Source organism: Streptohalobacillus salinus (genome assembly GCF_003201605.1).
Lineage (GTDB): Bacteria > Bacillota > Bacilli > Bacillales > Amphibacillaceae > Streptohalobacillus > Streptohalobacillus salinus.
The window spans coordinates 1-57,671 of record NZ_QJJR01000001.1; the positions used below are offsets into that span (position 1 = coordinate 1).

47 protein-coding genes and 2 riboswitches (1 of these 49 running past the window's edge) are annotated in these 57,671 nt (G+C 41.2%); of the genes, 29 read left to right on the top strand and 18 right to left on the bottom strand.

The window, feature by feature from the left end; genetic code table 11:
• Positions 1–387: 387 nt before the first annotated feature.
• The gene (locus DES38_RS00005) at positions 388–2,688 is read right to left on the bottom strand and encodes a glycoside hydrolase family 65 protein (protein ID WP_110250025.1); all 2,301 of its coding nucleotides are present in this window, start codon (positions 2,686–2,688) and stop codon (positions 388–390) included.
• A gap of 57 nt (positions 2,689–2,745) precedes the next feature.
• Positions 2,746–3,393, bottom strand: a complete 648-nt coding sequence (gene pgmB / locus DES38_RS00010; RefSeq protein ID WP_110250026.1) for a beta-phosphoglucomutase — start codon at positions 3,391–3,393, stop codon at positions 2,746–2,748.
• A 427-nt stretch (positions 3,394–3,820) separates the two neighbouring features.
• On the opposite strand from pgmB, the gene DES38_RS00015 reads away from it, so the two are divergent.
• Together DES38_RS00015 and DES38_RS00020 are read left to right on the top strand one after the other, a co-directional pair.
• The gene (locus tag DES38_RS00015; protein WP_110250027.1) at positions 3,821–4,345 is read left to right on the top strand and encodes a hypothetical protein; all 525 of its coding nucleotides are present in this window, start codon (positions 3,821–3,823) and stop codon (positions 4,343–4,345) included.
• Between the two features lie 34 nt (positions 4,346–4,379).
• On the top strand, positions 4,380–4,571 hold the full coding sequence (locus DES38_RS00020; protein WP_245881928.1) for a DUF6366 family protein: 192 nt from the start codon (positions 4,380–4,382) through the stop codon (positions 4,569–4,571).
• Positions 4,572–4,689: 118 nt separating this feature from the next.
• Here DES38_RS00020 and DES38_RS00025 read toward each other — a convergent pair whose 3' ends face one another.
• The 3 genes from DES38_RS00025 to DES38_RS00035 all read right to left on the bottom strand — a co-directional run bounded on the left by DES38_RS00025 (position 4,690) and on the right by DES38_RS00035 (position 9,233).
• Entirely contained in the window at positions 4,690–7,965 is a 3,276-nt protein-coding gene (locus tag DES38_RS00025) for a glycosyl hydrolase 53 family protein (RefSeq protein WP_110250029.1), read from the bottom strand.
• A 414-nt stretch (positions 7,966–8,379) separates the two neighbouring features.
• Entirely contained in the window at positions 8,380–8,679 is a 300-nt protein-coding gene (locus DES38_RS00030; protein ID WP_110250030.1) for an MGMT family protein, read from the bottom strand.
• Complete coding sequence (locus DES38_RS00035; protein ID WP_170114253.1) at positions 8,676–9,233, bottom strand: DNA-3-methyladenine glycosylase I; 558 nt, start codon at positions 9,231–9,233, stop codon at positions 8,676–8,678. The genes DES38_RS00030 and DES38_RS00035 overlap by 4 nt, the downstream gene beginning before the upstream one ends.
• Before the next feature lie 220 nt (positions 9,234–9,453).
• Between DES38_RS00035 and nagE the strand changes: the two genes are divergently transcribed.
• The 4 genes from nagE to DES38_RS00055 all read left to right on the top strand — a co-directional run bounded on the left by nagE (position 9,454) and on the right by DES38_RS00055 (position 13,281).
• Positions 9,454–10,893, top strand: a complete 1,440-nt coding sequence (gene nagE / locus DES38_RS00040) for an N-acetylglucosamine-specific PTS transporter subunit IIBC (RefSeq protein WP_110250032.1) — start codon at positions 9,454–9,456, stop codon at positions 10,891–10,893.
• Positions 10,894–10,993: 100 nt separating this feature from the next.
• On the top strand, positions 10,994–11,899 hold the full coding sequence (locus DES38_RS00045; RefSeq protein WP_110250033.1) for a DUF7916 family protein: 906 nt from the start codon (positions 10,994–10,996) through the stop codon (positions 11,897–11,899).
• The gene (locus DES38_RS00050) at positions 11,896–12,528 is read left to right on the top strand and encodes a copper homeostasis protein CutC (RefSeq protein ID WP_110250034.1); all 633 of its coding nucleotides are present in this window, start codon (positions 11,896–11,898) and stop codon (positions 12,526–12,528) included. Before DES38_RS00045 ends, DES38_RS00050 begins: the two co-directional genes overlap by 4 nt.
• A 21-nt stretch (positions 12,529–12,549) precedes the next feature.
• Positions 12,550–13,281, top strand: a complete 732-nt coding sequence (locus DES38_RS00055) for a sugar isomerase domain-containing protein (RefSeq protein ID WP_110250035.1) — start codon at positions 12,550–12,552, stop codon at positions 13,279–13,281.
• A 45-nt stretch (positions 13,282–13,326) separates the two neighbouring features.
• Here the strand turns inward: DES38_RS00055 and DES38_RS00060 are convergent, their stop codons facing one another.
• The 5 genes from DES38_RS00060 to DES38_RS00080 form a co-directional block, all read right to left on the bottom strand.
• Positions 13,327–14,067, bottom strand: a complete 741-nt coding sequence (locus DES38_RS00060) for a GntR family transcriptional regulator (RefSeq protein ID WP_110250036.1) — start codon at positions 14,065–14,067, stop codon at positions 13,327–13,329.
• 145 nt (positions 14,068–14,212) lie between these two features.
• Positions 14,213–15,733 carry a methyl-accepting chemotaxis protein gene (locus DES38_RS00065; RefSeq protein WP_170114255.1) on the bottom strand — a complete coding sequence of 507 codons (1,521 nt, stop codon included), beginning with the start codon at positions 15,731–15,733 and terminating at the stop codon, positions 14,213–14,215.
• 216 nt (positions 15,734–15,949) lie between these two features.
• Entirely contained in the window at positions 15,950–17,140 is a 1,191-nt protein-coding gene (locus tag DES38_RS00070) for an SH3 domain-containing protein (protein WP_110250038.1), read from the bottom strand.
• Positions 17,141–17,211: 71 nt separating this feature from the next.
• Entirely contained in the window at positions 17,212–18,006 is a 795-nt protein-coding gene (locus tag DES38_RS00075; RefSeq protein WP_110250039.1) for an SH3 domain-containing protein, read from the bottom strand.
• A gap of 13 nt (positions 18,007–18,019) precedes the next feature.
• Complete coding sequence (locus DES38_RS00080) at positions 18,020–18,484, bottom strand: GNAT family N-acetyltransferase (RefSeq protein WP_110250040.1); 465 nt, start codon at positions 18,482–18,484, stop codon at positions 18,020–18,022.
• 425 nt (positions 18,485–18,909) lie between these two features.
• Here DES38_RS00080 and DES38_RS00085 point away from each other — a divergent pair, with 425 nt between their 5' ends.
• The 5 genes from DES38_RS00085 to pfkA all read left to right on the top strand — a co-directional run bounded on the left by DES38_RS00085 (position 18,910) and on the right by pfkA (position 27,119).
• Positions 18,910–20,427, top strand: coding sequence for an L-lactate permease (locus tag DES38_RS00085; RefSeq protein ID WP_110250041.1), 1,518 nt, complete (start codon positions 18,910–18,912; stop codon positions 20,425–20,427).
• 289 nt (positions 20,428–20,716) lie between these two features.
• A complete protein-coding gene (locus tag DES38_RS00090; RefSeq protein WP_110250042.1) occupies positions 20,717–22,948 on the top strand; it encodes a putative bifunctional diguanylate cyclase/phosphodiesterase in 2,232 nt (743 codons plus the stop codon).
• A gap of 131 nt (positions 22,949–23,079) precedes the next feature.
• Positions 23,080–24,102, top strand: a complete 1,023-nt coding sequence (locus DES38_RS00095) for a TIGR00341 family protein (RefSeq protein ID WP_170114257.1) — start codon at positions 23,080–23,082, stop codon at positions 24,100–24,102.
• Between the two features lie 82 nt (positions 24,103–24,184).
• Positions 24,185–25,903, top strand: a complete 1,719-nt coding sequence (locus tag DES38_RS00100; protein ID WP_110250043.1) for a putative bifunctional diguanylate cyclase/phosphodiesterase — start codon at positions 24,185–24,187, stop codon at positions 25,901–25,903.
• A 259-nt stretch (positions 25,904–26,162) separates the two neighbouring features.
• Positions 26,163–27,119, top strand: coding sequence for a 6-phosphofructokinase (gene pfkA / locus DES38_RS00105; protein WP_110250044.1), 957 nt, complete (start codon positions 26,163–26,165; stop codon positions 27,117–27,119).
• Between the two features lie 69 nt (positions 27,120–27,188).
• Here pfkA and DES38_RS00110 read toward each other — a convergent pair whose 3' ends face one another.
• Together DES38_RS00110 and DES38_RS00115 are read right to left on the bottom strand one after the other, a co-directional pair.
• Positions 27,189–28,181 carry a Gfo/Idh/MocA family protein gene (locus tag DES38_RS00110; protein WP_110250045.1) on the bottom strand — a complete coding sequence of 331 codons (993 nt, stop codon included), beginning with the start codon at positions 28,179–28,181 and terminating at the stop codon, positions 27,189–27,191.
• A 121-nt stretch (positions 28,182–28,302) separates the two neighbouring features.
• Complete coding sequence (locus DES38_RS00115) at positions 28,303–30,081, bottom strand: methyl-accepting chemotaxis protein (protein WP_110250046.1); 1,779 nt, start codon at positions 30,079–30,081, stop codon at positions 28,303–28,305.
• 206 nt (positions 30,082–30,287) lie between these two features.
• Between DES38_RS00115 and DES38_RS00120 the strand changes: the two genes are divergently transcribed.
• The 7 genes from DES38_RS00120 (at position 30,288) to DES38_RS00150 (ending at position 38,209) form a co-directional block, all read left to right on the top strand.
• A complete protein-coding gene (locus DES38_RS00120; RefSeq protein ID WP_110250047.1) occupies positions 30,288–31,178 on the top strand; it encodes a RimK family alpha-L-glutamate ligase in 891 nt (296 codons plus the stop codon).
• Between the two features lie 121 nt (positions 31,179–31,299).
• Positions 31,300–31,378, top strand: a riboswitch (cyclic di-GMP riboswitch).
• Between the two features lie 109 nt (positions 31,379–31,487).
• Positions 31,488–33,308: a GGDEF domain-containing protein gene (locus DES38_RS00125; protein ID WP_110250048.1), complete on the top strand. Its 1,821-nt coding sequence runs from the start codon at positions 31,488–31,490 to the stop codon at positions 33,306–33,308.
• 39 nt (positions 33,309–33,347) lie between these two features.
• Positions 33,348–34,685, top strand: a complete 1,338-nt coding sequence (locus tag DES38_RS00130) for an ABC transporter substrate-binding protein (protein ID WP_110250049.1) — start codon at positions 33,348–33,350, stop codon at positions 34,683–34,685.
• Positions 34,686–34,853: 168 nt separating this feature from the next.
• A complete protein-coding gene (locus DES38_RS00135; protein WP_110250050.1) occupies positions 34,854–35,771 on the top strand; it encodes an LCP family glycopolymer transferase in 918 nt (305 codons plus the stop codon).
• 331 nt (positions 35,772–36,102) lie between these two features.
• Complete coding sequence (locus tag DES38_RS00140) at positions 36,103–36,789, top strand: DUF1538 domain-containing protein (RefSeq protein WP_342767330.1); 687 nt, start codon at positions 36,103–36,105, stop codon at positions 36,787–36,789.
• A complete protein-coding gene (locus DES38_RS00145) occupies positions 36,786–37,508 on the top strand; it encodes a DUF1538 domain-containing protein (RefSeq protein WP_110250052.1) in 723 nt (240 codons plus the stop codon). Before DES38_RS00140 ends, DES38_RS00145 begins: the two co-directional genes overlap by 4 nt.
• Positions 37,508–38,209: a P-II family nitrogen regulator gene (locus DES38_RS00150; protein ID WP_110250053.1), complete on the top strand. Its 702-nt coding sequence runs from the start codon at positions 37,508–37,510 to the stop codon at positions 38,207–38,209. Before DES38_RS00145 ends, DES38_RS00150 begins: the two co-directional genes overlap by 1 nt.
• A 67-nt stretch (positions 38,210–38,276) precedes the next feature.
• On the opposite strand, the gene DES38_RS00155 is transcribed toward DES38_RS00150, so the two are convergent.
• Positions 38,277–39,911, bottom strand: coding sequence for a glycoside hydrolase family 43 protein (locus tag DES38_RS00155; RefSeq protein ID WP_170114259.1), 1,635 nt, complete (start codon positions 39,909–39,911; stop codon positions 38,277–38,279).
• 215 nt (positions 39,912–40,126) lie between these two features.
• On the opposite strand from DES38_RS00155, the gene DES38_RS00160 reads away from it, so the two are divergent.
• Together DES38_RS00160 and DES38_RS00165 are read left to right on the top strand one after the other, a co-directional pair.
• Positions 40,127–41,248: a DEAD/DEAH box helicase gene (locus tag DES38_RS00160; protein ID WP_110250055.1), complete on the top strand. Its 1,122-nt coding sequence runs from the start codon at positions 40,127–40,129 to the stop codon at positions 41,246–41,248.
• Positions 41,249–41,347: 99 nt separating this feature from the next.
• Complete coding sequence (locus tag DES38_RS00165) at positions 41,348–42,211, top strand: SDR family oxidoreductase (protein WP_110250056.1); 864 nt, start codon at positions 41,348–41,350, stop codon at positions 42,209–42,211.
• Between the two features lie 190 nt (positions 42,212–42,401).
• Here the strand turns inward: DES38_RS00165 and trhA are convergent, their stop codons facing one another.
• On the bottom strand, positions 42,402–43,055 hold the full coding sequence (trhA, locus tag DES38_RS00170; RefSeq protein WP_110250057.1) for a PAQR family membrane homeostasis protein TrhA: 654 nt from the start codon (positions 43,053–43,055) through the stop codon (positions 42,402–42,404).
• Positions 43,056–43,234: 179 nt separating this feature from the next.
• Between trhA and DES38_RS00175 the strand changes: the two genes are divergently transcribed.
• Both DES38_RS00175 and arsB read left to right on the top strand, forming a co-directional pair.
• A complete protein-coding gene (locus tag DES38_RS00175) occupies positions 43,235–43,576 on the top strand; it encodes an ArsR/SmtB family transcription factor (RefSeq protein ID WP_110250058.1) in 342 nt (113 codons plus the stop codon).
• A gap of 13 nt (positions 43,577–43,589) precedes the next feature.
• On the top strand, positions 43,590–44,636 hold the full coding sequence (gene arsB, locus DES38_RS00180; RefSeq protein ID WP_110250059.1) for an ACR3 family arsenite efflux transporter: 1,047 nt from the start codon (positions 43,590–43,592) through the stop codon (positions 44,634–44,636).
• A 219-nt stretch (positions 44,637–44,855) separates the two neighbouring features.
• Here arsB and DES38_RS00185 read toward each other — a convergent pair whose 3' ends face one another.
• A complete protein-coding gene (locus DES38_RS00185; RefSeq protein ID WP_110250060.1) occupies positions 44,856–45,842 on the bottom strand; it encodes a diguanylate cyclase in 987 nt (328 codons plus the stop codon).
• On the bottom strand, positions 45,839–46,633 hold the full coding sequence (locus tag DES38_RS00190; RefSeq protein ID WP_170114261.1) for an alpha/beta fold hydrolase: 795 nt from the start codon (positions 46,631–46,633) through the stop codon (positions 45,839–45,841). The genes DES38_RS00185 and DES38_RS00190 overlap by 4 nt, the downstream gene beginning before the upstream one ends.
• A gap of 370 nt (positions 46,634–47,003) precedes the next feature.
• Between DES38_RS00190 and DES38_RS00195 the strand changes: the two genes are divergently transcribed.
• From DES38_RS00195 to DES38_RS00220, 6 genes are all read left to right on the top strand, one after another.
• Entirely contained in the window at positions 47,004–47,375 is a 372-nt protein-coding gene (locus DES38_RS00195) for an iron chaperone (protein WP_110250062.1), read from the top strand.
• 161 nt (positions 47,376–47,536) lie between these two features.
• Positions 47,537–47,644, top strand: a riboswitch (SAM riboswitch).
• A gap of 48 nt (positions 47,645–47,692) precedes the next feature.
• Positions 47,693–48,859 carry a PLP-dependent transferase gene (locus DES38_RS00200; RefSeq protein ID WP_281267677.1) on the top strand — a complete coding sequence of 389 codons (1,167 nt, stop codon included), beginning with the start codon at positions 47,693–47,695 and terminating at the stop codon, positions 48,857–48,859.
• A 47-nt stretch (positions 48,860–48,906) separates the two neighbouring features.
• A complete protein-coding gene (locus DES38_RS00205; RefSeq protein ID WP_110250063.1) occupies positions 48,907–50,019 on the top strand; it encodes a 5-methyltetrahydropteroyltriglutamate--homocysteine S-methyltransferase in 1,113 nt (370 codons plus the stop codon).
• A gap of 226 nt (positions 50,020–50,245) precedes the next feature.
• The gene (locus DES38_RS00210) at positions 50,246–51,103 is read left to right on the top strand and encodes an aldose epimerase family protein (protein ID WP_110250064.1); all 858 of its coding nucleotides are present in this window, start codon (positions 50,246–50,248) and stop codon (positions 51,101–51,103) included.
• A 160-nt stretch (positions 51,104–51,263) separates the two neighbouring features.
• Complete coding sequence (locus DES38_RS00215; RefSeq protein ID WP_110250065.1) at positions 51,264–52,676, top strand: DEAD/DEAH box helicase; 1,413 nt, start codon at positions 51,264–51,266, stop codon at positions 52,674–52,676.
• Positions 52,677–52,821: 145 nt separating this feature from the next.
• Positions 52,822–54,516 carry an FAD-dependent oxidoreductase gene (locus DES38_RS00220; protein WP_110250066.1) on the top strand — a complete coding sequence of 565 codons (1,695 nt, stop codon included), beginning with the start codon at positions 52,822–52,824 and terminating at the stop codon, positions 54,514–54,516.
• 124 nt (positions 54,517–54,640) lie between these two features.
• Here DES38_RS00220 and DES38_RS00225 read toward each other — a convergent pair whose 3' ends face one another.
• Both DES38_RS00225 and DES38_RS00230 read right to left on the bottom strand, forming a co-directional pair.
• Positions 54,641–56,689 (bottom strand): CocE/NonD family hydrolase, encoded by a 2,049-nt coding sequence (locus DES38_RS00225; protein WP_110250067.1) that lies wholly within the window; start codon positions 56,687–56,689, stop codon positions 54,641–54,643.
• Positions 56,690–56,707: 18 nt separating this feature from the next.
• Positions 56,708–57,403, bottom strand: coding sequence for a TetR/AcrR family transcriptional regulator (locus tag DES38_RS00230; RefSeq protein ID WP_110250068.1), 696 nt, complete (start codon positions 57,401–57,403; stop codon positions 56,708–56,710).
• Positions 57,404–57,649: 246 nt separating this feature from the next.
• Here DES38_RS00230 and DES38_RS00235 point away from each other — a divergent pair, with 246 nt between their 5' ends.
• Positions 57,650–57,671, top strand: the 5' end (the start) of a protein-coding gene (locus DES38_RS00235; RefSeq protein ID WP_110250069.1) for an AbrB/MazE/SpoVT family DNA-binding domain-containing protein. It continues 260 nt past the right edge of the window; the window shows 22 of its 282 coding nt (coding positions 1–22); the start codon lies at positions 57,650–57,652; its stop codon lies beyond the right edge, outside the window.

Below are 57,671 nucleotides of genomic sequence, written 5' to 3' on the forward strand. Positions count from 1 at the left end.
GTTTTCTATATTTAAACAGAAAAAATGGTGCCAGTGAATATATTTTAATGGGTCATAACTGACGCATCAAAATCCCTTCACCAACACCAAATATTGTACAACCGTTTTTATTTGGGCACATACCCATTGGATAAGAGGGGGAAGGTCTACCTTATCAGTTTAAGGGAAGGTCTCCAGCGTCACTCAAGTTCTAAAGCGAGCTGTGCAGCGCTATTTGTAACAGTACGTAAGCTAAGCATTCGCTCATGAAAGTTTATTCTGAGCAATGACCTCGTTGAAGCAGAAGGGCCAAATAGATAAATGACTAATCGAAAAGACGTCCACCCTGTCGCTTTTGCGGGGTGGACGTCTCTATGAAGGCTTCATCCGGTTAATCCAACTAAATTTTTATTGCGCGACGGATGTCGTACTATTTGCTGTAAGTGGATAAGCCTCATTATGAATGTTTACAGTGACGTCAACGTTTGTTTCGTTGGTCACCTCAACGTTGTCCTGGGTGACGCGAATCATTAAGCGTGCGCCTCTAAATACAATTTTGAAGGAGAAAGATGTCCACTGGCCTGGAATGAATGGGTTAAGGTACAATTGGTTGTCGATGACTTTCATTCCACCAAAACCTTCGACGACAGACATCCATGTCCCAGCCATACTTGTGATGTGACACCCATCTTCCGTGTCATTATTGTAGTTGTCTAAGTCAAGCCGAGCGGTACGTAAGTACATTTCATAGGCTTTTTCTTTGTACCCTAATTGACATGCTAAGATGGCGTGGACGCATGGTGATAATGATGATTCATGGACCGTCATTGGTTCGTAGAAGTCAAAGTTACGCTTGATCGTCGCTAAGTCATATTTGTGATTCAGGAAGTACATGCCTTGTAAAACATCGGCTTGTTTAATGAAACAAGAGCGTAATATCCGGTCCCACGACCAGTTCTGGTTTAACGGCAAGTGTTTATCGTCAAGTTGATCGACGGTCATGATTTCTTTATCTAAGAAGTTATCTGCTTGTTCAAACACTCCCAAGTCTTCGACGGTCGGGTAATAAATTTTCTCAATAATTTCTTTCCACTTCGTCGTTTCGTCTGTGGTTAAGTTCAATTGATTGATCCACGTTTGGTAGCGGTCAGGATCAGACGCTTTAAGGTGCGCTAAAGCTTCAAGCGTGTACTCGAGTGTCCACGACGCAATCCGGTTTGTGTACCAGTTGTTGTTGACATTATTCTCATACTCATTCGGTCCAGTGACCCCGTGCATCATATAGACACCTTTACGGGGAACAAAGTGCACCCGTTCTTCCCAGAAACGCGCAATTTCAACGAGTACTTCAATTCCTCGTTCACCAATATAAGCCTGGTCGCCGGTATAGTTGACATAGTTGTAAATCGCATAAGCAATCGCACCATTACGGTGAATCTCTTCAAAGGTAATTTCCCATTCGTTGTGTGACTCTTCCCCGTTCATTGTCACCATTGGGTAGAGCGCACCTTTAGTAAAGCCAAGTTTAGCAGCGTTTTCTTTCGCTTTTTCTAAATGATTATGACGATAGACAAGCAAGTTACGCGGAATTTCTTGATCCGCTGTTGCGAGATAGAAGGGTAAACAGTAAGCTTCTGTATCCCAGTAAGTGCTGCCACCATATTTCTCACCCGTAAAACCTTTTGGTCCAATGTTTAAGCGGGCATCTTCACCCGTATACGTTTGATTCATCTGGAAAATATTAAAGCGAATCCCTTGTTGAGCACTCACATCACCTTCAATAACAATGTCGCTATCTTGCCATTTTTTTGCCCAGGCTTGTTTCTGTGCGTCTTTTAGTTCGGCAAAGCCGAGCGCCACAGCAGCATTTAACCTATCGGTTGCGACCGTTGTTAGGGCATCGGTTTGATGGTCACGGTTAGTCACATTAGCGGCGTACTTATAAATCGCAGTTGTGACGCCTTCTTTAAGCGGTGCATCAAAGACAACTTCCGCATACTTCTCACGCGTATTTACCGAGCGCGGCGTGATTGCTTTACTATCAAGGTAGACGTGTGTTTCCTTCATAGCGGTATAGACAAAGTCTAACTTTTTCGTTTTGACTGTTACTTCAGCGCGATTACCTTCGGCTGTTTGAGTGATCCCTGTCCAGAACTTCTCATCATAGTTGGCATCGCTATTGATAATGTCACCATCTAAATAAGAGCTAATTTCTGCGGTCCCGTCAAAGTTAAGGGGTGTGATCAAGTATTCAATCGCACCTATTTCTTTCATCGCAAAGCTGACAAAACGGGTCGCTTCTACTTTTAGTTCGTTACCATTTGAAAGGGTAGCGATGAAGGTACGGTAGAGGTAACCTTCTTTCATATTTAGTTCACGTTTAAAGTTTTTCACCGTCGCGGTATGAAGGTCTAAAGGTTCACCATTTATGACGATGTTTAACCCAATCCAGTTGGTTGCGTTTAATACTTTGGCGAAATATTCAGGGTAACCATTTTTCCACCAACCGACACGTGTTTTATCAGGATAGTACACACCCGCCATATAACTCCCCTGGAGCGAGCTACCGCTATACGTTTCTTCGAAATTGGCACGTTGGCCCATGTGACCATTGCCGATGCTAAAGACACTTTCGGAAATTTCATGGTTTGTTTTGTTAAACCCTTCTTCAATAATGGACCAAGCATGTTCTTTTAAATACGGTTTCATAAATTGTTCCTCCTCACGATAACAAGCGCAATCGCTTGCATCCCTATATAAAAAATTTTATTTGACTAACCGACTGAAATGCATGTCGGATAAGTCTTGAATATAGTCATCTGCGCCGGTCAATATGTCAGCGTCACCCACACCAACCACATACATACCAGCATGTTTACCCGCCTCAATACCTGCTTGTGCATCTTCAAAGACAACGCAGTCTTTCGGGTCAATCTTTAATAATTCAGCCCCTTTTAAAAATACTTCTGGGTCTGGTTTTGCTTTTGAGATGACGTTGCCATCAACAATCGCATCGAAAGTATCATATAAGTCAATTTGTTTTAAAATAAGGGGTGCATTTTTACTTGCTGAGCCGAGAGCAAAGGGTACGCCTTTCTCTTTCAACTCAGTTAAAAAGCGTTCCACACCAGGTAAGATTTCTGAGCGGTCCATCTGTTGGATGGCTTTCACATACTGCTCGTTTTTCTTTGCGGCAAGTGCTTTCTTTTTCTCTTCTGATATGTTGATGCCGCCAATTTCTAATAAAATGTTCAATGAATCCATCCGGCTTACCCCTTTTAAGCGTTCGTTATCAGCTTCGGTGAATTCAAACCCAAGTTCAGCTGCTAATGCGCGCCAGGCGATAAAATGGTGTTTCGCAGTATCAACAATGACACCGTCAAGATCGAATAATATTGCTTTTGGTTCTCCCATGGCGATCCTCCTCGTGAAAAATATCTACTTTCATCATACATGATTGTGCAACGAAATGAAAGCGATTTCGCATAAAATCCAAGAAAAATAATATAACTTCTGTATTTAAGAGAATAAATGAATAGAAGTTATCGATACAGTTGTGATTGTTAGACAGGAAGATATTGATTTTTTATGCAATCGGTTTCGTTAAAGGCTCAAAATACTGGCATTAAATCAGTCGTCTTACACGTGCATGTGCGCTAAATCGCCAATAGGTGTCACGGCGTTACGCCTAATTAAGTGATTTGCCTTAGTGATTAGGAAGAAAATATTAAAAAAGAGCAACTTTATATGGGTATAGGGATGTGCTTATGTTAAACTGGAGTTGTCTATTAATTGGTAAATACAGTTTTCAAAGATGTTGAAAATTGTGGAGGAGGAGCTCATGAAAAAGATTGTAAGCCTATTGTTTATCGTTACCTTGCTGTTACCGCTCGTTGCTTGTGGGAATCAAACCGAAGAAATTGTTATCCCTTCTTCGTTTTTCTCTGAGGAAGAAGTCGAACAGATTATTGAAGAAGTAGATGGTGACGATGATGCTGAAGTGACCATTAACGATGATGGAGATTTTGTCTATCAAATGCCAAAAGCTGAGTATGACGAAATGATGACTGAATTAGCGGATGATATTGATGAGATGATTGAAGGTATAGTTTCGGATGAATCAATATCCTCGGTAACGTCAATTGAAGCGAATGGTGATTATTCGATCTTTACGATTACTGTCGACCGGGCAGATTTCGAAGAAGGTTTTGAAGGCATGTTTGTAATGGGATTAGGGATTAGTGGCGTATTTTATCAAATTTTTGATACAAGCAGTGACCAAGAATCGGTTACGATTGAATACGTCGATGCTGAAACAAACGACGTGTATGATTCAATTGTTTATCCAGATGCGCTAGAAGAATAGTAGAGGGTAACATATGTCGCATGGAGGTGTGGGAGTGAAAAATCAGACAAAGGAAAAGCTACGGCAAGAAGAATGGAAAAAGGACCCAACCGCTGCTATGCGTGATGGGTTTGAGCGTGGCAACGCCGGAAGCTTAACTGAACTGGTTAGTGGCTTAGGTTTTAAGGGTTTTCTTGCAGTTATTGTTGTGATAACGGTTGTCTTCTTACTCACCACTTTCTTATAGGGGAAAATCGCCCACTTTGATTGTGCATGCGTTTATGCAGCGCAATCAAAGTGGGCGATTTAGTCTTTGTTTCACGATAGTTAGAGGTGAATCTTCACCTACCGATCAATCACAGTGGTTACTGTTTTTTGTAACGACGGTGACCGAAGAAACTGATAAATGCAAGGGTGATTAATAATAAACCGATTAAGATGAAATTGTAGGTTGATGAAGCGGTATCAGGGAGGGACTCACCGGTGGTGGCGCTCTCCTCATCTGTTTCATCATTTTCTACTTGGGTCGAGTCATCATTCGTAGGCTTTGCATCATTCGTTGTTTCTTCTTCATTTGAGTCTGCACTTGGTTCATCTTGGTTCGCTTGTTCATCAGAATCATTTGAGCTGTCCGCATCAGTCGGTGCATCTGTTTGAGCAAGCTCGCTAACGGCATACAAACTAAAGTGCGAAAGTGCAACAGTAACTGTACCTGCTTCTTGATCAACCGCTTCTGGAAGAAGTGTTTCTAATAGTTCACCGTCTTCAGCTAAATAGTGAATCACAAGGTTATCCCAGTCGGTTACATCAGCATTTAAACGAAAGGTGACATCAATCGCTTCGTCGAAGGAAAGGCTACCTTCTGCGTTTGTTAAACTAAACTGATAGACATTACTCTTAAGGTTTTGTGCCGTAGTGACAGAAACTGGCGTAACGGTTAAATGAACCGTACCTTTTCCTTTGATGGCGCTTGTTGGAAGTGTCACCACTACCTGTTCTTTTATGATTGTTACGGTTTCATTTGTTAAGGCATTTGTGACTGCCTCAGTCAGGGTAACGCTGTCTTTGTTTGTTGTTACGCTGAGGCCAGTATCTGTTGTTTCAAACTGGTCGATTGAGCTGATGACCTCGCTCTCTTCGTCAGATTCAGGTTCATCATCAGGATTCGGTTCATTTTCGTCTGTCGGTGGTGTCTCGTCTTCAGTTGTATCTTCATCTGTCGGGTCCTCTGGCAAGTCACCGACACGATACAGATAGAAATCATCTAACGATCCCCAAGCGCCTGGGTTTGCTTCAATATGTGCGCCAATCGTGAGTTCTCCGTTTGTTACGTGAATGTTAGGAATTTCAGTGTATTGCCAATTTGCCCAGCCGTTAACAGAAGTTTCTGCACGGTAGCCAGTTGCTGACTCTGCAAATAAAGCAAGAGATGCATCAGAGTGATCGCCACCTTGATTGTACATCGATAAGTGGTAAACACCAGGTTCAAGATCAGTAAGTGTTTGGCTTACTTGAAGATCGATCGCTGTCTCAGACCAATAGTTAAAATGACGTGTGCCGGTTCTAGAATCACCTGCTGCTTCATTAAATCCTCCTTGGCCTTCTTCGTTATTGAAATCTATTGCCCAACCCTCACCCCATGCTTCGAAGCTAGGATCAGTCAGAAGGTTTGGTCTTAAAATGGTAAGTGTAACTGTAACCGTGTCGCCTTCAGAAGTAATACCTTCAATCGTATGTTCACCAACAGCTAAATCAGTGACATCGGCATTAGGAAAATCAACGGCAACAATTTCTGTTGAGCCATCATTAAAATGATAAGTCACCGTACTTGGTAAAACGGGTGCCTCACCGTAGAAAGCTTCCACTGCAGCAATCTGAATGTCTGTGACGTTAAGTGGTGCAACGGTACCTGTTTTAACGTATTCAAAAATATTTAATGTTGGAAGTGCACGACCGTTAAAGTCGAACAACGCTTGATTATCAACCGCGCTTCCGCCATACCAAACACCGGCATCATCTGGATCATAGCCCGCTGCATAGCTAGAAGCCCAACCGGAACCGTCTCGCTCCCATAGCATTTGATTGTTGTCAAAGGCATCAGGTGGACCAACGGGTAACCAAGCGGGTTCCCAGTAGAATACGCCAATGCCGCGCTCGCCAACATTCACAATTGATGAAATGGCGTCGTGTAACGCATCTGCTTGCCCCTGAATTGAATAGGGGTAAGGTGGATTATTTTCGGTACCCTTAATCGTATTCTCATGACCATCACCATCTTCATCGGTGTAAGCATAGCTCGTCTCAACCATTAAGACATCTTTGTCATAGTTGACGGCAATGTCTTGTAGAATCGCTGTTAAATCTTCTGGTGTACCGTGCCAGAAAGAATAATAGGAGGTCGCAAAAATATCGTAATCAACTTGCGCTTCCGCTAACGACTGAGCATAGTGAGGAAATAATCCTTTCTCAGGGTTAGTGAAATGAAGCGCAATAAGAATTGAGGGATCAAAGTCACGGACTGCTTTTGTTCCGGCGTTAAAGAGTCGATTCATATTATCCCAGCCGGTTTCTCCCGCAACGCCATTGTTTGTTTCATTACCAACTTGGACCATGCCAATAGCTATGCCTTCATTTCTAAGCTCGGTCAAGGTTGCAGTGGTGAAGTCATAAAGAGCTGTTTCTTTTTCTGCTAAACTAAACCCTTCCCATGCTTTTGGTGTCATTTGCTTAGCGGGATCGGCCCAGAAATCGGAGTAATGGAAATTAACAAGTAATTTCATCCCAGCCGCAGTTGCACGTTTCCCAATTTCAATGGCCTTTTCAACGTCATTGTTTCCACCGCCATAGCCATTGCCGTTCGCATCATATGGGTCATTCCAAATCTTCACACGTACATAATTAATGCCGCGTTCACTGAACAGTTCGAAAATATCTCTTGGATTGCCATCTTCATCAAAAAATGCGACACCACTTTCTTCTAAAGCGATGACAGAAGAAATATCAACCCCATTAATAAAGTCTTCAGGTAAATCCTCGATCCGATCGACGTGAATGTCAGCTTCGACGGGTTCAATGGTACCGGTATTTTCATCTTCCGTTGTAACCGGTGTGAGTGAAAATTGATCGAGATATCCCCATCCGCCTGGTTCAGTTGTGATGGTTGCACCAACGGCTACGTTAGTTAATTCTTCTTCAATCGTCACTTGGTAACTTAAGGTTTCCCACTCGCCCCAACCTTTGGTAGGGACAGCGTCATAAGCTTGTTCACCAATAAAGAGTGAGACATTGCCTGCGGTACCTGCTTCAATTGTTCCGCCACTCGAGGCCACACTTAATTCGTATGTACCGCTAGGGAGAGAAGCAAGGGATTGTGCAACGGTTATTTCACGCGTTCCAGCCGCTGCTGCCTCAATAAAGTAATTGAAATGATAACTGCCAAATTCAACATCATTCTCATGATGATTTATCGCAACATTGTCCCAATTGTTTGCCTCTACTTGCCAACTATCATCGTCCCAAAAGTTTGATTCGAAACCGGGATTAGTGATAAGGTTTGCCGCGGATACGGACGGCGCGAAACCGAAAACAACTAAGCCGGTTATAATTAAAATAAACATGTTTCTGATCGATCTGTTTTTCATTTCCCCACTCCTTTTAATATGTTATACCTTTATTATAAAACGCTTACACCAGAGAATATAGTTAATATAATTCGCTTAAATCTTCATATTTTTAAACGCTAATAACTGGAAATAGACGGACGATAGCATTTAAAAATGAAGGACTGCTTAATGAAAAATGAATGAGGATAGAAACGGTTGCTGCTTTCGGTTCTCGAAGTGATTGGAATGCATACATTAGGTGAGCAGTTAAACGGGAGGGGTGATTCGAGGATGCTAACATGCTGGTAGTCATGTGACCGTCACAATGGCGTTGTCCTGCTAATCCGAGGATACTATAAAGAGGAAAAAAAGCGGCTAAACGAAACAAAATCATAGACCGAATTCTTGTGCGTGATAGGACTAGCAGTCGAATTAAAAGAACCACTTAGCCTTCTAATGGCTAAGTGGTACGTGCACGATTTGACCGGAATCGGTTAGTGTTAACCCTTCATCTCTTAACCGTTTAATTTGTTCACGCCTAAGTTCTGGATCTTTTATGGATACCTGACCTTGTTTATTTACAACACGGTGCCAGGGGATCGGTTCGTTTGTTGATTTTAAGATGGCGCTAATTGCTCGGGCTGCACGTGGGTGTTGAGCTAGGAGAGCGACATCACCGTAACTGATCCATTCTCCTTTAGGAATGTTTTTAACGATTTGAAGCACATCTTTTTTGAAAGGAGAATCTGTCATTTGCTTAATGCCTCATGTTTAAAGCAATTTGTTTCGTGGTTATTGAGGAAGCCTGTGGCTTCAAGGAAACTATATAAGGTAACAGGACCTAAAAAACTAAACCCTTCTTTTTTTAATTGCTTACTTAGTTTGTTTGCTAAGTGTGCAGTAATCGGCGCATGAGCTTTTTGATCTAAAGCAAGGTTTGTTTCCTCAATTTTCGTGACTAAATAGTTATAGAATGATTGATTTTTTTCAATTTCTTGAACGATTTGCGCATGCTTTTTTAAGGTTTTTAATTTTTGCTCATGACGAATAAGACCGTCATTTTGTAACCACTGTTCAATTTGTTGGTCAGAATGCTGAGAAAGTTGGTTAAGATCGTAGTTAAAAAAAGCTTTTCGCATATGCTCGCGTTTTTTTAGAACAATTAAAAATGAAAGACCTGCTTGCATAACCTCTAATGTCATGGCTTCAAATAAAGCTTTTGTATCGCTTACAGGTTCTCCCCATTCTTTATCATGGTAGTCTATATAGATCGGGTCACTTGTGACCCAGTGACAACGGTGCACCATTTGCTTCATCTCCTTTTTAATAGTGTAGTTTAATTGCGACTGAATTTGCAACAGAAAAGAAACAAGAGGATACAAAGGAAGAAAAATTGATTTTAAAAAAGGATAAATAAACAACCAATCGAAAATTAAGGTGAAACTGTTACTAAATTGGTATAGACAACTATAATTATATATGCTAGGATGTAAGCGTATCATAATTAAAGAAATGGAGGGAATTACAATGATGAATTATTTACAAAGATTAGGGCGGTCGTTGATGCTTCCGGTTGCAGTATTGCCAGCAGCAGCTGTCTTAATGGGGATAGGTTACTGGATTGACCCATCTGGATGGGGTGGTGGAAACCCAGCAGCAGCATTCTTAATTAAAGCTGGGGAATCAATCATTGGTAACATTCCAATTTTATTCGCAGTCGGTGTCGCTTTAGGGATGGCTAAGGAGAAAGATGGATCAGCTGCACTTAGTGGTCTCGTCGGTTATCTTGTCACAACAACGTTACTATCTACAGGAACTGTGCAATTATTACAAGGAACAGAAGATGTTTCGATTGCCTTTGGCAATATTGAAAACGCATTTATAGGGATTATTTCTGGATTAGTAGCGGCAACAATGTTTGACAAGTTTAGTCATGTGAAATTACCTGATGCACTTGCTTTCTTTAGTGGGAAACGGTCCGTACCAATTATGACGGCAGTTTCAATGTTAGGGATTTCTGTTGTATTATTCTTTGTTTGGCCATTTGTATTTGAAGGGTTAGTAAGTTTTGGTGAACTTATTTCCGGCATGGGTGCGTTTGGAGCTGGCTTATACGGTTTCTTTAATCGTCTACTGATTCCAACGGGATTACACCACGCGTTAAATCAAGTATTCTGGTTTGACCTTGCTGGTATTAATGACATTCCGAATTTCTGGAGTGGTGAAGGTGTTAAAGGTGTGACGGGTATGTACCAAGCAGGTTACTTCCCAGTCATGATGTTTGGTTTACCGGCCGCTTGTTTAGCGATGTATCATACAGCTAAAACAGCGAAGAAAAAACAAGTAGCAGCCTTAATGTTTGCTGCTGGTTTCGCCGCCTTCTTTACTGGGGTAACGGAACCAATTGAATTCTCATTTATGTTTGTTGCACCAGGTCTATATTTAGTCCATGCACTTCTTACTGGGGTATCTTTAATGATTGCCGCACTGTTTGGTTGGACAGCAGGTTTTGGTTTTAGTGCTGGGTTCGTTGACTTTTTCTTAAGTTCACGCTTACCACTCGCCAACCAACCGTATATGCTAATCGTGCAGGGACTCGTGTTTGCAGTGCTTTACTACGTGATTTTCCGCGCACTCATTCAAGCACGTAACTTGAAAACACCTGGTCGTGAAGATGACGAAGAGAAAGAAATGGTTTCTTCATCAACAGGTGAAGATAAATACCGTCAAATGGCTGAAACAATTTATACAGCCCTTGGTGGTGATGCGAACGTACGAACTGTAGATAACTGTGTGACCCGCCTGCGTCTGGAAGTTGAAGACATGAAACAAGTCGATCAAGCTAAAATTAAATCAACAGGGATTCCAGGGATTAATGTGATCAATGATCATAACATTCAGGTCGTTGTGGGCACACAAGTAGAATCTGTTGCAGAAGAAATTCATAAAATTAGAAAAAACAACTAAACTAAATTAGTTAGAAGCTAGTCAAGCGGTAGGTGCACGCGCATTTACTGCTTGACTACTTTAATGACTAAATAAAAATGTTGAAGAGGGAGTGAGTAAAATGAAGAGGATCTTGGATTGCTATGCCTCAGATTTTAAAACGATGACTAAAGGTGAAAAACTTCGCGCGATCTCACTGAGTGAAGGACGGACACTCGTGTCAGAAACAGTAGTCACAGCCCCCGCCTTTTATTCTGGTGTGACCAATCAAGAAATTGTCGCTCGCTTTGGAGCTGACCTTATCTTGCTTAATATGTTTGATGTGTTTAATCCACAAATCGCAGGGATTGAAGCATCAACTGCAAGGCAACATATCGAGGAAGTGAGAGCGTTGACTGGTCGACTCGTGGGTCTGAATTTAGAGCCGGTTGATGAAGATGCCTTGGCGGATGACCACGTAATGAAAATACCAGAGGGGCGGATGGCAGTAGCAAAAACCCTGGAAAAATTAAAGGATTGTGAGCTGGATTTTATTTGTCTTACTGGAAATCCGAAAACGGGTGTGACCAATCAACAAATTAATAAAGCAATTCAATTGACTAAACAGATCCTAGGTGAAGATGTGTTTATCATTGCGGGTAAAATGCATAATGCAGGCGTTCTTGATGATTTACTCGCTGAGAAAACAATTGAACAATTTATTGAAAAGGGTGCGGATGTTATTCTAATTCCTTCACCAGGAACGGTACCCGGCATTTCTATCGAAGAAGCGACTAAATGGGTGAAAGCAATCCATGGACAAGGTAAACTGGTTATGAGCGCGATTGGAACAAGTCAAGAAGGAAGCCAAACGTCAATTATTGAACAACTTGCTATTCAAAATAAAATGATTGGTGCAGATCTTCATCATATAGGTGATGCAGGATACACTGGTCTTGCTATACCCGAAAATATTACTGCTTATTCAACAGCGATACGAGGGAAAAGACATACAATCGTGCGGATGTGTCAATCGGTGACGCGATGATTAAAGAGTTTTGTGCAGAAAACTATACGGCAATTAAAGAAGCAATTAATAAAGGAATTCACCGAATTGAGTTGTGTGATTATTTAGCGGCAGGAGGAACGACGCCAAGTATTGGCGTAATCAAGCAAACACTTCAAGCAGCTAAAGAAACAAAGATTGATGTTGCGGTAATGATTCGACCAAGAACAGGTGATTTTTGTTACAATGAAGAAGAACAACAGATTATGAAAACCGATATTAAAGTAGTTGAAGATCTGGGGGCAGAAGCGATTGTTCTTGGTTGTTTAACCGAGGCGAACCAGTTAGATGTTGCCGCAATGACATACTTACTCAGTGATGTGCGTTGTAATGTTGTGTTTCATATGGCCTTTGATCTCATTCCAGCTGACGACAAACAAACTGCCATAGATCAATTGGTTGCGTTAGGTGTTACACGTGTTCTACTACACGGGAAACATACAGATGTGATAACAAATATTGATGAGATTAATCAGTATATTGCCTATGCTGCTGGCAGGTTATCATTTGTTGTTGGTGGTGGGGTTACGTTTGATAATCTAGAATATTTAGCGAGTCATGTAAATACGGATGAGTTTCATGGGACGAAAATTGTAGAACTAGACAAATAAATAGATAAATGGAGTGAGCACATGTATGCATATATCGATGAAATAAGAAGGCTGTTAGATGAATTAGAACATGACCATGCCTCAATTGATGAAGTCGTTGAATCGATGATTGAAACAGGCTTACAACATAAAAGTATTTTCTGTTTTGGTGCAGGTCATGCCGGTTTAATCGCGCAAGAAATGTATTACCGGGCGGGAGGGTTAATGATTGTTAATCCGATTTTTTCTAGAGAACTGATGCTTGATACTGAACCAGTTACACATACCTCTCAGATTGAGCGCTTACATGGGTATGGTGAGTTGTTAGCGAAAGAAGTGCCCTTTCAAGCAGGAGACTTATTAATTGTTCATTCTGTATCTGGTCGGAATCCAGTCCCGATTGAACTTGCAATGAAAGCCAGCGAGCAAGGAGTGAAAATAATTGCCATTACTAATGTTAAGTATACGAAAAAAGTCACATCAAGGCATCACTCGGGCCTAAAATTGAATGAAGTGGCTGATATCGTAATTGATAATCATGGCGATGTTGGAGATGGTGCAATTACGATAGAAGGAACGGCACAAAAAGTAGCACCAACGTCCACGGTGATTGGCGCTACGATTGTAAACACACTGGTTAGTGAAGTTGTGAAAAAGTGGCCGTTAGATCACGGGACATTGCCGGTTTTTTATAGCGCGAACATCGACGGTGGCATGGAACATAATCGAGAAGCCATAGCGCTTTATCAGGACCAAATCCACTACAAGTTTTAAGCGGATAGCAATGATAATAGTCTTTTTGAACAAAGAAACAACCCGCTAAAAAGCGGGTTTTCGTTTCATTTCAATATTAAATTTATAGCGATCGGCGCGATAAGCGCTTTTTACATATTCAATCGGTGTTTTATTTGCATCACTAAGGTAGCTGATCCGCTGCATTAAGAGAATAGGATCATTCTTTTTTAATTTCAACTGACTGATTTCTTCACTATTAGCAAGCGCTGCTTCTATCGATTGCTGACCAGAGGTGATAATGTACCCTTTATCTTGTTCAAGGTAATCATAAAAAGACTTCTCAACGTCATTTTCAGTTAAGTTGCCAACTAATTTGACAGGCGTGTAGATTGTTTCTAATGCGATGGGTTGTTGATTTGCAAGTCGAAGTCGGACAATTTCATAAATTGATTCTTCATCAGTAAGTTCCAATTTATCATGTATATTCGTCTTATGATCAATGCGTTTCATTGAAATGATTTGCGTAGAAGGTGTTAACTGACGTTGGCGCATGTCTTCACTAAAACTGGTGAGATGAGAAATATCTTGCTCGAATTTTTGTTCATTAATAAATGTCCCGCGGCCACGCTCTCGGTAGAGGATGCCCTCATTGACCAGGTTATTAATGGCTTGTCTCACTGTCATGCGACTGATGCCATGTTTTTCTGCATAGATGCGTTCTGACGGGAGGGGATCATGAGCCTGTAATCCATTCTCGCTTATTTCTGTTTTAATAGCTTCTTCGAGCTGATAATAAATAGGTATTTTAGAGTGCTTATCAATCATTTCTCCCCACCCCTTTCATTTTATTAATAGTTTAACAGAAAACACCATAAAGCACAATATTATGACTAGATAACTATACCAATTAACCTCAATTAAAAACCTGCCAAATTAAATGTTATGACAGGTTTTTAAGCAATGAAAAGAACTACTGTTTTAAATCGTTGATGAGTTTGTTTAGCTGGTTCACTTGTTCGTTTAAGAAATCAGCCATTTTGTTTGTTTCTTCGATTAATTCATGTTGGTGCAATGCCTTTGTTTCAACAGCTTCAGCATAACCGGCTGTTTCCGTTGCGATTTTAGTCAATTGATCGACCTTCTGTAAGACTTCATCCGCATTCGCAGAGATTTCTTCTGTTGTTGCGGCTGTTTCATTTACTTCATGATCGACGTCTTTTGCTGCGGTGATGATTTTTTCAAATTTATCGCGAATCGCTTGAATAGCTGTTTGAGTTTTTGATAATTCACCTGTGCCGGCTTCCATTGAGTTGTTGGCCTGTTTGGCATCGTCTTGAATATCAGCGATGATGGTCGTTACTTTTTCAGCGGATTTTTCAGTTTCTTCAGCAAGCTTTCTTACTTCATCAGCCACAACGGCAAACCCTTTACCAGCTTCACCAGCGCGCGCTGCTTCGATTGCAGCATTCAAGGCTAATAAATTTGTTTGATTAGAAATGTCAGTAATGACGGTAATGATGTTTTCAATGTCTTTCGAACGCTCAGTAAGTGAATGTAGGACGCTCGATAATTCTTTGAACGTCGTGTCAAAGCTAGCCATCTGACTTGCCGTTTGTTTTAACATGCCTTGACCTTCATTTGATTCATCCATCATTAAACGTGAGGCATCGACAATTGAGCTTGTACTTGTCGCAATTTGGTGAATCGCTGCGGTAACATCAGCAATCTTTTCGATACTCGCATCAGCCCCAGCAATCTGATTATTGGCACCAAGTTTTACTTCTTGGATCGCTGTCGCAATTTCTAGAGAAACATCGGTCGTCTCTCTCCCATTGTTATTTAATGATTTAGCAGTGTCGTAAACGTGATCGCTCGTGTTAGATAACTCTTGAACGACACGCTTGAAGATGTCTGCATTTCCTTCGTTTACCCCTTCAAGTGACTTCACTTGTTGTTCTTTCGCACGAATTTGTAAGAGGGTTGCGCTTGCCGTGACAAGCAAGAAGATGGCGTGAATCAAAACCATTGAGAAGGTATAACTATCGGTACCGTAGACAAATATTGAAACAGCCGGAACGAAAAAGCCAAGCAGGTGTTGCCCGACAAAAATGGTCGTCATGGTTAGCACAAGATAAATTTTCTCGTAGTAAGCGAGCATGGCCACAACCATAAAGAGTGAGAAGTGATATTCAACACGACCGTCACCACCCATGATTGTTGCGATGCTGGCAAAAGTTAACGTTAGGGTAATCAATAAGTATAATGATTTATGTTCCGGCTTTAATTTAAATAGTATCAATGATAACACAAAAAGAATGATAGGGAGAGCAAGAAAAATTAGTGAAACAAGGGAATAGTAGCTAGGTTTTGTCATCGTTTCACCGTGTGTATTGATCATTTCAATCAGGTTGAAGTTGTGAATGATATGAACAGCACCCATGATCAATAAAGTCACGGCTGATAAGCCTAGCATGAGTTTGTGTTTTTGCATGATTTGTTCCTCCTTTGAATAGGTAGCCATAAATTTAAAAATGACTGCAAATACTATATCGTCATGTTCAAAGTGAAAGTGAAGGGCTTACAAAAATATTTCCGAGGAAATAATGCGTTGATAATCATGGGGGCTATCGAGAGGGTTGAGGCGTTCTTGGTATGGCTAGACTGCCAAATAAAAAGACGCATGTAGTAGCTACATGCGCCGTGATTATTAAAAGTTACGGAGTCCTGACTCAGGCGTTTGAATAATGGTAGGATTTTTATTCGGGTTTAACCATTTGATAAGCCGGATAACGTTTGCTTCACTCACGGCTGTACACCCTAACGTGTAACTGTTGCCAATGTGAAAGAAAATTGCGCTACCTCGATAGGGTGTCCGGTTCGTGTTGTAATTAATAACAAAGCCATAACGATACAAGGGAATATTCATGTTTTCAGCACTAGTGTATTGATCACTGGATTTCTTTTTAGACTGCCAGCTGTTATAAAGACTGGATTCAGGGTCATCAACCCAGACATCATCATCAGTAATTCCACGGAAAGGAAGTGCTGTACCAGGGTTACCCTTTGAACCAAACGCAGTACCAATGGAAAATTTACCGGCTGGCGATGCGCCATCGCCTTCTTTTTTGTTAAAGCTGAAGCCGCTTTTACCGATGTAGCCATTTGTTGAAAAAACAGGTTGCCAATCACCGTTAGCATCGCGTTCAAAGGTTTCAACTGTAACATTAACTTGCGAAGCCTGTTTATTAGTAACCAGAATAAGCTGTTGGTTATTAGCTACCGTTGTTAATGCTTGGGCCTTATTTTTTACGGCAGGTGGATCGGGTTGTTCGGTCGCTTTCTTTTCGACGTTCGGGTCAGGGGTGCTCGATTTTTTCTCGGTTGTTGTTTCGGACTTAGCTGTTGCTGAGGGCTCTGCTTGTTTTACGACAGCTTGCTTATTTAAGTATGCGTCGTTGACATAGCCTAGCTTGTCGCCAAATTTTATCGCTACCCAAGCACCGTTCGTTGCCGTTGTACTAACTTCGACTGGTTGATTTAATGCTAGGACATCTAAGACAGCATGATGCGTACCAGGTCCTTCACGCATGTTTAATCCGTCAATATTAACATAGCGGGTAGCGGTCGTAGCGAACAGCTCGGTCATTGAGTCAGTTGAGCCTCCATCTAGTGAGTCAGATTCAGCCTCTTGATCGGTAGTGGCTTCGGTCGGTGTCTCGCTACCGAAAAAATTTTCATTAAGCACTTGTAATTCTCGGCTAACAGAAGCATAACCGTGCGTTTCTAAATCAGTTGCAATGATGGGTTCTTCTGATTGAAATCCAGGTAACACGAGCATGAAAATAACAGCAAAAACAATGACACTAAGTAACATATGAAGCAAGGTATTCTTGTTCATCACTGGGCCTCCTTGTGAATCGGTATTAGCTTAGGACGGTTGAAACGTTGTGAACGGTTACGTCGCAAGCGTTACTCTTCAGAAGTATCCGAAGAAACCTCTGTGTTTTCTTCTGTTGTTGTGTCTGAGGTCTGAGTGTCTGTATCGCTTGGTTTGCTATTTGTCTCTGTTTCAGTGGTTTCCTCTACCTCTTCCTCTTCATTTGAACGATCGTCTTTAGTTGTGGTTGAAGTTTCTGAACTAGACGAGGCTTTCTTTTTATCTGTTGTTGCGTCCTTGTCCGTGGAAGTCGTTGATTCACTTGTTGTATGAGTGCTTGTTTTTTTCTTAGTGGTTGTAGACGTGTTTGATTTTGTATCCGTCGTTGAAGGTGAAGATGTGCTGCTTTGCTCAGGTGATGTCTCTGGTGTGTACACATCATTTTTTTCAGCAGAAATGTAGCTTTCATTCACAAAACCATAGCTATCACCAGATTGAATAGGAATCCATTCGGAGTCATCGATGGATGGTCCGATATACACTTCGTCATTAAGGACAAGGTGGCCAGTAATTTCATAATCAGTACTCGGACCTTCACGCATGTTTAGACTGCTAGCATCTACGTAAAAAACGGTATGTTCATCTATGAGCGTAGCAAATGCTTCCGGGTCAAGCGGCAGTTGAGCATCTAAATCTGTCTCATCGTCCTCAGAATCAGTGGCACCAGCGTCATCTAAATTTTTTAGAGCTAGTGCAGCTGTTCGTTGATTAGACGACTGCGCGGTTAAAATGCGAAAGGTTTGATTTTGGTTAATAAAGACAAGCGCAATGATAATGATAAGACTTAAAATGCTCGTAATGATGGCGAGAATATGTTGCTTTTGCATAGGTCGTTGCTCCTTACGTTAAATTTTTTATAAAGACAAGCCGGTCACGGGCCCGGATGCCTTGTTCATAAATGGCTTCGGGATAACTTAAGAAATAATCGAGTTCAATTTCCATCAAGCGAAAGCCAAGTTTTTGATAAAAGGCAATGTTATCGATGCTGGAATTTGCTGTCTTCACAACCATTGTTCGATAGCCTTTTTCCTTGTAATAAGTCTCAGCTTGAGCAATGACTGCTTTACCATAACCTTGATTACGAATTGTTTTCTTAATCGCAATGTTTTTAAGCTCAACCGTACCTTGTTCAGGGAAGGTAAACAAGCTAACACCGATGATTTTTTGTTCGCGTCTGATTGAAAATAAGTCACCATCTTTAATGTAGGTATTGATGAGTTGTTCGGCAGGATCAGCTTCGAGTAAAAGCGGCAAAAAATTTGCGCGTTTGTAATCAGGTATTGCAATCAACGATATTGAACTCATAGAGAACCTCCTGTTAGCTTTATTATGCATAAAGTGTATCACGTTTTATATGTCAAAGGCTATTGAATTGTGAATGATATTACAAAAGATTAGGAGATATAGGTTTTAAGCTATTCAGCGAATGTAGGTTTAGGCGCATTTTATAGTAGTGAAAGCGTGGGAATTGGGGTCTCTTAAAAAGGCTGGGTGTTAGAAAAAAGATTGAAAAATTTTGAAATGGCACGTTCACGTTTTTACCAGATCAAAAGATCCAGATATAGCGCAAGGTGTTTTCGCTTACAGTTTGTTTATCGGAGAGAAAAAAAGCACTAAAACTTAGATTTAGCGCGGTCTTACAGCCCTTGACAAAAGTGGTTCAAAGTAAGAGAATGAGTTAAATTGAGAAAGATAAATCAGCGTTGACTATGTATTGGAGGAGAAAGGAAATGAATATTTATTTGTTATTTGCACTGGCACTCATACCGATTATCTTTTTAATTGTATCGTTAGGTGTTTATAACCGACCGGCGTACAAAGCAGGAATTTGGAGTGTTATCATTGCAAGTGTACTGGCTTTAGTCGTCTTCGATATGACGCCTTTCGGGATTTTTACGGCAATATTAGAAGGTGCTGCTTTAGCAATTTGGCCGATTATGATTGTGATAGTAGCGGCGATCTTCACTTATAATTTAGCTCAACATACAAAGAGCATGGACATCATTAATAAAATGTTATCGAGTATCTCGACCGATAAAAGAATTCAAGTACTCATCTTAGCCTGGGGCTTTGGTGGGTTTTTAGAAGCGGTTGCGGGGTATGGGACGGCGGTAGCCCTACCTGCTAGTATTTTAGCAGCCCTGGGGTTTAATCCGTTATTTGCGGCTGTTATTTCATTAATAGCTAATACGGTACCAACTGCTTTTGGTGCCGTAGGTATACCTGTTTCGACATTAGCCCAAGTAACTGGACTTGAAGTCACAACGTTAAGTTATACGATCGTCTTGCAACTTACCTTGTTTATCATTGTGATTCCTTTCCTTCTCGTTATGATGACAGGCGGGAGTTGGAAATCGCTTAAGGGTGTGACGGGCATTACGTTAGCTTCTGGTATCGCTTTTGCCCTGCCGCAAATCTTTGTTGCGAAATATTTAGGTGCGGAGCTTCCGGCATTAGTAGGTAGTTTGGCAAGTATGGCCGTCACAATCGGAATGGCGCTTATTTTCCATAAAGATAAAAAAGCAAAAACTAAAGAAGTAGTGACTGCATCTGAAGGCTTTAAAGCATGGTTACCGTATCTGTTAATTCTTATCTTTATTCTTATCACTAGCCCATTGTTTCCACCAATCTATGAGTTTGTTTCGCATATTAAAACAAGTGTAACAATCTATCAAGGACCAGGCGCAGCGGTGACGACATTTAAATGGGTAGGTACACCAGGTGTCTTGATTATTCTAGCGGCGCTTATCGGTAGCTTGGTTCAGGGCGCGACCTTAAAAGAAATCGCCGCGGTGTTTGTTAAAACATTAAAACAATTGACTAAGTCTGCAGTCACGGTGATTGCGATAGTTTCACTGGCTAAGATTATGGGGTACAGCGGCATGATCGTCTCGATTGCGACGGTGCTTGTTATGGTGACGGGCTCTTTCTACCCGTTCTTTGCGCCAATGCTCGGTACACTCGGAACGTTTGTGACCGGTAGTGACACGTCATCTAACATTTTATTTGGACCGTTACAAATTGAAGTCGCTGAATCGATTGGAGTGGATCCTTATTGGTTAGCCGCTGCAAACACTTCAGGTGCAACAGGCGGAAAGATGATTTCTCCGCAAAGTATTGCCGTCGCGACCTCAGCAACGGGATTAATTGGCCAAGAGGGTACCATTTTTAAGAGCACAGTGAAATTCTGTTTAGGTTATGTTGTTGTGTTAGGTATTTTGGTTTACGTCGGCAGCTTATTTATCTAAAGCGATTAATCATAACGTGCCAATTAGTACGATAAAATCAAACGGATTTAAGGTACCTTACTTTTCATTGGATGAGAAGTAAGGTTTTTTTCCGTTAATTAGGAAAAAGGGGGATATTCTGTTGTGGAGAGGGTATAATGAATACTGTATTGTCTTATTAGTTAATATCAATTAAATATGTAAAAAACAGCTATTATATAAATTTTTTTCAATTTCACATTTAGATGGCATAAAGCTTTGTGTTAAACTAAAGGTATCCGTGTAGTGGAGAAGAGAGGGTGGAATCGAAGTGGTTCAACGTCATATAATTCGTAACATCGTGATTGCCGTTATGCTTCAAGCAACCTTACTGCTATTTTATGATTATCAGTTAATTAGACAACTGCTGGCCATTTTTATTCCACTTGCTTTAGCAAGTGTTATTATTGCGAAATTGTTAAATTTACTGAAAGATAAAAAGCGAGAAGATCGAATCTTCCTCTATTTGTTGTTAATTAGCTTTTTCTTTTATTTGAGTTCCTATTTGATTTGGTTTGTTGATCTTCTTCGTGGTGTACCCATTGTATCCACGACCTTGTCGTTTAGTCTCTGGATTTTAGTCTATCCGCTATTATGTTCTGCTGTGTTAGTCAAATTGATCCAATTAAAAAATAAAGATAAACTTATTCAACACTTATTTACGATTGTAACGTTCTTCATTATTGTCGGAACATTTATGCTACACTATGTGATTTTTCCATATATAGAAACATATGATGACTCATTTTGGCATGTACTGATTCTTTTTACTGAACCGTTATTAAGTGGAGTACTCCTCGGGGCAGGACTGATTTTGTATTTCCTCTCTACCGAGACAAGTCAACGAGCAACGGTATTTTTCTTTGTGTCCGGTTTGTTTATACAAGCGCTGGCTGAGAGTGTATATGTGGTGCAACGACTTTTAGATAATTATACGATTGGAAATACGACCGATGTCTTGTGGATACTTGCGCTGCTCTGCTTTTTATCAGCCGTACGTATGTTAGAACAAGAACCGAAAGAGATAAATTGGCGTTTGATGCGCTTGATTGACCATCAAGATAGCTTGTTTCCCTACTTTGTTATCCTAGGCTTTGTCATCTATTGCTATTATCAAATAGCGTTAGGATTGAATATCTTTTCAATTGCAGTGTTTTTACTGATGGTGCTCCTGATTATTCATCAACTGGTCGTCGTGAGACGTAACTCACGCTTGATTAATGACTATCAACGGGCCATTTATTATGATGAATTAACGAACCTGCGTAACCGAACCAGCATGATTCAGGATTTACCCACTATTTTAAATAAAGCGAAACGGTATCAGAAAGTGGTATCAATTATCTTAATTGACATCGATCGATTTAAAACCATTAACGATTCGCTCGGTCACGAGGCTGGTGACTACGTTTTAAAAAAAATCGCAAAGCGGTTTGAAAAAATAATTAGTGCCTCTTATATTTTGTACCGTATCGGGGGCGACGAGTTTGTTTTTATCGGCTTTGGTTTAGACAGAACGACCATTGAACAGTTTGTGCACAGTGCGATGGCTGAATTAAAACGTACCGTGAAGTTTCATGGAACGAATTTAAACATCTCAGCTAGTGTCGGAATCAGTGTGTTTCCGGACAACAACCCTGCAGGTGAAGGGTTGTTCCAATACGCAGATGCAGCCATGTATCAAGCCAAAGCACAAGGAAAAAACCAATATATTTTCTTTGATGACAGCTTAAAACATGCCTTAGATCGTCGGCTATTGTTGGAAAATGAACTGCGCACCGCGGTAGAAGATGATGAGCTTGTGGTCTATTACCAATCAAAAATGAATATCCTTACCCATGAATGTGTGGGCTATGAAGCGTTGGTGCGTTGGAATCATCCTAGCCTTGGTTTAATTTCGCCGGGTGAGTTCATCCCAATCGCAGAAGAAACTGGTGAAATTAAAGCGGTCGGTGCCTATGTATTAAATGCCGCCATTAAACAAAATAAAAAATGGCAAGACGAAGGTTTTGGCTATTTTCCAGTCTCGGTTAACGTTTCGGCTGAACAATTTAATCAATTTGATTTTGTTGATCAAGTTAAAAAAATGTTGAAGCGTCATCAGTTGACGCCTAAATACTTAGAATTAGAAATTACCGAGAGCATCATGCAAGATGTTGAAACAGTCCTGCCAGTCATTCAAGCATTTAAGGCAATGGGGATTCAATTATCACTTGATGATTTTGGTACCGGTTATTCGTCGCTATACATCTTAAAAGAATTACCAGTAGATACGATTAAGATTGATCAAAGTTTTGTGCGGACGATTAATGACCCGCGCTCAGAGAGTATTGTTAAAACAATCATTGATATTGGAACCAACTTAGGGATGCAAGTGATTGCCGAAGGCATTGAAACATTTGAGCACCTCGAGCACTTAAAAGCAAAAGGGTGTATCTTTGGACAAGGGTATTACTATAGCCGGCCAGTGCCGGTCGAAAAAGTGAAAAAATGCATGAGCTAACAACGTACAGCACTGCCATGAAAGGGGTGCTGTACGTTGTTTTAAGTTGATTTAAAATTGCTTTTGTGTCTAAAGTATGATAAAAAAGGGAATGTTATTAGAGTGAAAAGATAGATGTGGGGGGGATTTTATTGGAACTTCAAATGATTGAAATATATGTCCCGAATGAAATTATTGAAGACTTTAAAGAACAGGTAAAAGACTTTGAAGTTGTAAACTTATGGCGAAGTCGATCAAATGATCAATTTAGTCTGTTTAAAATATTGATTGAAAAGCAGAATGCAGAAGATATTTTGGACTTTTTGGAAACTGATCGTGACATAAGAGAACCGCTACAAGCTTTTTTATATGATATCTCAACCTACTTACCACGTGAAAAAGAAGAAGAAAAGCAAGAAAAAGCGACAGAATCTGAAGAGGAAACAGAGGAAGAAAAGAAGATTGCGTTAACGCGTGCGAGTCGACAGGAGCTGTATAATGTCGTAGAATCATCAAGCTACTTCACTGTTAATTTTCGCTGGATGCTTGTCTTATCAGCGATTGTTGCTGCGGCTGGTCTTGCTAATGATAATGCAGCAGTAGTGATTGGAGCGATGGTGATTGCCCCTTTAATTGGGCCATTCACTTCATTAAGCTTTGCAGCATTGCTAGGTGATATGACCTTGATGAAGCGGTCGTTGCTGACATCGTTACTGGGTGTGCTCATTCCATTAACTATTGCGATTGGTTTCGGTTTCATGTTTGGTGCACCGATGGACAGTGATGAATTTCTTTCACGGACAGAAGTTGGTTTAATGGATATTATTATTGCTTTAGCTGCTGGTGCTGCCGGTGCGTTGTCCTTTGTAAAGCGATTGAGTGAAGCGCTTGTCGGTGTGATGGTTTCTGTTGCTTTACTTCCACCTGCGGTTGTTCTCGGTATGATTATCGGTGCGGGTGAATGGGGACTAGTAATGACGCCGCTATTGTTGGTCTTAGTCAATATTCATGCCATTATTTTGTCGGCAATCTTAGTCTTTTGGATCACTGGTATTAAACCGGTCAACTGGAAAGAAATGCAGATCGCCAGTGTCTCACGTGTCGCTGCCTTGATCTTCTTCAGTGTTATAATTATAACGTTAGCGGTAATTATTTACTTGATTTCTCAGAATTAAGTGAAATAATCGTAAGTTGGCTTAAAAAAATCGATGACTGTAACCTTTCATATAAAGGTAGGTAAGGAGGATGTTTAATTAAATGGAATCACGTAAGGAAATGGAAGAAATTTTCAAAGGGTTTGCAGCAGAGGTTGATAATGTTTGGCATCTTTTTCTTAATATGAATGATGGACTTTTAATCACCGATCACCATGAACGCATCTTGCTCGCCAACCCTGCTTTTGAACGTATTTCAGGATACTCCTATAAAGAGTTAGTCGGCAGAACACCACGTATTGTAAAGTCTGGTCTCACGCCGAAATCGCAATATAAAGAGATGCGGCGTGCGCTTAATGCGAATAGTACATGGACGGGCGACATGATTAATCGACGTAAAGATGGTGAGTTATATTATGCGGATCAAACGATTACCGCGGTGCATCATGGTGATCAAGCGTATTACACCTCAATCACGCGTGATGTCACTGAACAGGTCAATCAGCAAAAAGAAGTCCATCAACTGGCTTATTATGATCGGCTAACCGGGCTTCCGAATCAAGCGTACTTATACGATGTCTTGACCTCTGCCGCGCGCGCAGGTGAACCTTTTGCCGTTGCTCTATTTGATATTGACCGCTTTAAATACATCAACGACGTGCTCGGCCACCACAATGGTGACAAAATTATTTGTGAAGTCGCCAAACGTCTTGAACAATACTTACCGGATAAATCAGTCGTTAGTCGCTTTAGTGGCGATGCATTTCTAGTGTATTTGGCAGGATTTGATGATGCTGAAACAATCGTAAAACAGATAGAAGTACTGATGCACCACGTTCGTAAATACCCGTTCATCGTAGGAAGTGAACGTTATTATTTAACGCTAAGTGGTGGGATCAGTGTGTATCCACATGATGGTACAGAAATAGATGCTTTGATTAAGTATGCCGATCAAGCGATGTATCGTTCAAAGGATAACGGACGCAATACGTATCAGTTCTATTTAGAAGGCATGGAGCCCAATGCAAGTAATCGTCTAGAGTTGATGCATGAGTTGAATCAAGCGGTGAAAAAGAACCAATTTGTTGTCTATTTTCAACCGCAAATATGTCTAGCTGATCATCGTGTCATTGGGGTAGAAGCTTTGGTGCGTTGGAATCACCCGACCCGAGGGCTGTTAACACCTTACCATTTTCTTAATGAAGCAGAAGAGTTTGGTTTACTCAGCCAAATTGATCAGTTAGTAATGGCGGAAGCTTTTGCAACTGGACGGCATTGGCATGAGTCTGGCTATGACGATCTCGTAATCTCTGTCAATATGTCACAGCATTTATTCAATCAAGCAAATGTTGTTGAAGTCATCAAGGCTATGCTTAAGACGTCAGGAATAAAACCGAAGAATGTCCTTATAGAAATTACAGAAAATGTTGCGCTTAGTCAAGTTGCACATGCGAAAAAAATCATTGATGACTTTCATGCGATCGGTGTGAAGGTGGCGTTAGACGATTTTGGCACGGGTTATTCAAGCCTTAGTCAACTCCGTAATTTTCCATTTGATTCAGTAAAAATAGATCAATCGTTTATTCGATCAAGCACGGGTGATGATTTGGATGCAGCTTTCGTTGAATCGATCATTCATATGGCAAAGTTGTTTCACTTTGATGTAGTCACTGAAGGTATTGAAACGCAGTCACAATTAGCTTTTGTGAAAGAAAAACATGCCGACATTGCGCAAGGTTATTTAATCCAAAAACCCGCGCCTAAAGATAGAGTGAGGCTGGTGTTGCTGGACGATTTACATGGTGATTCACCTGCGACGTAGGTAAGTGAAATCTAATCAAGCGATTATAAAAACGGACGCCTTGCAGTGATCAAGGTGAGAGCAAAGAAGCAGAAAAGAATGTAAAAAGTTTCACTTTCTTTTAAATGTAAACTTGTTTTGTGCTATAATCAAACAGATAAACAAACTATCGTTTTTTAAACAATAACTTTAATCCGTCTAGTGACAGCAACAGATAAAGTCAAATGCTGAGTCTGTTCAAATAAGAAATTATTCAGAGTGAAGGAAAGGTGATTTAATAATGAAAAAGATTGCAGTACTCACATCAGGTGGCGATTCTCAAGGAATGAACAGCGCAATTCGTGCTGTTGTTCGAACAGGACTTCGACATGGTTTTGAAATGTATGGCATTAAACGTGGGTTCAAAGGCTTAATGGCCGATGATTTTATTGAACTTGGTTCGAGAGAAGTAAGTGATATCTTATATCGGGGTGGCACATTCTTACAATCTGCGCGTTCTGAAGCCTTTAAAACGGAAGAAGGTCAACTCAAAGGCGTTGCGAATTTAAAAAAACGTGAGATAGATTATGTCGTTGTCATCGGTGGCGATGGTAGTTATCGTGGTGCGCAAGCACTGACGCGTCATGGTATTCAAACGTACGGGTTACCAGGGACAATTGACAATGATATTCCGCTAACAGATTATACCATCGGCTTTGATACAACGTTGAATGTGGTGACGGATGCGATTGGAAACCTACGTGACACGATGAGTAGTCATGAGCGTGTCAGTGTAATTGAAGCAATGGGACGTAATTGTGGTGATATTGCTTTGCAAGCTGGAATTTCTAGTGGGGTAGATGCCATATTAATTCCTGAGGTAAACAATGATATTGATAAGATTGCCGATGAGATTAAAGCAGGCTTCGATCGTGGTAAGTCACATAGTATCGTTGTTGTTGCTGAAGGTGCAGGCAATGCTGAAGATGTTGCGAATGCGATTAAAGAGCGGACCGGTCTTGATACACGTCCAACCGTACTCGGTCATATTCAGCGTGGGGGTACTCCGAGTGCATTTGACCGTGTTTTCACGAGCCGTATGGGGCACCGTGTGATTGAGTTGATTGAAGAAGGTACTTACAATGTTGCTTTAGGCATGCAAGAAAATCGAATAACCTATCATACATTTGATGAAATTTTCTCAGCTGAAAATTCAATTGATGACCGCTTATACAAAGTATTTGAAGACTTGGTTTAAGAATAGACCAATGACTATTACGAAAGAAAGCCCGTTCAAAATCAATTTTGATTTTGAACGGGCTTTTTGTTAAATCTCTTCCGTTTCACCTGTTTCGATGGAGCGTAACGCGGCATCGATAGCTTTCATGTTGTTATAGCTGTGTTTAAATGTTAAGAGTGGTTCTTGATCATTTAAAATTGAATACGATATGTGTTCCACTTCATCACGATATAAATCATTGTGGAAGGATTCTGTCGACGTTTTAAAGCCTTGATCTAGGACGACCAGTCCTTCACCACCACGTGTATCGGGACGAAAAGCACGTGGGACATGGATATGGCCATCTGTGCCATAAACATGATAGTTGTCACGGCCGAATTGGTCAAAACTACTTGTGACAACGGCTGTTTTCCCCGAAGCAAAAGTAAAGTAAGAGACTGTTGTCGTATCAATCCCAGTTTTTTCATCTTTGATTGCCTCTGTTTTAACAGTAATCGGCTCTTCATCTAAAATATGACGCATGGCATGGATCGTGTAGCAACCCACATCATAGAGGCTACCTCCACCGAGTGTTCGATCCATACGGATATTACTATCACGATCATTTAAATGAAAGGTAAAACTAGCTTCAAATTGTTTAACCTCACCAATTGCCCCTTCTTTAATCAGTTCTTTCACCCGGTGATGTTGCGGATGGAAATAATACATAAAGGCTTCCATGAAAATCACGCCATTTTCAATCACTGCTTGTTTGATTTCATGAACATCTTGACTTGTTAAAGCAATTGGTTTTTCTAGTAGAATATGTTTTTTCTTGTTCGCTGCTCGAATTGCCCATTCCTTGTGCAAATGATTAGGCAGTGGAATATAGACAGCATCAATATCAGGATCATCAAGGACTTCATGATAACTATCATATGCTTTTTCAATGTCTAATTGTTCAGCTACCTCTTGCGCACGTCCACTTAAACTTGAAATGGCAACAACTTCAGCGTTGTCGGCGCGCTTCATTGCCGGTATAACCTCGTGTTGGGCGATGCCAGCTGTACTTAAGACACCCCATCTAATTTTATCACTCATTAAAATAGCCTCCTTATAGTTGATATCGCTTTCATTGTACTACAAATTTTGTGCTTTGTCAGTTAATCAAAATCCCCCCTGGTTGTTTGTGTTAACAACGAGGGGGGATCTTCTAAAACTTTTATAATTTAAAGCGTGATACTTCATTTTCTAAATCATTAGAAAGATGACGTAATTGATCTGAACTGTTTGATACTTCTTCCATTGATGAGTTGGTCTCTTCTGCTGATGCTGCTGTTTCTTCAACTGCAGCAGCGGATTCTTCTGAGACAGCCGCGATATCATCAATTGCTTTTTGCATTTCACCGGTTTCGGTTTCAATTTGGTTTAAATCGTTGACGACTTTATTGATATTATCAACCATTTGCCCAATTGCTTGTTTGATGGTATCAAAAGCTTCGCCGGTTTCTTTAATTTGACTAGAGCCGTCTTCAACCGCTTTGTAACCGGAGCTTAAGGACTCAGCTACTGTTTTAGATTCATTCTGGATGTCGGTAATGATACCAGTGATATCAGAGACAGATGCGCCGACTTGTTCAGCAAGTTTTCTTACTTCGTCAGCCACCACAGCAAATCCACGTCCTTCTTCGCCAGCACGCGCTGCTTCAATCGCCGCATTAAGTGCTAGAAGGTTTGTCTGTTCAGCAATCTCTTGAATGACTTGAACAATTGAACCGACTTCGTTTGCTTTTTTGTCGAGCCCTTGTACTTTTTCAAAGGCGTCTTTGACAATCTGATCAATCGTCGTCATTTGTTTGACAGAAGTTGAGACTTTAACAGCACCAGCTTCACTTAATTGCGTAACATCGCTGGATCCACCCTCAACATCATTCGCATGGGTGGTCGCTGTTTTAACATATTGGTTAAATTTCTCCATCGTAACAGCTAAATCGCTCGCACTATTTGCTTGTGATTCACTACCACTTGAAAGTTCTTCCATGGTTGCGGCAATTTGTTCACTGCCTTCTTTTACTTGAGAAGATGCCATTGATAAGGTATCGCTTTGGTTGGCGACATCTTTAGTGGCTTGTTTGACGCGATCAATCATTTGACGCAACTGCGTCTTCATCTGATTTACACTATCAGCTAAGTCTTTAAATTCATTGTCGCCTTTAACTTCAACATCATTCGGACTGAGGTGCCCGTTGGCAACTTCGTTCATTTCTGTGCGAATGTGTGCCAAGTTTGTGCTAATATTTTTAACAAGATAAAAGACAACCAGTAAGCCAATGATGATGGCAATGGCAGCGGTAATTAAATTCTGAATTAAAATATCAGAACGGACCATTCCGGCAAGTTCAGCCATGTCAAAGTCAAGGCCAACAACACCGATGGTGTTACCTGCTTCATCATTGATTGGGGAAGCGACAGTAATAACGGGACGCCCTGTGGCGGTATCAATGTAAGGTGCTGTCCAAATCGTGTCATTCGCTTCTGTTGCGAGTGAGTACCATTCCGTCGTGGTTGGGTCATAGCCTGTTAAATCAACATCGGGAATGCTGTGTAAATAAAGAGCCCGATCTTCTGTCCCTAAGTATAGGTTCAAAATAAAAGGATCATCTTCGGCGATGTCTGCGAGGGTTTCTTGATAGAAACCGGTGAGCTCATCAGTATTGCCGGCTGGTAGTTGTGAGCTATCAATAGCCTCAGTACCTGAGGGATCAACACGGGTGTAGTCGAACACATCACGCGTCCGATAATCGTTTACTTTCGCTTCATATTCCGTAAACGTTTCTTCATACGCACTCCCAAGCGCCTCCAATTCCTCCTTTTCAATAATCGCACGTTCAATGATCGCTGTGTTAGAATAAGAAATAAAACTAGTGACACCTAGCGGAACAACGAGTAAAATAATCATAAAAAACGGTAATAAAAACTTAATTTGCTTAAACTTTCTCACGACAAACTTCTCCCTTCGAAATTAAAAACTTGAGCACATGTCTGCCTAAAAACAGACAGGCTTTCTCTATAGTTTTATTTCGTCAGTATAAAGCACTAAGTGAAGGAGATTGAGGGAATTTTCAGATTAATAGTTTAATGGACCTATGTTTTTGTTGGATGTTGGGACTGTTTTAGTTGATGAATGGATAAAGGAGAAGATAATGGATGGACGGTTGGTTGATATATAATCAGGGCATGCAAACAGAAAAATTTCAAACGATACATCATCGGTACATTGAAGCAGCCAAAGGGGAAAGCATGACGCTTTTGCCCCTGAGTAATGCAGAAATAACTATTGGAATAAAAGATAATCGTCACACATTATTGAATCAAAAAAAACCAAGCTTCGTGCTATTTCTTGATAAAGATATTCAATTAGCCATGCAGTTAGAAGCCATGCATATTCCAGTGTTTAATTCTTCAGCGGCAATTGCGGTGTGCGATGACAAAGGGTTGATGCATCACACCCTAGCTACGTCTGCACTTAACCAACCCGACACAATCATCGCACCGCTGTTGTTCCAACATCAATTGACGATGCCACAAGCATTTATTGATAGAGTCATTAAGCAGTTAAGCTTTCCGCTTGTCATGAAGAAAAGTTTCGGTTCATTTGGCTATGATGTCCACTTGATTGAAGACAGAGAACAGTTACTGGCGCTAAGCAATGAATGGGTGCATATTCCCCATATTTATCAACAATATATTGAAGCGAGTCACGGTCGCGATGTGCGGATTCATGTTGTGGGTGGCGCGGTGGTTGCTAGTGTCTTACGTCAATCAACGAATGATTTTCGGGCGAATGTGACCAATGGTGGCGTGATGCATCGCTATGAACCTAACGATGCTTTTAAACAGTTAGCCATTGCGGCCGCGGACCGGTTAGGCTTAGATTTTTGTGGTGTTGATTTACTATTTAATGAAGATAACCAGCCAACAATCTGTGAGGTCAATTCCAATGCGCATATTGAAAATGTATCTCGTGCAACCGGCATTGATGTTGCTGCATGTATTATGAACCACATCAAACGTCGAATCGATGTAAAATATGACTGAGTAACCGAAACACTTGACGGTTTCCTGGTAAATTTATAGGTTATTAAACCTATAAATGAACAAAAAATTTCTTAAAAGTTAATAAAATTCTGGCTTTTTCTTAATAATATGATACGATTAGACTAAGAAAAGGCAAAACTACTGTAAAGTAGTGACGCAAAGTTTCAGGTCTTATATTTTGAGATGGCTGGGCTCCCATATAAATGCGGTGTGTTCGTCTGTCTAGTTATCACTGACAGGCGTTTTTCTGTTTAGTTTTAAATGTAAGCGTATGATGCGCAGGCAAGACGGATCGGGAGGTGTAGAGTGATGAAATTAAAGACAAAAGATGGCATGCAAATCTTTGCTTTTATTATATTAGGTTTAGTGATTCAATCCTTGCCGATTCAACTTACCTTTGGTATGCGCTTACCGATTACGTTTGTTGCGCATTTCTTTATTTTGCGATACTTTCCGTATCGACGTGCGATCGTCATGAGTATCCTCCTCAGTGCCATTTATATTGGCATCGATCAAGATGTTTTCTTGCATGGTTTAAGTGTGTTACATATGATTATCATTGGGTTTTTATATAACCGTTTTAAGCGTGATTTATTCACGTGGACGATTTTTTACGCACTGATAGGTTATGTGGTTGGTGGTATTACCTTACGTTATACGATCGGTGACACTGATGTTGAGATGCTTGAACTGATTAATTTAATGACCTACTGGATTACACTGCTAATGAGTAGCTTAATTGTCGATTTAATCGCAGTTTACTCCCCTTACTTGCCTTACATTAGAAAATATACGCGCTGCTCAGGACCATTAAAGTACGGCCAATTGATTTTTAATGGTGTCATTGGTGTCGCGGTCTTGCCCCTTGTTATTTTAACTGCACTTACTAGCAACATTTTAGAAGACGAAATGATTGAAACATTTAATGAGCGCCATACAGCATTAGAGGTTTTAATCGAAGACCATTTGGTATCGCTTGATGATATGGAACGTGAACGGTTAGAGCTTGGTTCTGCGATTGATCGTGCCAGATTTACGGAAACCATTGATCAGTTCATCGGAGAACGAGAAGCTTTCGTTTATTTATATCTGGACGAAGGAGCAGAAGAGCCGTTTCTACAAACAACTGGAAGTATGCGTGCCCCCTTGTTTAATAAGGTCTTACAAGGCGGATATGTCAATAATTTGTCAGATAACAAGCTACTTTGGCTTTCGGGAAATAGTAATGATGTGAGGCATTGGTATCACGGCTATTATATTGCCAATCATCAGATAGATCAGTTTTATGTGCAACATGTTATTCGTTTGAGTGAACCAGTGATTAATAGTATTAGCACCTTGTACCGCTTTCAACAACTGATGATGATTGTGATGTTTTTATCCTTTTTAATCGCTTATCTTGTCGAACAACTCCTTACTCGACAAATTAACCAGCTCAACAGACAAGCCAAGCGAATTCCGGTGGCGATGATTGAAGGCACCTACGTCGAGGAACAACCAACACGCATCGTTGAATTTCAATCGTTATCCGAAGATTTAACGTTTGTAAGCAAACGTCTCAAACGGTTATTTATCGAATTGAACCACAAAAATAAACAACTCCATGATAAAACGAAAGCGTTAGAAAAGTCAGAGAATGAACTCTATTACGTCGCGCACCATGATCAGTTGACAGGGTTGCCGAATCGGCGCACCTTCTATCAAGAAGTTGAGAAGTATCTCGACCAAGCGGCTTATCCGTTCGTTATCTTGTTTATCGATTTAAATGATTTTAAACAAATCAATGATCAGTTCGGTCATAAAACAGGTGACGATTTGCTTGTTGTGATTGCGAAACGCTTCTTGACACTCCAAGGGCTGATGCCGATCCAATTTTTCCGTTTAGCAGGCGATGAATTTGTCGCTATATTCGAAGTAACAACGAAACATACCTACGAAGACATGCGAAAAGTGTTAGAGCAAACAATTAATAAACCGATTGACGTAAGTGACAAGCCCTTAACAATTACCGCAAGTATTGGGGCTGGCTTTGCACCCGAGGATGGTGACTCGCTTGATCAGTTATTACAAAAAGCAGATCACCGGATGTATCATGCGAAAAAGAAACATAGAGAGGCACGCGATGAATAAAAAAGTTGGCGAATGTAAGAGGAAGGGGGCGTGTTAATAATGAAGATGCGCATGCTTTATTTAACCTTGTTAATAATGCTGGGTTTGTTGTCAGGCTGCCATCACGACTTTGAAGCCTATGTCGCACCGGAAGAAAAACAAACAGAAGCGGTAACATTTAGCGAGGATGAGCTGGTGATTTGGACAACCGAAGATATCTTAACGGAAAATCTAGCGTTCTTTTTTAAACGGCATCCGACGATTCGCTTTAAAATTAAAGAAATCGATCGCATCGAAGTGATTGATCGCTATTACAATGCGCTTACCTTAGAAGAAGTCCCAGATCTGTTACTGCTGCCTGATGAATATGTTGGTCTCTTATCCGAGCTTGATCAATTTGAAGATTTAAGCCGTCCCCCTTACTTTGATGCCGCCTTTTATTCAAGTTATCCAGATGCGTTGTTCGACCGTTATACCAATATGAATGGAGAAATGTATGCATTTCCGGTTCACTTTTTCCCGTTTGTTACGTATTATCGCCACGATATTTTTGAAGCAATGGGCTTTCCATCACAGCCAGAAGCCATGTCTGACTATATCAGTGACGCTAAGCGGTATTTGGCAATGGTGACGCAGATGAACGAGGCTGGTTATGACGTTTATCAATCAAATCAAACGTTGATCCAAGATGGTTTAAGAGTCAGCTACCCATTTAATGCGAGCTATCAATACATTTATGACGACGCTCCCTTTCAACAGCTGTTGAATACGGTGGCTAGCTTAGAAGAACGCGAAATTAATCCGAACCATTCGATTTGGAATGCCTACGGTCAAGAAAAACTTAAACAGTCAGAACTCGTCATGTTTCAAATGCCTAGCTATGGTGTCAACCATTTAAAAACCTGGGTGCCAGAACAAACGGGGTTATGGCGGATGGCGAAAATGCCATTTGGTTTATCAGGGATTGACCGTGAACAATCAATGATGGCATTAATACCAAAGCGAGCAAATCATCAAACACTTAGTTTTGATCTAGTACGAGCATTAACACGTAGTTTAAACTATGAAATATTTTCAATTGGCAATGTCGATATGTTAGACCAAAGTCACTTAGATGATTTCTATTATGAGGTGCTCAGTGAATCAGCTCAAGGGAAACCATCGATGTTGGATTTATATGCACGTAGGCATTGGTTCAATACGATGTTTGATGTAAATAAAGGCTTAGCGATTACACCGCTCTTGTTTCAGAAAACACATGACCGTTTGTTAGAAGAAATAAGACTTGATCAACGGTTATTGATGAAAGAGAAAGCTAGACAAGCACAATTAAATAGGCCGCCCTTGGCAGAAGAGAGTGAGCCTGAAAATGACTTAGAATCGGTTGATGATGACTAAATTGAGAAGACCAACGATCGCTTGTTGTGATGACTAGCAATGGTTGGTCGCCTTTGTTTTTAAGAGGTAAAGCATATAGTAAAAAATAACAAATTGATTGTAATTTGTGAAATCTTTGCTATACTTTCATGTATGAGTTGAAATTTTCAGAAGAACGGATGAAGAACGATGACAAACAAGCGAAGTAAAACAAAGAAAAAAAGAAATTGGTGGGTATTAGCGCCACTTATTTTAATAGGTGTGTTGCTTTTAGCGGTAGGCATTTATGTCGCATATGTCTTTAATAGCGTGAAATCAAGCGTTGATCGGGATATGTATGAATCAGTTACTGCCATTGATTCAAGTTTGACAGAAAAGAAAGTAGAAGATAAAGCTGCGATTAATATTCTTCTGTTAGGCATTGATTCAGAGTCAAGTGTGACGGGGCGCTCAGATGCATTAATGGTTATGAATTTAAAACCAGATACAGACGAGATACAATTAATAAGCATCCCACGTGATACACGTACCTCAATTGAAGGTCACGGTGAAGATAAAATTAACCATGCCCATGCTTTTGGTGGTCCGGATTTATCAATCGAAACGGTTGAAGATTTCTTAGATATTGAAATTGATTATTTTGCACGCATTAACATGGAGGGCATGGCAGAGATGGTTGATTTAGTCGGTCCAATTACAGTCGATAATCATCTTGATTTTTCTCAAGGTGGTGATACCTTCAGTACAGGTCCCATTACGCTAAATGGTGATCAGACGATGAACTACGTGCGTATGCGTAAGCAAGACCCAAATGGTGATTTTGGTCGAACAGAACGTCAACGAAAAGTTATTGAGGGCATTGTTAGAGAAGGTGCAAACATTGAAAACGTGACGCGGATCGTTGGTTTCACTGAAATTTTAGGTGATAACATGAGTACAAACATGAGATTTAATGATATGACCAAACTGTTCCAGAACTACCGCAGTACATTGAACAATTTTAATAGTTATCAAATGCAAGGTTCTGGCACGATGATTGATGGCATCTACTACTACATTATTCCCGAAGAAGAAGTAACAAACGTCCATAATCTGATCGAGTCCTAAATAAGACCCATCCCTTTCAACATGCGAAAGGGATGGGTTTTTCTACTTGTAACACCGGTAGATTTAGTAAGGTATTGATGTCAAACTGGTCAGAAACAATTAATTTATTCCTCCTATTGAAGATCATTTTTGATGCCATTGCATTCTGGTTTAAGAGAGATTTACTGGACGCCGATTTTAGTCAATGTTTAGTCCATCACTAGTTAAGGCTACCTGTATCGTTAAAAACAATCAAAAAAGATGAAGATTTGGCCAAAGATTGCTACACTAGTTATAGTGCTAAAGAAGAATTCCCTATGCTTTCAATGGAAAGGAGTATACAGATGTGTCGATGTTAAAAGAAACCTTAATTGAAGTACTGTCCTCGTTTTTACCACTCTCTCTTATTATCATCTTGCTGCAATTTACCGTTGTATTTTTACCTACTCAACTGTTTGTTGATTTCTTACTTGGCGCACTGATGGCAAGTGTCGGTATTTATCTGTTTTTACTCGGTATTCAAGTCGGTTTGTCACCAGTCGGTGAAATGGTTGGCTCAGCTTTGTCTAAAACAGGGAAACTTTCACTGGTTTTATTTTTTGGTTTTTTACTTGGGTTTGTTGTGACAGTAGCGGAGCCGGGTGTACAAGTTTTAAGCAATCAAGTTGAGTTTGTCTCTGATGGGGTGGTCCCAGGCGTTGTTTTGCTTTTGTTTGTCGCACTTGGTGTGGGGATTTTTGTCGCGCTTAGTTTGCTGCGACTGGTCTTTAACCTGTCGCTTGTTAAACTCTTAGCTAGTGGCTACCTCGTTATTTTTGTTCTAGCTTTAGTCACGCCGAACACGTTTGTACCGATTGCCCTGGACGCTGGTGGTGCAACAACAGGGGCGATGGCTGTCCCGTTTATTTTATCACTAGGGGTTGGGGTCACTGCAGTGTTACGTGGGAAAGCAAACAGCGGTGAGAGCTTTGGCTTAATTGCCCTAAGTAGCATCGGGCCCGTGATTGCCGTGTTATTGTTAGGGGTGATTTACGGATGAGTCGCTTATTTGAAGGGTTTACAAGTGTACTAATAGAAGTTGCCTTTGCGCTTTTTCCGTTATTACTTTTCTTTCTGTTCTTTCAAGTCTTCTTTTTGAAATTACGTCGCCAAAAAGTGATGGATACACTAGTTGGTTTCGGCTTTACTTACGTTGGACTTGGTTTATTCCTCCAAGGTGTAACGATTGGCTTTATGCCGGTTGGTGAGGCGATGGGTCAAATCATGGGAGCCTTAAGTTACCGTTACATATTAGTTCCGATTGGTTTCTTACTTGGTTTTTTCGCAGCCTATGCAGAGCCGGCCATTCAAGTCTTGATTAAACAAGTGGATAAAATCACCGCAGGAGCCATTCCAAAACGGCTCTTGCTCGTTACAATATCGGTCGGTGTTGGTTTGTCAATTGTTATTTCAGTCTTGAAAATCTTCCTCGGCTTTTCCATTTGGTATGTTGTTTTACCTGGATATTTGTTAAGCTTTTATTTAGCTAAAGATACAAGTAAATTATTCACCGCGATTGCGTTTGATTCAGGTGGCATTGTGACGGGTCCGATGATTTCGACCTTTATGCTCAGTTTGTTTGTCGGATTAGCGGGTGTCACGCCTGGACGTGATCCATTAACAGATGGTTTTGGTATGATTGCGCTGGTCGCGCTCGCACCCATCCTATCTGTGCTTAGTTTAGGAAGACTCTATCAGGCAAAGGGAGGGCGCGTTTAATGCAGATGCCGTTTGACGACCATAAACTAATCGTCACCATTGTAAAAAAAGGCCACGCGAAAAAAGTGGTGCACTACATTCGCCTTAAAGGGGTGACAGGTAGTACAATTATTCCTGCAGAAGGTGTACGTAAACAAGATAAATTACGCATGTTTGGTTTACCGATTAAACGAGAACGGGAAGTGATTTTTACCGTTGTTGATGAAAAGATATTAAAGGAGACGTTACTCACCATTAAAGATACCGCAGTATTAGGGAAAGATACCCCGGGGATTGCAGTGGTCATTGATGTGAAGAAAGTATTGGGAGTTATGCGCTTAAATACAGGTGACATTGCGGATGTATCGAGAAAAGGAGCGAATCAATCCATGGAGGCGTTACGATTTGATTTAATTGTTTCAATTGTGAATAGTGGTGAAGCAGAAGCGGTGATTGAAGCAGCGAAAAAACAAGGGGCAGATGGTGGCACAATCATACGCGGACGTGGCACGGGTGTTCATGAACAACAAAAGCTGTTCAATATTTTAATTGAACCTGAGAAAGACATCGTCTTAACACTGATTGAAAAAGGAAAAACAGACGATGTGCTACACGGCATTAAAGAGGATTGTGGTCTTAATCAGCCAGGAAAAGGTATTGCATTTGTACTTGAAACAGAACAAAGTGTTGGACTAACGGCACTCATTCAGCCGGATCGGTAATCGGTTTTTAAAAGAAGAAGCAGGCTTCTACATGTTCGTTAAGGTAGGCTTGCTTCTTCTTGATTGATTATTGTTTTTTCTTTTTGGCTACAAACCTAATCAGTAGAAGAAAGACAATCGCACCAAGGAATAGGTACCACCATCTGCCAACGGTGACGGGTGCTGAGTCGTCAAGTGTGCTATTTTTATCTTTTTCAGTTTTAGTGCGGGTTCCATTATCAGTTGCCTGAAGGGAATGCTTCATCTTCAGTGGCTGTTGTTGACGAGGAACAATCGTGTCTTGTTCTTCAATGATAAAGTGAATGGCTTCATCTGCCTCAGCTTGAGGTGTATGCGTAAAATCAAGCAACCGCTCAGTGGCATGTAAGAAATAGCTTTCATCAAAAGCAGGTTGTAAGGTGAAGGCTTGGTCATTGGTAGCTGCGGGTGACTTTAAAAAACTCGCCCGTAAATTAAACGTTGCGTCATTGTCGGTGTTTCTTCTTAATCTAAGCGTGTTCTCTTCATCGAAGATTAAGTAAACACCGGGATGATTATCGATCTGATAAGAGACGTAATCATCGCCAGATGGCCGGAGTGCTTCTGTTTCATGGAAACGAAAATCATGATTTGTCGTATCCAGTGCCTCAAGCGTCAGTTGATGGGTGACTTGGCGTAAGCTTAAGGCATGCAGTGAAGACGTTATCGTAACACTCGCGTCAGTCACCCCACTCGCCGTCGGGGTGATTTTTGCGATTGCGCCATCCGCATAGAAGTGTAAAGGTTCAAAAGCAACTGAACGATTGTGTTCACCACCGCCAGGAAGTGAAGCCGTATGATAGATGATGTACCATTGATTTTCAAAGGAAATGACGGCGGGATGACTGGTCCCGCTGTTCGGCAGACGGTCCATGATTTTATCCTGGAACACCCAAGGACCGGTTACTGACTCACTTGTTGCATAGGCAAGTTCTTCAGGGTAGTTATATGCGAAGGTGAGGTAATACAAGTTGTTGCGTTTGAAGATAAATGGTCCTTCAGTAAAGGATCCGGGCATCGCTTTAATCTCAACGCGTTCAATGTCACCATCACGTTCGATCATGTTATCTTTTAATTTCACCATATAAAGGTGGGTGTTACCAAAGTAGAGGTAGGCATCGCCATCGTCATCAATAAAAACAGTCGGATCAATCATATCCCAGGGGTCATTGCCCATTGATGCTGGTGCTTCGGTCATGGTTGCATCAATTAACGGTTGACCAAGAGCATCGGTAAAACCGCGTGTCGGGTGATCACTTGTTGCTACACCAATGGCAAAACCTTTTGTGCGTGCATCTTTATTTTTAACGGTTGTATACCAATAGAAGGTCCCGTCACGTTCGATCGCTTGCGAAGCCCAAGCGGTATCGTCACGCGCCCAAGAAAAAGCAGTGCGTGGTAAATCACCTTCGTGTGTCCAGGTCGCTAGATCATCAGAAGCGAAAATTGACCATTCTTTCAAAACGAAAAATGAATCTGCAGGTGTTGCTTCATCATGACCTGTATAGAGGTAGATTTTTCCATCATGAACCAGTGCCGCTGGGTCAGCGGTATAGCGGTCTTTGATGACCGGATTATCTGCCGAAACGGTTCCGGAAAAACTGATGCTAAAAAGCAATACAACAATAAATAATCGCCACCGTGCGCGTTGTGCGAGGCGTTCCTTTCGCGGCACTGACGTCATAACCATCATCCTTTCAATTGTGTCAACGTTTCATTTATTATAATATTCTTATTCGGATAACTCAATGGTTTTTGTGGTTTTTAAATAAACTTATACGTATGAATAAGCCGGAGAGCATTTGCGTCAATATCTAACGCTGTTTTGTGATATACTGAGTGAAGCGTAAGGTAATGTATAGCGTCGATAACAAATATAATTAGAGGAGTTTTTCATACATGATAGACACATTCAAACCGTTTATTCAAGCACAATGGGAAAAAGAAGGTTTCGAAAAATTAATGCCGATTCAAACAGAAGTGTTCCCGTTGTTGCGTGCAGGTAAAGACGTGCTCGCAACGTCACCAACAGGAAGCGGGAAAACATTAGCTTATTTGTTGCCTGTCCTTGACCAGCTAGAAACCGATACGGTTGACTTACAGGTGGTCATGTTGGCATCAAGTCATGAATTGGCGATGCAAATATTTGAAACGGTTCAGACCTATAAGCAAGGATCAGATATTCGGGTGCAAGCGTTGATCGGTGGCGCCAACATTAAGCGCCAAATTGAGAAGCTCAAGAAAAAACCGCATATTGTCGTCGGTACACCAGGACGAATGATGCAATTGATTGATCAGAAGAAATTAAAAATGCATAAAGTGAAAACGATTATTCTAGATGAAGCAGATCAGCTCTTTGTCCCTGAGCACGATATGGAAATTGCGCGTATCATTGAAAGTACGCCGAAAGAGACACAAGTGGCTTGTTTTTCAGCAACGTTAACTGAACATGCGAAGCAGGAAGCACGTGACTTTATTCCAGAAGCGGTTGAGGTGACCATTAATCGTAAAGATGCTGAAACACCAGTAGTTCGCCATAGTTACATGTTGACTGAACGACGTGAAAAAAATGATACATTGCGTAAGTTGGCTCATGCTGAAAAAGTACCGATGCTTGCATTTATGCAAGACATTACCGACCTCACAAACTTCTATGAAAAGCTAGACTATCGTGGACTGAACGTATTGATGTTGCATAGTGATGTCGATAAAACGAAGCGTCAAAAAGCGATTCAAGCCTTTAGAAGAGGTGAACTTGATCTCTTACTGGCAACGGATGTTGCAAGTCGTGGTCTTGATGTTGAAGGTTTAAAGGTTGTCGTCGAGCTTGATGTGCCACGCACGGTCGATCAATACATCCACCGTGCAGGTCGAACAGGACGGTTAGGGTCTGTGGGTGGCGATGTCATTTCAATTGTCACTGCACGAGAACTGGAAGATTTAAAGCGATTAACAAAAGCGATGGACGTTCCTCTCTATGAAGAGGAATTAATCCGTGGTAAACGCGTGTTGAAAAAATAAGCGGTTCCGTTGGGTAACGAAAACGTTTAATTGTAACTTCAAATAAAAGCCAGCTCAAACACGAAGAAAGACACACAAATTGAACTTGGAGGGATAACATTGAAACTATTAACGACGGGTGCAACAGGAAAGCTCGGATCAAAAGTTGTTGAAGCCTTATTGGAATTAATACCTGCGCGTGATCTCGTTGTCAGTGTACGAAACCCAGAAAAGGCAGATGATTTACGTGAAAAAGGGGTGGAGGTTCGCCGCGGTGATTTTGACTATCCGGAGACATTAGCAGAAGCCTTTACCGGAATTGATCGCTTGTTAATTATTTCAACAGATGGCGATAATGAAACGAGAATTCAACAACATAAAAATGCCGTTGAAGCCGCCAAAAACCAAGGGGTGAAGTTTATCGCATATACAAGTATTGCAAATGCTAGCGAAAGCTCGAACCTAATGGCCCCTCCACACAAGGCCACTGAGGCAGCCATTATCGCTACAGGTATTCCGTATGCGTTCTTACGAAATAATTGGTACTTAGAAAACGAAATCAGCAGCATTCAAGGGGTCATGGCGGGCGCTGACTGGGTCACATCTGCGGGTGACGGAAAAGTAGGCTGGGCATTGCAAAAAGATTATGCCGAAGCTGCTGCAAGGGTACTTACAGGAGAAGGCCATGCGTTTCGTGTGTATGAGCTTTCCGGTCCGCTGCTAACGCAAGAAGCATTTGCTACTCATCTAGGTCATGTCTTAAACAAAGACGTGACGGTAAATCAGGTTAGCGATGAAACATATGCTGAAATAATGAGAAATGTCGGCGTTCCTGAAGCAGCGCTTCCAATTGTTGTCGGTATTCAACAAAGCATCCGTGCAGGCACACTTGCCGTTGAAAGCAATGATTTTGAAAAGGTACTCGGTCGACCTGTTACACCGACTGAGGAAGCAATCCGTCACGTCGTCGCTCAACTTTCATAAAGGCAGGTTAAGGTTAACCGCCCGTAACTGGTTTAGATGAAAAGCCCGTAATGATTTTTAAAAAATCATTACGGGCTTTTTGATTTATCTTTTTTACATCCAGCTGTTTAACGAGAAAGTCATTGATTGACTTGGACAACGGTTAAACCATCGTCATCGCTAGCTGGCCTTAGGTTAGCTTTCACGGTAATTAATTGACTGAAATAGGTAACAAGTACAGCAAGACGACGAAAAAATGTAGAATCGTTGCCGCAAGAACAAAGATATGCCAAACCATGTGATGGAATTTAAACCAACGAAAGACGTAAAAGACTGCACCAAGGGTATAAAGCAACCCACCGATGGCCAACATCATAATGCCAGGGGTTGGAATGACTGCAGTTAAGTCTGACCACGTAAAGACGATCATCCAACCCATGAAAATATATATGAGGGTGGATACGACGACAAAGCGTTTAACGAAAAATATTTTAAAGATCGAACCGAACAGGGCAATCGTCCAAATGGTAATGAATAATTGAATGCCGAATGTGCCACGAACAGCTATTAATAAAAAGGGTGTGTACGTTCCAGCAATAAAGAAGTAAATCGATGAATGATCAAGGATTTCAAAGACGTTTTTACCTCGGCCGAGGGGCAAACTGTGTAACAATGTTGATGAGGTATATAAAAAAACCATGGTCACCCCAAAAATGGTAAAACTAACGACATGGATCCACGAGCCATAAATACTACTAAACGCAATCAATAACACAAGCGCAGCAATACTGAATAAGAGCCCAACACCATGGGTGATCGCATTTGCCAACTCTTCCCCAAAACTAAATCGATTAACTTTATTCATAATTTAACTCCTTTGGTTTAATACGTGCTCTCTCTCTAGTATGCGTCATTTTTCACAAGGTTGCAACGTGAGAATAGTAGCAAAATTTGCGCATGTAAAGAGAATGTAAAATTGCAGATAATCGATTGATTATATAAGCGTTTGATTATATACTGTAAAAAGGTGAGGAGGAATGCGACATGTTACCGATTGAGGAGTCAGCACTTATATTGAAATTATTAGGGGATAAGACACGTTTACGGATGATGAAATTATTAGACGAGGACGCGTGTTGTGTCTGTGAATTTGTTGAACTATTCCAAATGTCACAGCCAGCCATCAGTCAACATTTACGTAAACTTAAAGCCGTCGGCATCGTGAAAGAAGTGAAGCGTCGCCAATGGGTCTTTTATAGTTTGAATGAAACGCATCAGTATTATCCGCTAGTTAAAGCTATTTTAGTACGCCTTGAATCGCAACAAGATAAGCTTGTATCCTTAACCGAATCAGGCAAACGAATTGATTGTCAAATAGAAAAATAAGGGGGCGTTTGTTGTGAGTAAACAACAATCTGGCATTAGTTTTTTTGAACGTTATTTAACAGTTTGGGTCTTATTATGTATGGTGATTGGCGTCGGTTTAGCTTACCTAATCCCAGTTTTACCGGAAATGTTAGGCAGATTAGAATATGCAGAAATATCGATTCCGATTGCCATTTTAATTTGGGTAATGATTTACCCAATGATGATGAAAGTGAATTTTAAAAGTGTCAAACGAATCAGTGAAGATCGTAAAGGTCTTTATGTCACCTGGGTTGTGAATTGGTTGATTAAGCCATTTACCATGTACGGGATTAGTTATTTATTCTTCTATTTTATTTTTAGTGCATTTATTCCTGAAGATTTAGCGCGTGAATATGTGGCAGGGGCTGTTATTTTAGGAGCGGCACCGTGTACAGCGATGGTGTTTGTGTGGAGTCACCTTACCAAAGGTGATCCTGCTTATACCGTGGTTCAAGTTGCAACTAACGATTTACTCGTCCTCTTTTTATACACGCCGATTGTCGCATTTTTACTTGGGGTGTCAGGTATCGAAGTGCCTTTTGATACGTTAATCTTATCCATTGTATTGTTTGTCGTGATTCCACTTGTGTTCGGATTACTAACCCGAACCGTGCTGGTCAACAAAAAAGGGGTAGACTATTTTGAACAACAATTCTTACCTAAGTTTTCAAACACGACAACGATTGGTTTATTGTTAACGCTCGTGTTAATCTTCATGTTTCAAGGTGAGACGATTATGAATAACTTAAGTCATATTCTGCTTATTGCCGTACCACTGACGATTCAAACGTTCTTTATCTTCTTTATCGCTTACTTTGCTGCAAAGAAATTAAAGCTCGCGCATGACATTGCCGCACCAGCAGGCATGATTGGTGCCTCAAACTTTTTCGAACTTTCTGTTGCTGTCGCAATTAGTTTGTTTGGTGTCTCATCGCCAGTGGCTTTAGCGGTTACGGTCGGTATTATTGTAGAAGTACCAGTCATGTTAATGCTTGTTAACATTGCAAACCGGACGCGTCATTGGTTTAAAGAAGCGTAAACAAGCAAGCGCAACAAGATACGGCTATAGAAGTGGTTACAGTGAGAACAACGTAGCCGCTTCCAATAGAGGCATAATAAACAATAAAAAAGACGACTCATTTATTCAGAATATGAATGTGAGCCGTCTTTTTGTTTCGTTAAAAGGGAAACCTTATACAGATGTCAGCTTGGAAAAGCGGGAACCTATAAGTGGTGGATCGTGGATGAGTAGAATGACTTAGTTGCTGTAAAGGTCTGTTAAGTCAAGGGCATGGGTCACTTGGTTACGTCCGTTTCGTTTCGATGCATAAAGGGCATAATCAGCCCGTACCAGAATCGAGTCAACCGTATCGTGTCCTGATTGTGTCGCGATGCCAATACTAATCGTAATTGGGATCTCAATCCATTCCTCTTGCTTCACCTTCTCGCGAAATAAATCACAGAGCAGTATGGCTTCTTCTTTTGTCACCCCCGGTAACAAAACGACAAACTCTTCACCACCGTAACGTGCGGACATATAAGGTTCGGGAAAGAATTCAGTCATGGCTTCTGCTAGCGAGACTAACGCATGGTCACCAACTTGGTGACCATAGTCATCATTAACGTTTTTAAAGTGATCAATATCAATGATGGCTAATGAAAAGTCATTGTGATTGGTTTCGTATAGTTCTTGATAGTGATCCAAATAATCAACAAAGACACGCCGGTTATAAAGGTGTGTCAAGGGATCGCGTTCTGCCAGTGCTTTAAGCTGCGCGTTTAAATCGATAAGTTCTTCTTGTTTCTTCATCAGGGCTTGGTGTAAACGGTCTTTTTCGCTAAGTGCTGTTTCTAATTTTTTATTGATGCCTTGAATTTCTTTGACATACAAAGTCCGTTTTTCCACCGGTACAATATAGAAATCAATAAAAATCTTATCGTCATGGACGAATTTTTTTGCGTTTATAATGCAATCAAGCGTTTGTTTGGTTATTGTCTCAAGCGACATGTACATTTCATTGACATGGCCAGTCGTTAACAGCTTCGGGTATAAAATCGAATGATAGAAAAACCGATTGCCTAAGTTTAATAATTCTTCAAAGTGTTGATGAATCAGCTCTTCTTTATCGTAGCCTAACCACTGTGTTAAGCTACGATTAATGTCAATGATGTTTCCTGTTTGATTAAGACTAATTAGACCAAATTCGGCTTCATTAAGACGTGGTTCGTCAGAAAATCGTATCATAAGAACGTCCTTAATGCCTCAATGGTTTCTTCGGGTTGGCTAACATGCGGGTAATGGCCTTTCGCAGTTAAAATATGCAACTGACTATTGTCTAGTTGGTTATCCATATAGTGGGCAACGTCTAAAGGAACAAATGAGTCATCGGAACACTGAATGATAACCGTTGGCACGCGAATGGTTGAGAGAATCGCGCGGTAATCACTTAACATGGTCACTTTAAAGAAATTATAGGTCACTTCAGGGTCACTAATTTGAAAATTCTTTTCAATAAAAGCGGTGTTGTCTGCCCCTTCAGATTTAGGTAAGGCTACAGGCGCGAGGTAACTCGCCCAACCGACAAAGTTTTCTTCCATCATATTTAATACGTGTTCGATAGCCTCTTCGGTAAAGCCGCCATGGTAATCCCCTTTATTTAAATAACAAGGAGAGGCCCCGATCAAAATGATTTTTTTAAACAGATCCTCACGTTTTGCGCTCGTTAATAAAGCAATTAAGCCACCAACTGAGTGGGCAATTACAGTAATATTTTTTAAGTTAAGCCGATCGCACACATCAATCACATCGTCTGCATATCCTTCGAGTGAGTCATACCGTTCTGCATCATAGGCTGACCGGTCGGATGCTCCGGAGCCAACAAAGTCGAATTGTATGATGCGGTAATCGCGCTCAAACGCAGGAGTTATCCAGCCCCAGGTGTTTTGGTTCGAGGCAAACCCGTGCAGAAATAATAGCGGTTCTGTTCCGTTTCCGAAATCGTTTAAATGGTAGCGTGTTGCTAAATAATGATCCATAATCATAGACTCCCTTCGTTATCTGCTATCCTTTTGTCTTCATTATTCCCTTCCTTCACTATACCCGATTTCGGTTAACTTTAACAAATCAATCAGACGGAGGAAAAAAGTAACGGGTAACTTTCTTCCACACAGGCGAGTGTTTCTGTGAGATAGGTTTATAAAGGTTTATCTTTTTGCCTGGATCGATGTCTATCTGGTGCATTTCGACGTCGGTGTGGATGTGGGTATGGATGATTATTTTCACGGGTCGTTTGTAAAGGGCATGCTAAACCCTGTCAATGCGAAGCGATGTGCTTAAAAAAGTTGTATGCTAAGATAAATCCCGGTACAATGAATGTAAAAGCGTGCCCTAAAGGAGAGATTACCGATGGAAACCATTGCTGATTTTTTAGCGACGATTGAGGATGAAGCGAAACGTGAACGCCTTGTCTATTTGTTTGACCATATTAAAACAACTTTTCCAACACTTGAATCAACGATTAAATGGAACCAACCGATGTTTATCGACCATGGTACGTTTATCATTGCCTTTAGTGTGAGTAAACAACATATGGCGATTGCCCCGGAAGCAGTAACGATTAACGCTTTTTCTAATCAAATTCAGGAAGCGGGCTATCAAGCAGCGAAAGAAATTGTTAGGGTGAAATGGAAAGAGCCTTTAGATCTTCAACTCATTGATGCGATGATTCGTTACAACATCGCTGAAAAGAAAGACACTACGTCCTTTTGGCGGAAGTAAGAGCAGCGAAACAAGCTGATTCAGACGATCGCTAAGCTTAACTTTCGACTGAATTAGTCAAACGTATGCAAATTTTTTGAAAATAAGCCTTGCAAAAAAAGTTAAAACAATTTACAATGAATGACAAGTCCTAAGGGACGACTTAAAATTATATACGTAAGATCTTATCAAGAGAGACGGAGGGATATGGCCCTGTGAAGTCTCAGCAACCCCCACATGCGATTGGGACGGTGCTAAATCCATTAGGTGAATCACCTAGAAGATAAGAGGGATAGTGACCTATTTAGGCCTTCTTCTTATCGAAGAAGGCTTTTTTGATGCCTCTTTTCAAAATGTCAAACGTCGTTAGGAGGTGTAAGATTATCTATCAATTAGAAACGCAATTTACGCAAATCGGAAATCGGAGTGAGACAGAAACAGGCGCAGTAAGTACGCCGATTCATTTATCAACCGCCTATCGACATGAAACGCTCGGTGTATCGACGGGTTATGATTACACCCGCACCAAAAACCCTACCCGTTCACTCGTGGAAGCAGCGATCGCGGATTTGGAAGGTGGGGTAAGAGGATTTGCGACGGCATCTGGCATGAGCGCAATTCAGCTTGTGCTGTCGTTACTTCGTTCTGGGGATCACTTGATCTGTAGTCGTGATGTTTATGGGGGAACCTATCGTTTATTTGCCGATTACACTGAGCGTTATGGGATTGAAGTCAGCTATCTGGATTTAACCGATCCTTCGCGTCTAAAACAAGCCATTCAACCAAACACGGCGGCAATCTTTGTAGAAACACCAACTAATCCCTTACTTGAAGTGACCCCGATTGCAGTGATTAGTGAACTAGCGAAGACGCATGATGTACAATTAATCGTTGATAATACGTTCATGACACCGTTCTTGCAACAACCGTTAGTGCTCGGGGCAGACGTTGTGGTCCATAGTGCATCAAAATTTTTGGCAGGTCATAATGATTGCTTGGCAGGTCTAGTTGTCGCAAAGGATGAGCCAACCGCAGATTTACTGACTGCAGCTTTAAACAACGGTGGTAGCGTCTTATCGGCATTTGATTCGTGGCTGCTTATTCGCGGCATGAAGACGTTACCGCTAAGAATGAAGGCTCAGGTAGAGAATGCCCAAGCATTAGTTACATGCTTAAAACGCCACCCATCTATAACGACCGTTCGCTACCCGAATCAAGGAGCGATGATTAGCTTTAGCGTACGTGATGAGGTGTTAGTTGCCCCGTTTTTACAACAGTTACGCTTAATTAGTTTTGCTGAAAGTTTAGGGGGTGTCGAAAGCTTTATTACGTATCCAACCACACAAACACATGCAGATATACCAGAACAGATGCGCAGCGAACGCGGCATTACCCGCAAGTTACTACGGTTTTCAGTAGGGATTGAAGCAAGTGTAGACTTAATTGCTGACATCACGCAAGCACTCGAACGTGCAGAACAGATTGTGTCACCGAACAACACATAATGGCAAGGGTAAATGGAATGACGTATAAAACAAAATGACAATAAAGGATGGATGAAACAATGACGAAACAAGCACCTTATCGTGCAGAACATGTCGGGAGTCTACTCAGACCGGAACGCTTAAAGAAGGCGAGAAAGGAATGGAAAGCAGGAACATTAACGGCATCCGCATTTAAACAAATTGAAACAGAAGAACTAACCCGCATTGTTGAAAAACAAATAGAAATTGGTCTTGATGTTGTGACAGATGGTGAATTCCGTCGCGATTGGTGGCACATTGACTTTTTAGAACACTTAAATGGGTTTGAAGGGTATGTGCCAGAACATGGGTATTTCTTTAAAGATGTTGAAACCGAGCCTTATGACGTGAGAAACACGGGGAAAATTAGTTTTAATCGTGAGCATCCTTTTTTAGAAGATTTTAAAGCACTTCATGCGATTGTGGATGGTCGCGCCGTTGTAAAACAAACCATTCCCAGTCCGAATCAACTGTTTCATGCAGCGATTATTAATGAGCAATTTTATCCCGATTATGAAAGTTATGCGGTGGATATTATTGCGGCCTATAAAGATGCCGTACAAGCGTTTTATGACGTCGGTGTGCGTTATTTACAAATTGATGATGTCTATCTTGCAGTGCTCACCTCACCAGACATCAGCTTTGATCAAGGGCCATACAAACGGGAGGATTTAATTAACTTAGCATTACGTGTGGTCAATGAAGTCATTGAAGATAAGCCGGAAGACTTAACGATTACAACCCACATTTGTCGAGGGAATTACCAATCAACGTATGCCTTCGGTGGGAGTTATGGTTTGATTGCTCCGACGATTTTTGCACAGGAACACGTCGACGGGTTCTTCTTAGAATACGACGATGAACGTTCAGGGGACTTTGAACCGTTAGCGCACATTCCAGAAAATGGGCCACGGATTGTGCTAGGACTTGTCACCTCGAAGTTTCCTGAACTTGAAGATAAGGAAGAGATTAAGGCACGCATTAAAGAGGCGAGTGCCTACGTCCCACTTGAACAGCTATGCCTTAGTCCGCAGTGCGGGTTTGCCTCGACGCATCACGGCAACTTGCTTACTGAAGATGATCAGTGGAATAAATTAAAACATGTGGTCGAGATTGCTCAAGAGGTGTGGGGTGATGCTTAAGAAAAACGCAAAAGAAAACAGCCGTCATAATATGATGGCTGTTTTCTTTTGCACACCATGCCTGTTCTTTAAACAGCTTAAAACAATCAGAGGGCAGATGAATTTTCTGAAAACGGGTAGGCAATCCGGCAAAGATTTAGTATAATTGAACTGTTGTGGGTATAAATGTTTAGTTGACTGTTCAGTAGAAACAGAAAAAAATTTGCGTTAAGGGGATTGTTAAAGCATGTATACAATTACTAATTTTGAAAAAGAAATGTTCAAAATGTATCAACTGAAAAGTCCAAACGGAGAAAGTTGGATTACGGTTTGTCCTGAGCGTGGTGGGATTATTATTGAGTATGGTACAAAAGGAAAAGAAAAATTGTACCTTAATGAAGCATCATTGTTTGACCGAAAACGTAATATTCGTGGCGGGATTCCTGTTCTTTTTCCAATTGCTGGTCAGCTCGAGGAGCAAGCCTATCATTGGGAGGGGAAGACGTATGCGATGCCTAATCATGGACTGGCAAGAATACACCCCTGGGAAGTCATTGAAACGTTTAGTGATGAAACCCATGCTTTTATTTCTATTCGCTTTGAAAGTAGCTTGAGTACAAAAGCGGTTTACCCCTTTGATTTTGAAGTGATTTTTACATATACATTAAAAGATAACCAGCTTTATATTCATCAAACGTACCGCAACCATTCGGAGACGATCATGCCGATTTACCCAGGTCTTCATCCATACTTTAAAGCGGACTCCAAAATTGTAACGGTCGATCACGTAAAAGACACATACCATGACTACAATACCAATGAAACGAAACCCTATCCAGGAAAGATTGATCTGACACATTTAAAAGAAGCAGTTGCCCTGGAAAACAACCATAAGCACGTCAATGCAACCGTGGGTGATTTTGACATCCAGATGACACTAGGTAATGCGTTTCGTTACACGGTACTCTGGACAGAAGAAAATCAATCGTTCGTCTGTGTTGAACCATGGACACGTAAAACAGGCGAACTTAATCGCAAAGAAGCGTTAATTGAAGTTGAACCGAAACAAGCATTTGAAACATGGGTAAGTTTCCAAGTTGTCTAAATTAATCATAAGCTCAATATGTTATCAAACATATTGGGCTTTTTTCAATGGATGTGAGAGAATAAAGGAAAGGATAGTGATAGGACTGTCTGATTAGATGACAACACAACGTTAAGCGAGTGTTTGAATGACAAGTTAAATAAACTAAAGGGGAATAACTATGCAAATATTTAATGAGTTAGATGAAGCGTTACAACGAGGACTTAGTGATTTAAAGATTGAAGCGGCTACTGAAATTCAAGCCCAAATGATCCCGAAAGCAATCGCTGGAGCGAACGTGTTAAGCCAAGCTGAAACAGGAAGTGGCAAGACATTAAGTTACCTTCTACCGATTTTAAACCAAATTGATTTTCAAGAAAATAATCCCAGCGCTGTGGTAATTGTGCCAACCCGAGAGCTCGCGGATCAAGTAACAGGTGTCGCACGTGAGGTTGCCCGGTATAAAAAGTTAAAAATTGTTCGTCTCATTGGCAAACAGTCGTTTGATCAACAAACATTGTTGTTAAATCAAAAGAGTCACGTGATTGTCGGAACCCCAGGCCGTATTTTAGATCACATTGAACGAGGCACGTTTGATGCAGAGAACATCCGCTCGTTGGTGCTTGATGAAGTCGATGAATTACTTAATCGGGGATTTATTCAGCAAGTGAGAGACATCATTGATTTCTTCCCGGAGAAACGGCAAACATTAATGACCTCGGCAACCACTTCAGCTGAAGTAGAATCGTTTATTGATAAGATTGTGCCTGACTATGTTCGCGTGATTGTGGCACCAAAGATTGATCGTAACGAAAAGTTCAATCAATTGATGGTCGATGCGAACGGGAAAGATAAAGATGAGTTACTGCTTAACATATTAGTTGAGAAAAACCCATTACAAGCAATTTTGTTTTGTCGGGAGAAAAAAGAAGTCGACCGAATTACAGAGCTATTGAGAAGCAGGGATATTAGTGCAACCAGTGTGCAAGGCGATCATGACCAGGCCGAACGATTCCGGGCAATGGAAGCCTTTAAACGTGGAGATAAACGTTTCTTAGTCGCAACGAACTTAGCGGCGCGTGGCATTGATGTCTCACAATTACCGTTGATTATTAATGTTGATTTCCCAGAAACTAAAGATGTTTACTTGCACCGGATGGGACGGACGGGACGGATGGATAACCGTGGTGAAGTCATTTCCTTTGTGGAAGACCGCGACCAAGAAACACTTCAAGCCGTACGTAATGAAGGAATAATTCTATCCGACATGACCGATGCCATTCGCCCGTACCGGAAAGAGGCTTGGAATATTTTCGGAAATACGTCGAGTAAACGTAAAGAAAAAGTGGATACGAATGTCATGACGCTTTATTTTAATGGTGGTAAAGATAAAAAACTACGTGCTTTTGATTTTTTAGGGGCCTTAACATCAATTAAAGATGTCACCGCTGATGACATTGGTGTTATCACGGTTGATAAACGTTATACGTTGGTTGAAATTCTAAATAACAAAGGTGAGCATGTCTTAAAGCAAATGAAAAACATTCCTGTGAAGAAGAAACGCTTAAAAGTACATCAAGACCGCGGTGTTTAATCGCGGTCAAACCAATACAATCTCTATGTTTCCTACTTGACAACATATACCCCTGGTGGTATAGTTATATCTGTGAAATCAATCACTTAGCTGACACGTATGTGTCGTATGAATTAGACGATTTAAATTATAGGAGGAATTATCCATGGGAAAAAGAGTTTTAATTGTTGGTGGTGTCGCAGGTGGGGCATCTGTCGCTGCACGTGTCCGTCGTTTAGATGAAAATGCGGAGATTGTTATGTTTGAACGTGGACCACATGTGTCATTTTCAAACTGTGCGTTACCGTACTATTTAAGTGGCGAAATTGAAGAGAGTGAAACGTTGGTATTGATGAACCCAGACGTTTTCCGAAACCAGTATAACATTGAAGCGCGGACGCGTTCAGAAGTTATTGCTGTTCATGCTGAGCAAAAGACGATTACCGTTAAAAACTTAGACACAGGTGATACGTATGAAGAGGCTTATGATAAATTAGTCTTATCACCGGGTGCGAGCCCAATCGTTCCACCGTTAGAGGGTGTGACAAGTGAGCATGTCTTTACCGTTCGTAATGTTGTTGACATTGAACGATTGCAAGGTTTTGTTTCAAAGCAAGCGATTGAAGATGTCGTGGTTATTGGTGGTGGATTTATCGGCATTGAAGTTGCTGAGAACCTGGTTCACGCTGGGAAAAAGGTCACACTCGTTGAAGCACAAAACCAAGTGATGGCACCATTTGATTACGACATGGTTCAAATCTTGCATAAAGAGATGATTGATAACGGGATGGATCTGATCCTAGGTGATGGTATCCAATCGGTTAAAGCAGATCATATTGTGCTTGCTTCGGGGAAAACGGTTAAAGCACAAGCGGTTATTATGGCAATTGGTGTGCGCCCCGAAACGAGCTTAGCCAAAGAGGCGGGGCTTGAAATCGGAAAAACAGGTGGCATTAAAGTTGATCATAGTTACCGGACGTCAGCACCAGATATTTATGCGGTCGGGGATGCGATTGAAGTGCATCACAAGATTACCGGTCAAAAAACCCGGTTAGCGCTAGCCGGTCCCGCCCAACGTCAAGCACGTGCTGCCGCTGATGATATGTACGGGATCCCACATCGTAACAATGGGGTGATTGGTTCGAGTGCGATTCAAGTCTTCAATATGAATGCGGCATCAACTGGACTTAATGAACGGACGTGTGAACAAGTCGGTTACGATTATGATGTTGCCTTTGTAATTCCATCGGATAAAGTAGGGATCATGCCGAACAGCAATCCAATGTACTTTAAATTAATTTTTGAAAAACCAACCGGTCGGGTGCTCGGTGCCCAAGCGATAGGACGAGGTAACGTTGATAAGCGGATCGATGTCATAGCTTCAATGATTATGATGCATGCAACGCTCGAAGATTTAAAAGAACTTGAGCTTTGTTACTCACCTGTCTTTGGGACAGCAAAGGATGTTGTCAATTTTGCAGCCCTTGCAGGTTTGAATATTTTAAATGGTGTGATTAAACAAGTGCGTTTTAATGATGTTCGTGAGCTTGTTGAACAAGGGGCAACAATCATTGATGGGCGTGAACCTGGTGAATTCAAACATGGCCATATTAAGACCGCGATAAATATTCCATTAAGTGAATTCCGTCAACGCTTAGATGAGATTCCAACAGACAAACCCATTTACGTTCACTGTCGCTCCGGCCAACGTTCTTACAATATGGTGAAAGCATTAACGAACTTAGGTTACGATAATGTTTACAACATTGCAGGCTCCTATTTAGGCACCTGTTTGTATGAGTACTTTAATGACCAACAACAAGGACGGGAACCGATTGTTACAAATTATAATTTCCGTTAAAGGTGATAAATAAGAAAGAGAAAAAGACTTACAGCAACGATCTGCTGTAAGCCTTTTTTCTGTATTTTTTGTAAGCATGACCAAGCTTTGTCACGAAAGTTTTTCTCAGCGAGTTTTAACGCTCTTAATTAAAGTCACGCGGGATTGTCTCTTTCCATGATTTTGATGTCACATGACGATCGTTCTCATAAGCATCTATTTTATTCTCTAAATAGAAATGGTTTAAATCACTCGTCATTTTACTGTAGGTCATCAATTTTGTCTGCCAATCCCCACGACCAACCGTAAGTTCCCAAGCGCATTCGGCAGTTGCAGATAACGGATCGTTTTCTACAATGGTATAGGTGTTTTTATTAATGCTGCCGTGTTCGACACCGTTTGTTAAGAGACGACGTGATCCCTCATCGGAGTAATCAGTCACGGTCCAGGTTTGACTAATCGGTTCGTGCGTGATGGTATAGTCACGTTCCTCTTTTCGTAAGACTTCACGTTCCATAATGGGTGCTGTCTCAGCAACGGCAAATTGCCTTACATCAGCATCACGAGCAGTGGCTTGTTTTTTCGGCATTGAAAGGTAAGTGTTTTCACCCGTCTGAACCGTCAACGTCACTGGCTTCGGAGCTGGCCATGCTTTGGTCCAGTAGGTTGGTGATAAGGCAACTTCAATTTGGTGCCCTTTAGGGATTTGTTGGCCTAAGCTATCACATTTGACTGCGATTTGATAATATTCGCCAATCGCAAGTGCTTCGGGAAACTCATGGGATTGGTAATGATTTAGATTAAGCATTCCCCAGCTAATCAAGGTGGATTCACCCGTTGGCGCTTTGTCCATAATTCTAACAGCAAGCATGGCGTTTTCTTGATCTGCTTTCAACGTTGCATGAAAAACAGGTTCACCAAGAAAATCGGTGGTTTCATCTAATGGTGCTGAGGTAAAGACAACACTCTTTCCGTTTTCTAGTCGTTGATCAGCGGGTAAGTCTCCGGGCTGACCAAAGGGACAAAATGTCCCTGCATAGAAACCATGCGCTTGCACACTAGCAACAAGGAACTCATGCTTTGCTGGGGCGTGCGTCGTTAAATCTTGATTGCTTGGATAGAAATTAAGCTGATGAACGGATTGATCGGGCCATTGGTCTAAGCCGATCCAACGTCCAGGCCGCTCATCATAAGTGACCTGTGGTTTCTCTGATTCTTGAATCCAAGCTTGGAATTTAGGTTCTTGATACATCCCTGTATCTTTACCTTTGAGCCAGTGATCAAAGAAGCGTATCGCTTCTTGTAAGAAGCCAATTGTTGGTTCGGGTGTTGCGACTTCTGGATACTCGTGTGCCCATGGTCCGATTAAGCCTTTTGCATTCGGTAAATGCTCAAGCATCCGGAAGATGGTGTCTGTGTAGGCATCTTGCCAGCCACCGACAGCAAAGACCGGGATATCAACGTTCGCATAATTCTCATTGATTGAGCCGTGCTTCCAGTATGCATCACGACGTTGATGGCTCAGCCATGCATTGACAAATGGCGGGGTCTCCTCAACACGCTTCAGCCAGTTTGCGCGCCAAGTATCGCCAACAACAGCAGGGTCCTGTGGCCGGGCGTTGTAAGCGAACATGGTTGAAGACCACCATAACATGTCACTTGCTAAAATGTTGCCCCCACGGTAATGGACATCATCGCTATAACGATCATCCGTGGAACATAACGTAATGACCGCCTGTAGGGCGGGATGTTGTCGCTCAGCAACTTGAAGGCTATTAAAGCCACCCCAAGATTTTCCGAACATCCCGACTTTACCGGTTGACCAAGGCTGGGCAATAATCCAATCAATCACAGCTAGGGCATCGTCTTGTTCTTGTTTTAAATATTCATCGAGTAAGATGCCATCAGAATCCCCACTGCCACGGATGTCGACACGAATGCTGGCATAACCATGTCCGGCAAAGTACGGATGACGCGCGGAATCACGAATCGCTGTGAAATCATTTTTTCGGTAAGGAAGATATTCTAATAAAGCAGGAACGGGATCTGTTTCGGCATCCTTAGGTAGCCAAATATGCGCTTTTAAGGTCGCACCATCGGGCATAGGGATACTGACATGTTCCATTTTCTTGACCTCGCGTTCAAAGTCGGTTTTTACGTTTCTGTTCGGTGAATCTTGAATGTTAAATACCATATAAAAGCTCCTTCATTTTTATAAGTGATGAATGTTAATTTTGTCTTTAAAAGCAGGTTTGACAAAGGTCATAACTGTCTTATGCACGTGAGTATATACATAGTCAATCGCTTCTTCTTTTGTCCACGGTTTACGTTTGTTAATATAAAGTGTGAGTGCTCCTACCCAGATCATGTGGGTGATTTCTGCTAAGGAAGCAAGATCACGTTGGTCAATAAACCCTTCTTCAGCTGCTGCGAAAATAAAGTTTTCACTCCGTTTGGAGAAGCTTTCTTCTTTCAATAGCCCCTGCAGTTCTGTTGGAACACTAATTAAATCTTCTGGATAAATTTGATAATACCTACTAAGCATTTCATCAGAAGCATCCCCTAAATCATCAAGAAAGATTGTTTGATAGATAAACGGGCGTTCAAAGCTATGCTTTAAGAAACACTTCCAAGTATAAAGCCACTGTTCCAGTGTATTCTCTCCTTGTTCAATGTAGCGTGGTAAATCTTCCGTGTAAGGTTTAATGAATCGTAAGGCAGCGAAAAATTTCATGTGCGATAAATCTTCGAAATAATTATAAGCGGTCGAAGAGGTATAACCGGCTAAGTCAGCTACTTTGCGAATGGTAACGTTCTCCATGCCTTCTTCTTCAATCACTTCTGTTGCTGCATCGATGAAATATTGCCACATGCGTATCCGTTGAATGTCTTTTCTTGACTGGTTCATGGCACCCTCCATTAACATGTTTATTTAATGAACGTGTTCACTAATGTTAAGTTAAGCATAACAAACGTCAAGAAAAAGTCAATGGAAGAGAGGTTTCTAACCCTAGAAAAAGGGTATAGTGATGGTGTAAGACCTTATCAGATAAAAATAACCAATATGTAAAAAGTTTCAATCAAAAGAATTGTAAAGGATACCAGTTATGGTATAATATTATTATTAAATTCATTATATGAGGAGACTTGCCCCATGAAAAGTACGGGTATCGTTC

Bases quoted from the DNA above. Each gene is read 5' to 3' on its own strand.
- DES38_RS00110 (WP_110250045.1), bottom strand. From the start codon at position 28,181: ATGAGTGATAAAATTAGATGGGGTGTCTTAAGTACAGCTGGCATCGCC.
- DES38_RS00135 (WP_110250050.1), top strand. From the start codon at position 34,854: ATGACAAACAAGCGAAGTAAAACAAAGAAAAAAAGAAATTGGTGGGTA.
- DES38_RS00065 (WP_170114255.1), bottom strand. From the start codon at position 15,733: ATGCAAAAACACAAACTCATGCTAGGCTTATCAGCCGTGACTTTATTG.
- nagE (WP_110250032.1), top strand. From the start codon at position 9,454: ATGATGAATTATTTACAAAGATTAGGGCGGTCGTTGATGCTTCCGGTT.
- trhA (WP_110250057.1), bottom strand. From the start codon at position 43,055: ATGAATAAAGTTAATCGATTTAGTTTTGGGGAAGAGTTGGCAAATGCG.
- DES38_RS00125 (WP_110250048.1), top strand. From the start codon at position 31,488: ATGAAATTAAAGACAAAAGATGGCATGCAAATCTTTGCTTTTATTATA.
- DES38_RS00230 (WP_110250068.1), bottom strand. From the start codon at position 57,403: ATGAACCAGTCAAGAAAAGACATTCAACGGATACGCATGTGGCAATAT.
- DES38_RS00045 (WP_110250033.1), top strand. From the start codon at position 10,994: ATGAAGAGGATCTTGGATTGCTATGCCTCAGATTTTAAAACGATGACT.
- DES38_RS00175 (WP_110250058.1), top strand. From the start codon at position 43,235: ATGTTACCGATTGAGGAGTCAGCACTTATATTGAAATTATTAGGGGAT.
- DES38_RS00055 (WP_110250035.1), top strand. From the start codon at position 12,550: ATGTATGCATATATCGATGAAATAAGAAGGCTGTTAGATGAATTAGAA.
- DES38_RS00030 (WP_110250030.1), bottom strand. From the start codon at position 8,679: ATGACAGATTCTCCTTTCAAAAAAGATGTGCTTCAAATCGTTAAAAAC.
- DES38_RS00060 (WP_110250036.1), bottom strand. From the start codon at position 14,067: ATGATTGATAAGCACTCTAAAATACCTATTTATTATCAGCTCGAAGAA.
- DES38_RS00210 (WP_110250064.1), top strand. From the start codon at position 50,246: ATGTATACAATTACTAATTTTGAAAAAGAAATGTTCAAAATGTATCAA.
- DES38_RS00220 (WP_110250066.1), top strand. From the start codon at position 52,822: ATGGGAAAAAGAGTTTTAATTGTTGGTGGTGTCGCAGGTGGGGCATCT.
- DES38_RS00205 (WP_110250063.1), top strand. From the start codon at position 48,907: ATGGATGAAACAATGACGAAACAAGCACCTTATCGTGCAGAACATGTC.
- DES38_RS00215 (WP_110250065.1), top strand. From the start codon at position 51,264: ATGCAAATATTTAATGAGTTAGATGAAGCGTTACAACGAGGACTTAGT.
- DES38_RS00195 (WP_110250062.1), top strand. From the start codon at position 47,004: ATGGAAACCATTGCTGATTTTTTAGCGACGATTGAGGATGAAGCGAAA.
- DES38_RS00145 (WP_110250052.1), top strand. From the start codon at position 36,786: ATGAGTCGCTTATTTGAAGGGTTTACAAGTGTACTAATAGAAGTTGCC.
- DES38_RS00190 (WP_170114261.1), bottom strand. From the start codon at position 46,633: ATGGATCATTATTTAGCAACACGCTACCATTTAAACGATTTCGGAAAC.
- DES38_RS00160 (WP_110250055.1), top strand. From the start codon at position 40,127: ATGATAGACACATTCAAACCGTTTATTCAAGCACAATGGGAAAAAGAA.
- DES38_RS00120 (WP_110250047.1), top strand. From the start codon at position 30,288: ATGGACGGTTGGTTGATATATAATCAGGGCATGCAAACAGAAAAATTT.
- DES38_RS00100 (WP_110250043.1), top strand. From the start codon at position 24,185: ATGGAATCACGTAAGGAAATGGAAGAAATTTTCAAAGGGTTTGCAGCA.
- DES38_RS00155 (WP_170114259.1), bottom strand. From the start codon at position 39,911: ATGACGTCAGTGCCGCGAAAGGAACGCCTCGCACAACGCGCACGGTGG.
- DES38_RS00085 (WP_110250041.1), top strand. From the start codon at position 18,910: ATGAATATTTATTTGTTATTTGCACTGGCACTCATACCGATTATCTTT.
- DES38_RS00050 (WP_110250034.1), top strand. From the start codon at position 11,896: ATGATTAAAGAGTTTTGTGCAGAAAACTATACGGCAATTAAAGAAGCA.
- DES38_RS00025 (WP_110250029.1), bottom strand. From the start codon at position 7,965: ATGAAAAACAGATCGATCAGAAACATGTTTATTTTAATTATAACCGGC.
- DES38_RS00080 (WP_110250040.1), bottom strand. From the start codon at position 18,484: ATGAGTTCAATATCGTTGATTGCAATACCTGATTACAAACGCGCAAAT.
- DES38_RS00200 (WP_281267677.1), top strand. From the start codon at position 47,693: ATGCCTCTTTTCAAAATGTCAAACGTCGTTAGGAGGTGTAAGATTATC.
- DES38_RS00015 (WP_110250027.1), top strand. From the start codon at position 3,821: ATGAAAAAGATTGTAAGCCTATTGTTTATCGTTACCTTGCTGTTACCG.
- pfkA (WP_110250044.1), top strand. From the start codon at position 26,163: ATGAAAAAGATTGCAGTACTCACATCAGGTGGCGATTCTCAAGGAATG.
- DES38_RS00140 (WP_342767330.1), top strand. From the start codon at position 36,103: ATGTTAAAAGAAACCTTAATTGAAGTACTGTCCTCGTTTTTACCACTC.
- DES38_RS00070 (WP_110250038.1), bottom strand. From the start codon at position 17,140: ATGAACAAGAATACCTTGCTTCATATGTTACTTAGTGTCATTGTTTTT.
- DES38_RS00035 (WP_170114253.1), bottom strand. From the start codon at position 9,233: ATGGTGCACCGTTGTCACTGGGTCACAAGTGACCCGATCTATATAGAC.
- DES38_RS00185 (WP_110250060.1), bottom strand. From the start codon at position 45,842: ATGATACGATTTTCTGACGAACCACGTCTTAATGAAGCCGAATTTGGT.
- DES38_RS00150 (WP_110250053.1), top strand. From the start codon at position 37,508: ATGCAGATGCCGTTTGACGACCATAAACTAATCGTCACCATTGTAAAA.
- DES38_RS00130 (WP_110250049.1), top strand. From the start codon at position 33,348: ATGAAGATGCGCATGCTTTATTTAACCTTGTTAATAATGCTGGGTTTG.
- DES38_RS00075 (WP_110250039.1), bottom strand. From the start codon at position 18,006: ATGCAAAAGCAACATATTCTCGCCATCATTACGAGCATTTTAAGTCTT.
- DES38_RS00225 (WP_110250067.1), bottom strand. From the start codon at position 56,689: ATGGTATTTAACATTCAAGATTCACCGAACAGAAACGTAAAAACCGAC.
- DES38_RS00005 (WP_110250025.1), bottom strand. From the start codon at position 2,688: ATGAAACCGTATTTAAAAGAACATGCTTGGTCCATTATTGAAGAAGGG.
- pgmB (WP_110250026.1), bottom strand. From the start codon at position 3,393: ATGGGAGAACCAAAAGCAATATTATTCGATCTTGACGGTGTCATTGTT.